The organism is Terasakiella sediminum, from assembly GCF_033100395.1.
Lineage (GTDB): Bacteria > Pseudomonadota > Alphaproteobacteria > Rhodospirillales > Terasakiellaceae > Terasakiella.
Genome location: NZ_JAWLVJ010000006.1, coordinates 1 through 57071, shown reverse-complemented (window position 1 = coordinate 57071; position 57071 = coordinate 1). Strand labels below are relative to the sequence as shown.

Here is a 57071-nt window from a genome sequence, read left to right as displayed (position 1 = left end):
AAGCTATCACAAGGCGAGACCTTTATCTCCCACATCGATTTAAACCGTGAATTTGGTGTGATCGAACAACCCCTTCGCCCCATGATCCGGGTGGCAACCCCTGTGACGTCAGCAGACGGGGAAAATGTCGGGATCGTCATCATCAATGTGAATTTCCACAAACTGGTGCAAGATCACGTGCGCACAGATACCCCGGGGGATTTTCTGGTCACCAACGCCAATGGGGAATATCTGCACAACAAGGACCAGTCGCGCACCTTCGCCTTTGAATTTGGCAACAGTGAACGTATCCAGCGTGATTTCCATCTGGAAGAAGATTGGCTTGGCTGGGTCACCAGCACCTCACCGCTTGAAACCAAACGGTTTGAAACACCGGATCACTTCCTGATCCTCAGTAAAGTCGATATCGGATTTGGCACGGTCCATGGGGTGGATCGAAAATGGATTTACGGCTATGCCATCCCGCGTTCTGCCATCGAAGGGATTGCAAAACGGTTGGATGAACATCTTTATATATCCCTCTTTGCCATTGCAGCCTCCATCGCGATTGCCAGTTCTTACATAACGTCCAGTGTTCTAAAACCGGTGGAACAACTGACTGAAACTGCGAACAAAATTGCCCTTGGGGACCCATCGGTAGATAGTATTGATGTGACAGGAAAAGGTGAAATTCGCATCCTCTCCGATGCCCTAAGCCGCATGCTGTCATCGCTCAGAGAAGCGGCAAAGACGCAGGAGCTTGCCACATTGGGCCGCATGGCAGCCATGCTTGCCCACGACCTTCGAAACTCCCTTTCGACCGTCAAAGTCAACATCCAGATTTTACAAGGTGAAGAACATGACCCGGCTTTGAAAGATCAATGGGAAATTGCCAATGACCAGATCACCCTGATGGAGAACGTCCTGGTGGACATGCTAACCTTTGCACGCCCTTCCGTTCCCCACAAAGACTGGCATGATCCGGTACGCATTGCACGTAATGCATCCTTGGTCTTCGAACCTATGGCCCATGCCAAGGATGTGCAGATCAACCTGGACAGTCCGCACAGCCTGCCACGCATCAAATGTGATCGCACCAAAGTCATGCAGGCCTTGCAGAACCTGATGGACAACGCCATCCATTTCGCCCCGCATGGATCAAACATCACCTTGCAGGTCGAACAACTGGTAGCCAATGATGAAGATTGCATCAGTTTTGCGGTCTGCGATGAAGGGCCTGGGATTGCCGAAGAAGTGGCTGAGGCGCTGTTTGACCCCTTCATCACCAACCGCCCCAAAGGCACTGGATTAGGTCTAGCGATCGTAAAAAAACTGGCAGAACAACACAATGGTCAAATCCGACTTAATCAGCTTTGCGACCAGGGCACCTGTTTCAGACTGATCCTGCCCATTGGCGTGGAAGATATGGATTACGAGATTTAACGCCTCAAGGCGCTTTCTATATCTTCAATCAGCCCTTCATCCATTGGCTGTGTCATGGTGGGGTAGACCTTGATGACCTTCCCCTGCCTATCAATCAGATATTTATAGAAATTCCAGCCCGGCAGCCCTTCTTTACCCAAATCGATTTCCACTTGTTTAAAGAAGGCATGCTGATCCTCCCCTTTGACACGGGACAGGCTCGTCATGGGGAAAACAGCATTGTAATTGGTCTCGCAAAACTCCTTAATGGCCTTACCTTTGCGTGGCTCCAGTCCAAAGTCATTGGAGGGAATGCCCATCACAACCAGCCCTTTTTCCCGATATTTCTCCCATATCTGCTGGAGTGTTGCCAGTTGATGGCTGTTGCCACATTGGGTTGCCGTAACAGCCACCAGAGCGACCTTACCCCGATAAGCCGCCATATCCAGTTCTTCGCCATCAATCGATTGAAAGGCCAAATCATAGACAGAGGCCGCTGCAGGCGCACACCATAAAGCAGCCAGAAGACAAATTATTCCTGTAAGTTTGCTCATGTTAACTTCCCCCAAACTGCGTTACCACAACGCGACCGGATTTTATTTTTGGGCGTATTGTGCCATCCAGTCTTTATGGAATTCTTCCGATTTTCTAAGTTGACGCGGGGTCATATGTCCTTCCAGGTCTTTGATCTGTGTGGTGACCTTGGCACGGTCTTCTTCCATATCCACATGATCACGCACAATTAAAAACCAGCCGCGCGATTTGATGTAATCCGGGTTTGACCCGTAAGCTACAGGTACTGCTTCGCCCGTTGCATACATCATCGCCAGATTATACTGGGACGCCACACTGCCCTGCTGCGCAGCCTTGTTGTACCAGGCAACCGCGCTGTCCGGGTTCTTTTCCAGCCAGGCTTTGCCTTTTTGATAGAAATACCCAAGTTGGAACTGGGCATCCGCATTGCCTTTTTCGGCAGAAGATTGATAGTAACGCAGTGCTTTTTGTTCAGAGCGTTCCCCACCAAAGCCACCGTGATACATGGCCCCCATGTGATACTGAGCCAGCGCATCGCCTTCTTCAGCCGGGCCTTCCAATTCGGCGCGTGCAGTTTCAAAATCCTGTTTATCAAGGGCTACCAGACCTTCATCCAGACCTGCAAATGCAGCTGTGGACATCATCAGGCCCAGTGCGAAAATTGATGCTGCTACTTTCATGTTCTTCCCCTCTTCCATGTCTTTAAAAGCCATTTTGAAAATTACTTTTGAACCTGTTTTGGTTCACACCAGTCGCCCACGGTTTGGCAGGAACAGAGATCAAACCCGCCTTTAAAATGTTCCCACTGCCCCGTCCAGGGCGCTTCATTCAATGTACAAATCTCAGTACAAGCCGCGACGGCTTGTTCTTGTGTGCGGATCACCCCGCCCGGGATTTTTATGATCCGCGTTGACCCGCAATCACAGCTGCCCTTCTTAAACTGTCCCGACCAGCCACATTCATGTTGCTGACAAGTTTGCGGACAGGTTTGTTCGGCAATTTTTTTGCTGGTTAAAGGAACGGGAGCCGCAATATCACTGGCCCATAGAGGTGAGGCAGCAAAGCCAATCAGCAGTGCCAACAGATATGCAATTTTCATCACCGCCCCCTTCTACCAGCTTACTTTTTTGCAACCATATCCGAGGACCCGGCTTGCAGATATTTCAACACCAGCAATTGCTGATCTTGTTCCAGATGGGTGAAACGACGCATGGCTTTCATGCGTTTCACCCAGTCAAACGCGTTATAGCGATCCGCATCATAGCGGGTGTGACACAAGCCGCAGTCTGCATCCCACAGTTTTTCTGCATAGTTGGACACCACCTGCATATCAGATGTCAGGCTTCCTTTTTTGACCCAGCCTTCAACGGATGCTTTGTTCCAGGTCAGCTCTGATTCCTGATCAACCCATTCTTCGGTTTGTTTAACCACATCAAATCCTGCACCGCCGAGCTTCGCCACTTCATACAGCGGGCCTGCTTTGGCGAACAGTTGCGCGCCGCCTTCACGGTCCCAGGCCACCAGTTTGACTTTCAGCCAATCACCTGCTTTTTCAACGACGGAAAGTTCAGTCAACGGATGAACATTGGCAACAACGTCTGACTCTTCATTTTGTTCCAGATAAAGGGTTGTTGGCATCGCAGCATAAAGGGTGCTGACCGACAGGCTGTCACCTTCCACCGCAGTTTTCACATCTGCTGCCCAGCCTGCATAGATTTTGTCAAACTTCGGCAATTTATGCGCAATCCCTTTGTGACAGTCGATACAGGCTGCATCGGTTTTAGCCGCTTCTGCCATCATCTTTTTCGCACGATCACCCTGTTTTTCTGCATGCATGGCTTCATAGGAGTGACAGTTTTTACATTCCTGTGAACCATTGGCCCGCATGGCCGCCCAGACGCTTTGCGCCATGGTCAGGCGGTGTTCTTCAAACTTTTCTTTAGTATCGATGATGCCCATGGCCTTGCCCAGCAATTCCTTACTGGCCTGGATTTTACGCACCATCTTTGGCCCCCATTCCTTGGGAACGTGACAATCCGGACATCCAGCCTGAACGCCAGAACGGTTATGGAAATGAATGGTGCCTTTATATTCAGCATAGACATTGTCTTCCATTTCGTGGCAACCAATACAGAATTCCATCGTATTGGTATATTCCATTGCGGTATTGAAGCCCCCCCAGGCAATGATGCCTGTAATAAACAGGATCAATGCAAACACCAGACGGTTGCTTGTATTCCAAAACCAATTCCAAAGATTTTTCATAATCTACTCGTCGTTTTTCAAATATCTTTCTCGCTCATACCAACTTATACCAGTTTGGGCATAAGCCAGAAAGATCAATGATTTAGAAGACTTCCAGGGAGAGGAGGACCGAGGGTAATCGGCCCTCCAACCCGTTGATCGTCAAAAGGAAGAATTACTTCTTCATGGCGCGCTTTTCAGCATACGCTTCAAGCGCTTTCTTGATCATGTCATTGTGATCGTCAGAGTCATACTCACCTTTTTCAGAGACTTTGTCCCAGAATTCAGGATTGTAACGCTCTTCGTGACACGCTTGACAAACGCCTGCTTTCTCAACGTTCTCACGAACGTCTTCCGGAAGCGGACCTGTCAGGTCCCAGTGGGAACCAACAGAGACAAGCTGGTTGCCATCACGGTCGATGATCGCAGACAAGTCATGGTCAAGGGCAGGGATCGCCGGGATCTGCGTTTGTGCTTTACCCGGGATGATTTCACCTGTGCCTGTAGCCAGGTCAACAGTGAACCCTTTTTCATAACCAAGCATGAAGCGACCGTCTTCGAAGCCATAACCCAATGCTTTTGGATTATCGTGACAGCTTTCACAAGGACGGGCCTGACGACCAGCAGTGTGCGGCTGCACGGCTGCATGGTCGATACCTTTGCCTTCAGGCGTCATGTTAATGACGTTTTCAGCAACGGCCTTGCCGTCTTTGTCGATCACAGTGGTGATCACCTGACAGCCTGGCATCAGCGGAGAAACGCGACCTTCACCGTTAATACCCAATGTTGGTGTTTCCCAACGCAGGTAAGAACGGGTTTCAGACACTTTACCCGGTGATTTCAGACCACCAGTCCCCAATGGCCAATCCGCAGACAAACCGTTTTTCGCTTTCGGACCAGTCTGTGCGTTCATCACCCAGTCTGTGCCCATTTTCGGTTTGCCGTCTTTGCCTTTGGAATAGTCTACAGTCACGTGACAGCCATAACACTGCGGAGCCCAATCCGCGTGACAGGCGTAACATTCCATGGTGTCCTGGTGTTTTTCGATGTTACCCATCGCCACCTTCGCCATAGTTGACTTGTAGCTACCTTCGTCATCAATTGTCTTGAGGACCGGAACTTTAAAGTCCAGACCAGACGCAGAGTGCAGAATGACTTCATCACCCTTTTTGACAACGTTACCCAGTGGGTTACCACGTGCAGTCAGAAGATAACCGTCTTGTGCCGGGTAAACTGTTGCATCCTTCATAAATTCAGGAAGCTCAGTTGCCAGCCCACGACCTTCACCTTTCAACGGTTTGTCGAAGTCTTCACCACGACCCAAAGGTAAATCCCAAGGTGCTTTCTTCACTGTACCGTGACAGTCTTCACATTCGATCTCAACCTGTGCCAGCGTGGTCCCAAAGATGTTACCGTCGCCGTGCATGTCGATAGAAGTGTGACAGTCCTGGCAAAGCATGCCGCCTTTTGGATTGCCGTCGATTGACTCAATCTCATGGTGGAGGTCAGCTTTGATGAAGAGATACTTCTTGGTATGCAGTTTTGGCTGCTTTTTGCCTTTGGCATTGTAAGGAGACCCGTATGGGAACTCCATCAGACCCTGATAGGACACACCAGCGCGTTTACCACGGTTGTGGCAAGACACACAGGTTTCAACCGGAATACCGGAATAATGCTTGTCACCCACTTGAACTTTCGTTTTGCGGGTCCCTTGCATTTTGTGCACTAACATATGACCACGTTGTGACTTGTCGATGGTCGGGTCGTTACCTTCGTAGTAGCCTTCGTTGGAATACGGTACGTGACAAGACGAACAGCCCGAGCCACGATAGTCACCACGTTTTTCACGACCACGAATACCAACGTGACAACGTTGACAATCGTGACGAGAATAAGTGTAACCAGCCTGGTTTGGGTGATCAGGGATCTTGTCAAAATCCGCTTGTGGCATCTGTTTCAGCTTGCGTGGGAACTGGTCTTTATGTTCCTTTGCCATAGCTGTCATATATTTTTTATATGCATCAGTACCAATCTGCGGCACGATACCGTCTTCATCGACGACATCGTAGTTCCCGTAAACCACCTTGCGGTCTTTTTGCAGGCCCCAAGACCACAGGTTGCCCTGAATCTTGCCAGCCTCAGTGTTCATCAACGCCTTTTCCAAGCGATCGGCATAGCCGGTGTGACACTGACCACAAGCTTTGTCGGAAATCCAAAGTGCACCCGGGTCCGGATAATAGGCATCCGGGCCGCCCTTTTTGCTCAACTGCGCAGGAGCGCCAGAGTGTGCTTTGGCTTTGTCTTTTGTCTCAGCAGGGTTACCACCGTGACAAACGGTACAACCTTCGGGATCCCCGAATGTTGCACCAAAGGTTTGGATATCTTTCTGCATGTCACCTTCAGAGAATTTTTCAATTCCATCGTGACAGGAAAGACACCCAGTGGCAGCTTCAGCGCCGACAGACGCTGCTACAATCAGCCCGACTGCAACTGCCATAAGCCCTAATAATCTTTTCATATCATGCCCCCCTTGAGGGTAGTTATAGATCAACGCAATGATATTCTCAGACTTACCCCTACATAAAAAGTGGTTATTAAAATAAAAAAGCATATTATTTTCAAATAGTTATATTAATAATTAGACAAACTCATAATATCCCTACAAAAATTGATTGATTCATTTAATTAGACAAAGTTGATATTGAACAATATGTTCAAAGCTGTTGAATTCTTGTTGCTATTCGCGCCAAGGTTTCTCACTCTATCCTTAGGAAAGAGGGGAGGACTCATATGAAATTTGCGCATGCTCTAACCTGTGCAATTGGTCTGTTTTTGTTGACAGAAATCGCGGCCAAAGCAGCTGATAATGTCTTGCTGAAAGAACAGGAAGGACCCTGGAAATCAGCCTGCTATAAAGATGGCGGGGTTGAGGCCCCCTATTGCCGGATCATGATTGTGAATGTCTTTGGCGGATCAAAGAAATCAACAAACTTTGTCCAGTTCGGCCTGGCGTTTGACCGGGGACGAGTCGGCTTTGTCTTTGCCACCTACCACGGATTTGCGCCCGAAAGTAAGGTAAAGGTCAAAATCGATAATAACGAACGCCACGTCCTGCAAACCTCCAAAGAAAACCACACCATTTCACCGGACGATATGGGGATGGCGATCTTTGAACAGATGAAGGCGGGTAAATCCATCACCGTGGATTTCAAACTGTCATCCGGGATCACGCGGGCTTTGGATTTTTCGTTGGAAGGGTTCAAGACTCTTTACCCGGATGTGCAAAAAACACTGGCCGGGACCTGATTTCAAACAAAATAAAAAGCCGCGAGACTTCATCAGTCCTGCGGCTTTTTCAGTCCAAAATCATTGATATGGCGATCCAGCTTGGGGCGGGAGATTTCAAGGATTTCACAGGCCTTGCCCTTATGCCAGTTGGTCCGTTCCAATATCTTTTCGATATACTGACTTTCCAGATCACGCAAGGATGGCAACACACTGTCATCCACAGGCAAAGCGGCACAAATGGCTGCGGGCTGGCCGGTCAGACTCTCTTTTCGATCTTTATAAGCCTTGGCGATTTCATCGGGTAGATATGCAGTGGACAGGATTGACCCTGTTTCCATCACCGCTGCCTTCATCAGCACATGTTCAAGTTCGCGCACATTGCCGGGCCAGTCATAGGCTTTCAAGCAGCTGATCACATCACCCGTGACATTCCTGAACCGCTTACGCAGTTCCGTATTGATCCTGCGCAGGAGATGTTCCACCAGCGGCAGGATATCTTCCTTGCGCTCACGAAGCGGCGGCAAATTGATGGCAACCACATTCAGGCGATAAAGAAAATCTTCACGGAACTTGCCCGCATAAACCAGTTTCTGAATATCCTGATTGCTGGCAGCTACAATACGTGCGCGCGCCTGTTTCAAGCTGGTGCTGCCCTGAGGCATATATTTATGTTTTTCAAGCACATGAATGAACTTGCTTTGCAGCATGGGCGACAGTTCTGAAATCTCATCTAAAAAGATCGTGCCACTGCCAACCAGGTCAAGCTTCCCACGAATAAACTGGCCTTCTTCATCCATATAGCCAAAAATTTCACGTTCCAGCAGATCTTCTTTCATGGCCGCGCAATTGACCACAACAAAAGGATGATCGCAGGTGGAACTGCTTTTATGAATAGCAGACGCCACCAGTTCTTTCCCTGTCCCAGGCTCCCCATTCACCAGCACAGGCATGACGTTTTGAGAGACCAGCGCGATTTGACGAAAGGCATCCTGCATGGCTTTGGATGTGCCTGCGATCATACCGGAGGCAGAGGTGGAGGTATTGGGAAAAACAAGTCCGGTGCTGTGGGCCTGTGTCTTTTCCAGTGCGCGGAAAATCACATCATCCAATTCACGGATATCAAGGGGTTTGGGCACAAAATCTGTCGCCCCACCCTTCACCGCCGTCACGGTGGTATCCAGATCATGAAAGGCGGTGATCATCACAACAGGAACGTTGGATTTATGACGGATACGCGCTAAAAGACTAAACCCGTCTTCACCAGGCATGCGCACATCGCTGACAACCGCATCGATTTTTTCGGCTAAAAACTTCCGATAGCCTTCATCTGCCGTATGGGCTGTGATCACGTCAAAGCCCTGACGCGTGTAATGCATCTGCAACGTCTTGCATATGGCTTGATCATCGTCTGCAATCAACAGCCGGGGCATAAAGTCACCTTAATTTTTAACCTGAAATCCACGCAATGATTTTGGCTAATCAACCAAAACAGCGCAAGCTAAAAAAGTCACAAAAACCGATTGCGATCAGGACCTTTACGATATTTTAGCCTTGGGTGTTGTTGGCATTTCTTTTTGGACAATCGTTTTGACGAAATCCAAAAACTTGGCCATTTCGTCTTTACCGATGATCATACCCGGATTTTGACGCAAATCCGTATCAATTCGCTTATCGCTCAACATGAATAACTCCTATGACTTTCTGTCAAATTGGTGAGTTGATTCCCTCAAAAATTCAGCGGGTGATCTTTCTGATCTCCCTTTGTTATGCTTTAACTGTATATGTAGTTATACGAGGTGCCAAGAGGAAAAATTTGCCTACTAACCTCATTTCAGAATAAGAAATCCGATAACCCTGAGTTTTCAGAATCTTAGCAAAATAAAGCTCTGAATTATTTTTTCTCGCCAATATAGATCATGCGCAGATCGTTGACGTTTGTATGGGTTGGGCCGGGTTTAAACAGGTCACCCATTGCCTCAAAGAAATCATAAGACAGGTTGTCATCCAGGGCTGCATGCAGGTTCAACCCTCTTTCCTTCATCCGGGTAATCGATGTAGGGTCAAACCAGGCCCCGGCGTTATCTTCCGAACCGTCAATCCCATCGGTATCAGCGGCCAGCGCATAAACATTGTCCACATCGCGTAGCTGATCCATAAGCGAGAGAACAAACTCTCCGTTCGGCCCACCACGCCCATCCGGGTTCTTGATCGTCACCGTGACTTCCCCGCCGCTCAACAACAGGCACGGTGGCTGAATTGGCTGACCCCAGTCCTGAATTTGCCGCACGATGGCCGCATGGACCTTGGCAACTTCGCGCGCTTCGCCTTCGATCCGGTCACTCAGGATCATGGCAGGAATACCTTTGGCCTTCGCCATATCGGCCACCGCCTGTAGGGAAATCTGCGGTGTTGCGATCAATTTATAGTCCGTTTTCGCCCAGCACGAGTCATCCGGCTTGATGCTTTCACTCAAATGATCGCTGTAACCTTCGATCCTGTAACGTTCCAGGATGGTGCGTGCATCTGCAACTGTGGTCGGGTCCGCCACGGTTGGACCGGATGCAATCACACTTTCATCATCGCCGGGCACGTCAGAAATTGAAAGTGTCAAAACTTTCGCGGGATAGCACGCCTTGGCCAGGCGCCCCCCCTTGATCGCGCTTAAATGTTTACGCACACAATTGATCTCTTCGATCGTTGCCCCACTGTGGAGCAAGGCTTTGTTCACCGACTGTTTTTCTTCCAGCGTGATACTTTCAACGGGTAGCGTCAGCAAGGCAGAGCCGCCCCCGGAAATCAGGGCAACCACCAGATCATCTTCGCCCAGTCCTTCAACCATTTCCATCATACGCGCAGCCGCATCTTGTCCTGCTTTGTCCGGTACAGGGTGGGAGGCTTCAACCACTTCGACATATTTGGTCGGCACAGCATGCCCATAGCGCGTGATTACCATCCCGCTGACCTCACCGTCCCAGGCCTCTTCAAACGCGCGAGCCATCTTCGCAGCGCCCTTGCCTGCGCCAATCACGGTGACTTTGCCAGATTGATCTTTGGGCAAAAAACCACCTAAGACAACATCAGCATCGGCCACACGGATGGCCTCAACAAACAGGTCATTCAACAGAGATTTCATGATGTCTACTTTTTCTTGGCTTTTTGTTTACGCGCGATTTCGTCCAGAATGTCTTTCATCACGACACGCAAGGCCGGCTGGGCTTCTTTCATCTTCATGCCCGGGCGCATCCGTGGATCATAAAGAGCCTTCAACAAAATCAGATCGGAAACAGACATGCTGGTGCGATCTGACTCTTCATGAAAAATTGAGTTTTTGATAATCGTGCTGTCATTGGTCAGCCCCAAAAGTTGGACGGTTTCTTCCACAATACAATGCATGGTCTTGTCAGGGCGGTCATTGGGGATTATCGCTTTACCAAATGTAATGGCAAACGTGCGCCCGTTTCCTTTTAAAGTGCCTTTGCAGTTGATGCCTTTTTTCAGAGTTTTTTTCAGCTCTGCCTGCGTATGGAAGCTGATGTGCATATTGGCCTGCCCGCCCTTTTTCACCTGACTGACATCCAGCTTGGTGAGTTTTCGGATTTTGCCCATCACCCGACCCAACTGTTTCAAATTCTCTTTGGTTTTGGCGTTTGTCACCGCAAAAACAATCGGCCCCTGCCATTTGACCAATGGCTTGGCTTCGCGTCCGGATTTCCCATGTTCATGGATAAACACAACCGAATTAAACTGATTGATCAGTGTTTCCAGATTAACCGTTTCTTTTTGCGCATTTGCATTCGCATCAGCGTTTGTTGCCCAGAAAACAGCAACAAAAACGAACATCCACTTCATCTCAGGCCCCTCATGAAATCGAGTGAGCCTTTATTGTGTCACATCCGCTGAAAACTGCAACTTCGCAAGACGGCCATAAAGGGAATTTTCCTTGATCAGCTCCGCATGTGTGCCAATTGCTTCGATTTTGCCATCAGCAATGACACAAATCCGATCCGCATTCACCACTGTTGCCAACCGATGAGCGATGATCAAGGTGGTCCGCCCGACCATCAATTGATCAAGGGCTTCCTGCACGATCCGTTCATTTTCCGAATCAAGCGCACTTGTAGCTTCATCCAGTAACAGAATGGACGGATCACGCAATAAAGCACGTGCAATTGATACTCGCTGACGTTGCCCACCAGACAGGCGCGTGCCTTTTTCCCCCAAGAATGTGTCGAACCCGTCTGGCAGTTTGTCCAGAAATTCACTGGCCTGGGCGGCATCAGCCGCTGCGCGCACTTCTTCATCTGTTGCATCCGGGCGGCCATAACGGATATTTTCCCAGGCATTGGCGGAAAAGATAATCGGGTCCTGCGGTACCAAGGCCATACGTTCACGCACTTCAACCGGATCCGCTTTTGAAATATCAACGCCATCGATCTTCACTGTGCCGCTTTCTACATCATAAAACCGCAGCAGTAATTGCATCAATGTGGTTTTCCCCGCGCCACTTGGTCCGACCAGTGCCACCGTTTCACCCGGTTTGATATCAAGGCTGATGTTATTTAAGGCCTGATGGTCGGGGCGTGAGGGATAATGGAAATTCACCCGATCAAAGCGCACCTCACCGCGATGGGGAACAGGTAGAGAAATTGGGTTATCGGGCGCCTTGATCTCACTTTCCGTATCGAGCAATTCGATCAGACGTTCCGTTGCCCCGGCGGCACGTTGCAATTCGCCCATCACTTCAGAAATGATCCCGACGTTAAAGGCAACCATGGTGGCGTAAAACAGGAAAGCGGCCAGCTCCCCGCCCGTAATGGTACCGTCCATCACGTCACGCCCACCAACCCACAAAACACCGCCAATGGCGCTGAAGACCAGCAAGATCACCGTGGCCGTCAGAATGCTGCGCGCCTGAATTCGGCGAACAGCTGCGTCAAACGCGCCTGTGACTTCGCCCAGGAAACGACGTTCATCTTCTTTTTCATGGGTGAAGGCCTGAACCGTGTTGATGGCATTAATGGTTTCTTCTGCAAAAGCGCCGACATCGGCGATCTTGTCCTGGCTTTCCTTGGACAATGTGCGCACCCGACGACCATAGACGATGATCGGCACCACCACGATGGGCACCACCAGCAAAACAAGCCCGGTCAGTTTCACATTCGTGATAAACAGCATGATAATGCCGCCAATCAAATTCATGGTATTACGCAACGCCATGGAAGCACTTGATCCAATGACGGACTGCAACAGCGTTGTATCCGTGGTCAGGCGCGACAGGATTTCCCCGGTCTTGGTGACTTCAAAGAAACTGGTGTGCAGGGATAAAATGCGGTCAAACACCGCCTTTCGGATATCGGCAACCGCGCGTTCCCCAATCCAGGACACCATGTAAAAGCGGGTAAAGGTGCCTGCCGCCATCAAGACAGCCACACCCAGCAGGATCAGTAATGCCTGATCCAGCGCTTGAGGGTTCTGTGCTGAAAAGCCAGCATCAATCAACTGCTTCAGCCCCTGCCCCAAGCCTAATGTCGCCAGCACGGTCAGGGTCAAGGCTGTAAAAGCGATCACCACACGCACGCGGTATGGTTTTAAAAATGAAAACAAACGGACCAGAACATGCAAGTTCTTGCTTTTGGGTCGGTCAATCATGCGAGAATTTGGTGCCACGGTCGGTGTTTCCTGATCTAAATATGGACGTTATCTATGCTTAACTGGACAAAGAATAAAAATCTGTGAGATAGTTAACGCATAAAAGCGTGTCATTTGAGGGCCAATCAAAGGATTAACGCAAAAAAGGCGAAGTAGAAATGAGCATCAGTAATATCGGCTATTCCAACATGGTGCAAACCATGCAGGCGGCACAAGCAGCGAAACATAAACAAAAAATCGCAACCGCCCAGATGATGGAAGGCAAAACGGACGAACGATCCGATGAACAGACGGCTTTCACCCCCGCAGATGTCGCTGCCCTGCCCGAAACCATGGAACTGGAGACAGGCGAGGTTCTGTTTCATGAAGGCGATCCATCCGGTTGCGCCTTTTTCATTGAAACGGGCAATCTGGAAGTGACCGCGCGCCAATATGGCGAAACCAAAGTCTTGGGCGTCGCCAGGAAAGGCGAGATTGTGGGTGAACTGGGCGTTATTGTTGCAAGCCCACGCAGCGCCACCGTGCGCGCGACCGAATATACCAAAGTCCGCGTCGTTCATGCCCATGTGCTGGAAGATATGATCGCCACAGCTACCCCCGGCGTGAAGGCACTGATGAACACGCTGGTTGATCGACTGCGCCGGGCAGCAGCAGGGGATTGATAAAAAGGGGCAGATGCTGCCCCCTCCTTTTTACTTAGCGAAAAATATCCTGGAAAAAGGCGCGTGTCTGCGCCCAGCTGTCCGCGTCAGCCGCCGCATCATAACCCACAGGCATTTTAAATTTCGCAGCAAATGCATCGGCTTCCGGGTTGGTAAAACTATGGACCGCCCCATCATAATTGACAAAATCCCAATTTACGCCAGCACCCTGCATTTCCATTTTAAATGCGGTGATCTGTTCCGGTTTGATAAAGGGATCATCCGCCCCGTTAAAGGCGCGCACTTGTGCTTTCACCTTGCCTTTTTCCGCCTTCACCATAGGTTTGAGTGATCCGTGATAACTGACCACCCCTTTTAAATCCCGCCCTGTGCGTGCGGCATGCAACACAACACCGCCACCAAAACAGTAACCAATGGCCGCCGTTTTATTGGCATTGACCGTACTTTGATTTTTCAACAGATCATGGGCCGCATCAAAACGGCGCTCAGCCGCTGCCAGATTGGACATGGTTTCCATCATAAAGGCTTTGGCATCTTTGGGATGGTGCGCAAGTTTCCCGGTGCCATACATATCCAGTGCAAGGGCTGTATAGCCAAGGGCAGCCAGCATTTCTGCACGTTTTCTGGCATAAGGATTATGCCCCCACCATTCATGAACAACCAACACGCCGGGGCGTTCGCCTTCCATACGGTCATCATAGGCGAGGTATCCAGTAAATTCCTGCCCATCGACCATATATTTGACTTCTTCGCCCACAACCTTGGCCTCTGCATGTCCCATCAGCATCACACCGACAACCAATGTAGCAGCCATTCCCTTGAAAAAACCGATCATCCTTAATTCCCCTTTAGAATTATTATAAGCAACTAGGGTCAGGACCTATTAATTTAATGCGTTTGGCAGAGATAAATTTCAAGGAGGATTAGGCATGGAAGCCGCCGCAATGCATTCCATTGCAAGGGTTTCATAACGACAGCCTCCTTGAAATTTATCCTGTCCCGAAGGGATTTATCAAGAATGACACAAATGCAGCGTCATAAACTTTTGCAAGTACATAAAGTACTTGCTGCAAGCCATTCCTTGCCTTGTGGCATTTTTGATAAACCAAACACAATAAATTAATAGGTCCTGACCCTATAAGAGGTTGGGGATCACCCGTTAAAATTACAAGACTTATTCTCAGACTTGCCGCCCCCTTCACTTTGGGCTACCTTCTTTGTCCTTTTGAGTGCAGCGAAATAAGCAGGAAAAAAATGCGCAATTCAGTGATCGGCGTGGTTATTGGTCTGGTGGTCGGGGTCGTCCTGGGAGTCACCATTTTAACACCAAAACTTAAGACACATGCGGCTTCCAAGTCCGTTTTAAGTGAACGGGATCTGGAAAAAGATATCCCTGCAGAAACAGCCCCCGTACTGGCGGCACTCCAGGATGGCGATGTCATTCATTGGCGTTCAGCCCCGCCATTTCCATCTGATCGCCCCAATGTGGCGCGTCAGGCTCATGAATATTCCAAACAACTGGCAACCATTTCCGGCGACAAGATGGTCCTGCCTGTCCTGCCTGCCAAAGACGTTATCTCTGCGGACAACCTGTTTGGTGCTGTTGCCTCCGGCCGGATTGATGCGTTATTTACAACAGCCGATATCGCCGTTCACAAAGAGCCTGCCCTCAATGTTTTTTCAGCCATTCCCTTTGGCCCCAAACCTGCTGATACCCTTGCCTGGCTGCATGCAGGCAAAGGCACGGCGATCCTGCAAGATCTGTTTGGCAACCACAATATCAACGCCTTGGTCTGTGGTTATCTGGCCCCGGAAGCTGGCGGCTGGTTCACCAAGGAACTACAAGGCACCGAAGATTTAAAAAAACTTCGTATCCGCGCAAATGGCCTTGGTGCCAAGGTCTGGGAAAAGGTCGGCGCTGAAATCAGCACCATCACATCCGAAGAGATTATGGCCGCCTTTGATCAGGACAAACTGGATGCTGCTATTTTCTCCACGCCAGCTGTGGATGCCAAGACAGGCTTTTCCAAATTTGCCAAAAATTATTATTACCCGGGCTGGCAAAATCAGGGCCAACCGTTGTTTTTGCTGTTTAATTCCCGCGCCTGGAAACGTCTGGATGAAGAACGTCGCTCTCTCTTAAAAGCCACCTGTGATCAACAAACCACCCTGGCGCATGCAGCCGCTGCCAAGAAGCAGTTTCAGGGCCTAAGCGAGATTACCAAGCAGGAAGTCAACCTGCGTCGCATGCCCTCTTACATTCTGGATCGCCTGCGTGAAGAATGGAAAGACGTGCTGGCCGAACAGGCACGCACAAGTTCCGAATTCCGCGAAACCTGGGAAGATCTCAACAAATTCATCGAAACCCGCAAAACGTGGGAAGAGATGGGCCACCTGAGCCAAACGGGAAAACCGTTCTAACCTGCCTGATCCATCAAGAGGGCCCCCGGCAGTTCATTCACCTTGCCCATCAGGTAATCTAGATCATCTGAATCGATATCGACGCCCAGTTCTTCATATTGGGTCATGATGCGTTCCAGGGTCCGTCGCATGTAACGTTCACGGTCGTTTTCTTCGCCGTCATACTCGTTTTCATGGGCCACATCCAGGGCGACCTTGATCAGTGGGAAAACTGAATCGGGCAGTGACGTTGCGTTGTAAACCCCGGCAACCCCTTTCATTCCACCATCGCGCAGCAGAATACGGGAATTTTCGGATGGCAACTCTGCCATTTCCACCAGGGCTGCTTCAAAGAAAGGCACGTCCCCGATGCAGAGGGAGCGCAGAATAATAGAAACGGTCAGACGACCATTCTTATTCATAGAATGCACAAGAATATCCAGGTCATCATCACTGGAGCCTTCTGACAGCCCAAGTGTTGCGCGTTCCCGGCTTTGCAACACCAGATCAGTGGCCACATTGGGCGACAGTTCGTGTTTAGAAACCAGACGTTCGCGGTATTTTTCAGACACCACACTGACCAGCCGTTCTGAAATCGTCAACGGCAGGCGGGAGCGATCCACCATCCCCTGCTGCACCAGATCGGATCCACCAAAATCATCAACCACCTTATTAAAAGTCTGTTCTGAGATGCTGGCTCCTTCGTTGGAAACCAAACTGGCAACCACAGTTTCATTGCCATGTTCAACCAATACTTCCGATAGGCCTTCTGACACATGTTCACGCGTTGCAATGGCGGCCTGTTTTTCAGCGCCTTGCGTTTTAACCAGTTCCATCAAATCCTCTTCAGACAATACATCAGAGAATTTAAGAACGGGTAGTGCGACCGATTCAACATCGGCTGCCAGTGACATCGCCACGTCATTGGGCAGAGACGGGTTGTCTTTTAAATTTTCAGAAAGGGCTTCACGTACGCGGACTTCGGCATCTTTGACCATCATGCGGAAAATTTCTTCTGCGATGGATTGTTCTGATTCGGATAACCCTACCCCAAACTCCCCGGCAATTTTCGCCGCCGTCTCGGCACGAACCTCGCCCGAAGGATTCGATAAAAGTTTGGAAACATCTGCTTCTGTGAGCACTTTTTGTGACGCCATTGCCTTCCCCTAACCTAGGATCGTGCGCACCCCCTATTGTGCGCAATCTATACTATATCTCATTTTTTTTTGAATGCCAGACGGAAAAATGACCTCTGGCACCTCCATAAACAAGAAAAAACGCGAAGCTCGGCGCGATCAACATGAAAGATGCGAAGAAAGGCGTATCACTGAACATCATTATAATACTTTTATCCCATACCTCTTTCTGGGGATAAAGTATTGCCAAACACGATTGGCGTGCTATTAATGTCGCTGATCGATTCACAGATTTTAACCTTGGGAGAAATTAGTATGCGTAAGGTTCTGGCTATTGCCGTCGCTGGTATGGTTGCTTTCGCTGGCGGTTCTGCGCTTGCAGAAGGCGATGCTGCAAAAGGCAAAAAAGTTTTCAAAAAATGTAAGTCTTGTCACACGATCGAATCTGGTGGCAAACACAAAGTAGGTCCAAACCTTTTCGGTGTTGTTGGTAAAGCTGGTGGTTCTGCTGAGGGCTACAAATACTCTAAGGGCTACTCAAAAGCGCAAGCAAACCTGACTTGGGACGAAGCTTCACTGATGGAATACCTGATGGATCCATCCAAGTACCTGTCCAAAAAGGCTGGTGAGAAAGTTAAATCTAAAATGACTTTCAAACTGAAAAAAGAAGCACAACGCGCTGACGTAATCGCTTACCTCAAAGAAAACATGTAAGCTGTTTCGCGCATAAGCGTTTAAAAAGGGCTGCAGACTTGATTGTCTGTGGCCCTTTTTCATTTCGCACGTCTTACGCCTGATAAAAACACCTCTAACATGTAAACATCTCTTTTAACGTGTATTTAGACATGTTAACGTCTTGATTGTGAAAAAACTCTCTGACCTTTTCATAGCAGGAGCAACAATTAAAACATGTCACAAACAGGTTTCATATGATTGCTCGCTTTCTTTTCTTATTCTGCCTCAGCTTTTCTCTTCTAAAGCCCGCACATGCCCTTGAAGTCACCGCACAAGGCACCACCCAGCGCCAGGCTTTGAACAATGCCCTGCGCCAGGCCGTAGAAATGAAGCTTGGCACCGGCATTGAAGCCAACACACTGGTTGAAAACTTTCAGGTGGTCCGCCAGCAAATTCTCAGTCACACTCAGGGGTATGTCAAAAGCTATAAGGTCGTGAAAGAAGCCTCACTGTCCAATGGGGGCTACGAGATCACCATTGATGCAGATGTCGATGATAAATCGCTGAAAGACAGCACCAGGGCACTCTCCACACTGATGAAAATGGCCGCCCATCCCCGTGTGATGGTGGCAGGCATCCATGAAGATTTTGACGCGGTTTCAAGCCTCAATGATGGATTTCGACAAGTGCGTGAAATGGTGGAACAAACCTTTCGGGAAGACTTCCACTTTGACATCATCGATCTGGAGGCCAGCCGACTTTCCGGCAAAGACACCTACCGCCACCATGATCGCAAAAACCATCTGAAACGAGCGCGTAAATCAGGAGCCGATTACCTTGTGTTTGTCGAAATGATCAAAGCTCCTGCTGCGCCTTATAAAATCCGTCTGGAAAGTATTGAAGTTGCAACAAACCGCTCACTTGCCAGAGAAGAAGCCATATTTGCACATATAAGTTGGTCAAAAGGGGATGAGGCCGCGTTAAGAAAGGCCAAAGACCATATCTATATTCCCAGCATCCAAATCGCCGTCACACTGGTCGAAAATATAAAAAAAGAAGTTTATGAAGACGGACAGCGTTATGAGCTGTCCTTCTACAAATTCGATGAAAAAACAGTCCGTTACCTGGAGGCAGACTTGGCCGCCCTCCCTGGTTACGTGCGTCATAAAATTACGGGCCAGAAAAAAAACGCTCTAAGCCTTTCCTATTGGTCAATGTTAAAGGCAGGCGCATTGAATGAAGAGATTTCTGCCCTGCTGAAACGCGCGGATGTTCCCTTCGACTTTCACCTGCGTACCCGCACTTTAACCTATCGCTTTGATGATCCGATGTTTGAATAATGATTTTTAATCAGGGGAAAATGATGAAACGCTATACCACACCCTTCTTTGCAGCCCTTTTGGTCCTTACGGCCCTATGTGCAGCAAATTCACAAAAAGCACAAGCTGCCGAACTACCCAACCTGATGGTTATGGGTGAAGACAATGATCGCGATGCCATCCCGCGCGACAGTCGCGTCTTTCGCCGTGTGCTGAACGAACTGGCAGGCGAACTGAATGCGGATGGTTTTGATGTCTATGATGAAACTGCCGTGTCTCTGGATGATTTTGCACAGGGGCGCACGCGGCGCAGTGATGCCGAACTGATTGATATTGCACGTTCCATCACCCGCCCACCAATTGATATCGTGGTCCTGTTTGACATTTATGCCAGTGCAGAACGTCTGGATTACACCACGAAGGTCCGCACCCGTTTGTCCGGTCGTCTGCTGGATGTCCATTCTGGTCGCCGCCTGGGCAACTTCGAAGTCTCCAGCCCACGTAATTTCCGCGCCCCGGTCAATTGTAACCGCGAATGTATTGTCGAAACCGTTGGTGATAACGCCCGCCTGCTGGCCCGTGATATGGCTGATGTTCTGCTGCAAAAGCTCAGCGACGAAGTTGATTACGGATCCTACGATGATGATCGCGACCATGACTATGACAGCGACCGCAACGATGACCGTTATGGCAGTTCTTCCACCAAAGACCTGGCACGTCGCGGATCAGATGGCTGTCGTGGTCGGGTTCAGGACGTCTATCTGAACTTCCAGAATTTCACCGAACAGGAAATGCTGGATATGGAAGATGTAATTCTGGCAAAATTCTCCTGCTATGTGGATCATCGCCCGGCCGCAAGCCATGGCCGCACCCACGAATATGTCTATAAAACCCGCCTGCATACCAACAAGATGAAACGCAATCTGGTGCGTGCGCTTGAATATCTCGGCATGTCCGGTCGTGTACGCTATCAGGGCAAAGAATTCACCGTTGCAAAAGTGAACAAACGCCGCAGCCGTTACTATAACGACGGCAGCAAGTGGTAAGCGCCTCCTTCATTTGCGGGAGAAAACTCAACGTTTTCTCCCTTCCCCAAAAAAACAAGCCACGTCATTTCATATGATCAATATCCATTGATTTCACCACAGGACATGACCATGAAAACGCCCTTCCTCAGTTTTGTTTTTGCCTTTTCCCTGATCACACAGGCCGCTGCCCTTGACGGCCTGGTGGAGACCAATGACTTTGGTACCACCGATTGGGCAGAAGGTTACATTGAGGCCACAGGACAAGGCACCGCGCGCTATTTGGGTAACCGCATTCAGGAAGAACTGATGGCGAAGCAAGCCGCACGCACCACCGCTCAGGCCCACCTGCTGGAAATCATGAAAGGCATTCGGGTCACAGGCCTGACCACACTGAATGAAAAAGCGCAAAGCGATGCGCGGGCTGCCACACGGATCAAAGGCACAATCAAAGGCGCACGTGTCCTGTCTGAAAAAGCCACCTGGCACAAAGATAAAGAAAGCCGTCGCGGCGAAGTAGTCTTGGCTGAAGTTACCTTGCGTGTCTGCGTCAGCCCTGTCTGCAGCGACACAGAAAAAGATGTCACCACCGCAACCCTGAACCTGGATACTGCTGATCAAAAACCAATAAAAGCCGCCGCCAAAGTCGGTCCAACAGCAGTGATCATTGATCTGGAAAAAGCACTTTACCTCCCTGCCCTTGCCCCGGAGGTCATCAATGAAGATGGAAAAATTGTCTATTCCCAGGAAACCGTCCACCCCGACGCAGCCCGTATGAAAGGGTTAATCCATTACACTAAATCTGTAGACGCAGCACAGGCCATGACCTTAAGCGGTGACGCCCCTTTGATCATCAAAGCCAAACAAATCACCAAAGATAACCGTATTGTCCTGGCCAACAAGGATGCCACCCGCCTGAAAGATTTAAATGTTCTGCAACAAGGCAAACTGATCGTAGCACTGGATTAATCAGATGATGCGCCGCTTTCCCAATATCCTGTTCACATCCGCCCTCGCCCTTGGGCTTTGCCTGGGTACACCTGCGCACGTGAAAGCAGACTGGCTGGACCGGATTGATCGACAGTTTGAAGAAACCTTCACCAAGACAGATGCGGCCTTTGACAAAGCCATGAATGAAGGGGTTGCCGAACTGGATAAGGAACTGGCAGATATTTGGGGAGACGCGCGCAGCCTACCGGATGAAAAGGTCTGGGTTGGCTACAGCAAAGATAAGAAAAGCCGCATTATCGTTGATTATGAACGCGGTGAAATGTCGGTTGAAGGATTTGATCAATCCGAAGAAGAATTAATGAGCGATTTTCAGGACATTTTACTGGAAGATAGCAAACAACTAGATGAACGCGCAATCCTGCGTGAAAAATTAATCCGCAAAGTGGATGAATTCTGGAAAGATCAGAAAACACGCAAACGCTCCGTCCAAAAAAATACAAAAATTAAATGGAACCACCCGAGAGAGCTTTCCACCCTTATTGAACCACGCGTTCGCCCTGTTTTTGTCAAACGCAGTGCTGTCTTTCAAAAAGGCGCCAGCCGCAACATCAACCGCCTGACTATTCCTTTGCGCGAAGACCGCGATCAACTGAGCGCACAGGCCTTACGTGATCCGGTCTCAATGGCGGCACGGAAGTATAATCTGCCGCGCTCCCTGCTGCTGTCCGTCATCAAGAATGAAAGCGCATTTAACCCGCGTGCCCGATCTCATGCCAATGCCCTGGGCCTGATGCAATTGGTCCCCACCAGTGGCGGTAAGGAAGCCTATAGTTATCTGATGGGTTATGATGCGACACCGGGCCCCGACATTCTTTATGACCCTGAACAAAATATCATGCTGGGCGCAGCCTATTTGCATCTGTTGAACACCCGCTATTTCGGCAAGGTCAAAGATGCAAAGACCCGGCAATATCTGATCATTGCAGCCTATAACACCGGGGCAGGCAATGTAGCCAAAGCCTTTACCGGAAAGATGAAACTGCAAGCGGCCATTCAGAAAATAAATCAAATGAAGGCGAATGATGTTTTTGCTCACCTTAAAAAACATCTCCCCTATGCAGAAACAAAAACATATCTGGCACGCGTCAGTGGGGACATCCCCAATTACGCCAGCTGGGATGCATAACCCATGAGGATTGAACAGAGGTTTATGATGAAAAAAGTAATATTAAGTCTATGTGCCCTTGGATTTCTAAGCGCCTGTCAAACCACAGGCAGCCTGCGCGACGGTGAAGTCATGGGTGGTGATATCGGCACCATTCTTCTGGAAGAAGCTGATAAACGTGTCAGTGCGTCAGACGAAGAAAAAATGAATGCAGAAATTGAAAAAGCGCTTTATTTTTCAGAAGACGGGCTGACGACAGAATGGTACATCGGTTTTAACGCCCGCATCCGCCCCACAGGCAAAGTACGCGACCGCCGCGACCGGGATTGTCGCCGTTTCCGACATGGTGTGACAATTGACAGACGTTGGCACAACGGAACAGCCGTAGCGTGCCGTGAACACAATATCCCCTGGTATCTGATTTCCAACCGTTGGGACCGTCGCCTGGATCGTGATGGCCCCGGGGATAGGGGTAACCACCGTGATCACGGCAGTTGGCAAAACCTGTCTGGGGAATTAGGTGGTGATCCGGCAAATCAATCCAATGACGATTTTGGCCCACGTAATTCAGCAAACTGGTAAAATCCAATCATTATAAGCCCTTAAACACGAACGTGATAAGTGCTCACATCACGTTCGTATAAATTTCAGAATGAACCTTTTACTTTCCACCCAATCTGAGGGTATGCTGTTTGCCAAACAAACAATAATACAGATTGGATAGATATTGCTGTTTATCGATGATGATGAAGGAACCGACGATGCGTTACTGACGCATCAGACCCTGATCGATACACAAGAACGCCTTGGTTCGTTACTGGATCTCATGCCCACAGGACTGATCATTCATCAGATGCAGGGGATTTTGTACGCCAATCAACAGGCCATTCACCTGTTTAACCAATCCAAAGATGCCTTGATCGGCCAGCATCTTCTTGATTTTATCGACGAAGACGTCCGCGCGGATTGCGCTGACCTGTTTATGAGAAGTTTTGTACAGGACACCCCCGTGCAACTGCCCCAGATCAAACTGACCACCGACCCGGACAACACCCGCTACGTCAAAGTTACCGCAGGTCGCCTGCCCTGGGAAGGCACGACCGTCATCCAGATTTTACTGGAAGATATCACAGAATTAAAACTCAAAGCGGATGAACTGGAAAATCTGACCTTCAACGATGCGCTGACCGGGACATACAACCGCCGCTATTTCATCGAACATGCTGAAAAGATGGTGGCAAAGGCCATTCTGGAAAATAAAAGCTTCAGCCTGATGATCTTTGATGTGGACTGGTTCAAAAAGGTCAATGACACCTTTGGTCATCTGGCCGGGGACGAAGCACTTAAATCCATCGCCACGGTCTGGGACCAAAATACCAGACGTCGCGACGAAAAAGAACGTTCAAGCGATGGCAAACTGGCGCGTATCGGCGGGGAAGAATTTGCAATTCTGCTGCCCGACATCGATCTGATGACCGCGCAAATGGTGGCGGAACGTATTCGCACCTCTATCGAAAATCATGACGTCACTTATGAAGACCAGACCTTCAACATCACCGCAAGCTTCGGCCTGACCGACCTGCGCCCTAACGATATCAAGCTGGATGACCTGATCCGCCGCGCCGATATCGCGCTTTATCGCGCGAAGGAAAAAGGGCGCAACCGGGTAGAATGTGAATAGGTATCCAAGAAAAAAAATCTCTCCAACCCTTCCATACTGGACCAAAAGTTGTTTTTGGATAAAATAGTGTCCGCTACAGGGAAAAAGGACATATATAATGGGATCAGAAGAGCTGCTGTTAGAAGCAGGGAAAAGTTCGGAACTGACCGCTGTACTGCACACCATGGCAGAAACCGAAGCAGATGGGGAACCTAAATTCTCCCCCATGATCTGTCGCGAGATCGGCAAGATTATTGTCTGTCGCACCTATGCCACCCCTTTGCTGGAACTCTGTCATCTGATCGTTGCGGCCAGCGAACTCTCTTTTCAAAAAGGGCGCTATGAATTCCTCTTCTGGGACACAGGTGTTGCGCGGACCTCTGCCTTTCTCGCCTATTGTGACCAGGCTGCAAGTACCTATGACGGTGACTTGGTCAGTCTTGATAGCACCGGTATCACCATGGCCTATGGGGACAGCGAATTCAGCGTGCAGTATAGCCGTATGCCCGTGCTGTCAGCCCTGATGGAATTTCTGCTCACTGCGCTTGGTTACAGCGATATTGATGACCTGTTGCAAAACCTGCTGAAGGGCGACATCTCGCGAAAATCGGTTTCAGAATGTGCTAATGGCCTGTCTCGTCTGCTTTATGCTTACCTGAAAGAACATCTGCCCACCGCTCAATCTCAACGAAAATTCCGTAAAATTCTGGCCTATTGCGATGATGATGTGGAAGCCATTGATGATGCCATGATCCTGAATTTCTGGCAGGAAGTTTCAGTTGATCAGGAAAAGGGCATTGATTTTAAAACCTTTGACAGTGTGTTTTTGACTATGATCCGCGTGATCCAGGCGGTAGAACACGCCCATGACTTGGCGGCCATGCGCCATGCTGGCAGCATTGGTGCTGACCGCGAAGCTGGCGAGATTGATCCGGATATCTTATCTGAAACGCTGGAAAGCGTGCAGGAAACCATCACCCCGCTGATCACGCTGAATTCTGCGCCCTTTAATCAGGTCAAATTTCTGAATAAACAAGAAACAGCCCATCTGGAAAGCCTGTTGAACGCAGGCGAACTTGCCCTGCGTCTGCCTTTATCCATCCTGCGCAGCAACATCTTTACCAAACCACAATCGCGCCTGACCCAGGCTTTACGCAAGCAGATGGCAAAGCATGACCTGGACCTGATCATTCAGGAAGGTCCTTCAGAGACGTATCAAGACAGGCAGCTGACCTATCAGGACCTGATCGCCCATATCCAGCGCAGCGTCTATGCCTGCCTGCATATGCTGGCCGCTGCCAAGGCAAAAGAAGCCATCCCCGTGATGATGAAGCTGGACCCCGGTATTGACTTTTCACCGCTTGCACAGCTTTTGCCGCATGAACATACAGGCGACAATGTCGTTCCCCTTCATTCCCCCAAGGTTGCCGATCAGTTCATGGATATCCTGCATGACCCGGAAAAAGTTGGCAGTGACGTCGCCGACCTGATGAATAACGCTCAAAAAGCCCACGCAGGCCTTGCCCGAAAAGGCTTTAAGGAAGATGCCAGTGACAATCCCGACCTGACCAAGGCACTGTCTGAAGGATCAGAAATCCTGCTGGAAATTTCCCAGGATATCGATGCCTTTTTGGAACGTCTGGATAACCTACCTTTAGCAGGTGGAGGCTGGCAATCGCAGTTTTCCTATGACCGCACCATCTTCTGCGGACAATTTGATAAAATATACGGAGCAGCATCATGAGCCACAAATCCAACAAAGATGCTGAACAAATCTTCAAAGCTCTCAGCGCCTTTGACGAAGTTATTCACCCGAAGGAAGAGGTCCCGTCAAAGGTCGCCTTCAGTGAACTTTATGCCTACGCAACCAACCCGGCCCATGACGCAAGCCCGGCCTTGAAAGCGGCTTTAAGCACCGATTTCTCACTTCATCGCGATTTAAGGCGTTTGCTTGAAAAACAGGCCATCGTCCATATGCCACGTGCGGCTGCGGCAAGTTCAGGGGAGATAAGCCAGCGCGAAGCCGATGGATTTAAACTGACGCTGAAACCATCCAAGGCCAGCGCCGATCAGGTTTACTTGTTGATCCAAGCCATTGATCGCGACGAATCACCCACCCTGATGTTCGTTCAGGAAGCCGACGGTCCCATCCATCGCCTTGTTATTGAAGATTTTTATGACGGGGAAGCGCAGATTTTGCTGCGTGCAGGCGATGATATCGTGAAAGCCTTGCGCAAAGCCCAAAGTGACGTCATTCTGCGCTGATGAATGTTAGAATCTTTATTGCCACCACCGAAGGTCCGGTTGAGGTCCAGCGCATCACAAAAGAAGACCCGGATGTTCGATCCGTCGTCTGTCTGAACGGCACTGCCAAGGCGCTGCCCATTGCGCGCGCCTATGACGCTTTTGTCAAAGACCCCACAGGGGTGGTGCAGCGATCCTATGGTCACCCGGCCTATCGCATGGATGTTTCTGCACCCATCACAGATGGCAACAGCTGGCAGCTGGGTGCCTTTGTCGCCCATGCCTTTTTTGCCGAAGACCGACTTGCGGGTCCTGATGAAAAAGTTGAAAATGCGATCTGGCTAACGGGTGAATTGGATCGCGATCTCAACGTACGTCCGGTGGATCACATCAAAGAAAAACTGACAGCATCCAAAGACCTGTTTGAACAGATGCGAAAAGAAGATGTGCGGCTGTTCTGCTTTATCCCCGGTGGTGCAGGTCTGGTACCGGAAGATGAATTTCTCGAAGAACTTGCCATCGATGGCGACCTGCTGCGCCTTGAATCCGTCGTTGACATGAAACGCATCGTCCAGCGCTTCGACCTGAAAGACCCGTATCCCCCCGAAGAAGAAGATGAAGACCTGGATGAAGTGGATGAAAATGGGGTCATTGATCTTTATAAACCCGAAGATGGCGCACCGCCCCCCATCAAGGACAATCGCTTTAGCAAAATCGTCGCTGTGGGGGCTGCCGTTTGCGTCTTGATTCTGGGCGTTTATCTGCAATTCGAAGACAATATCCTCGCCCTTCGCGAAACCAGCCTGCGCTTAGGCATCAGCGAGTTGCGCGCAAATCAGGATAAAGGCTGTACAGAACCGGATCGCATCCCACTGGATAAAGACGGCCAGGCTTTTCCGTCCAGCAACCTTGATGGCCTCTGCGCCCTTGAAATCACGCTCAACAATCTGGGTGCCCCAACCTACATGTGGGCCTTCGCCCAACGCATCGAAGACGGCCACTTCCTGCTGGCGGATCGCGAAAGCCTTGTGGATGCCGAACGCCAAAAAGGACTGATCGGCTGGCGCATGACGCTACCCAAACGATTGAACCAGTCCATCGACTACCGCCTCGTTGCGTTAGCTGCTGACAAGCCCCTGGGCGACGCCGTCAACCGCATGCTGCGTGCGTCTTTTGGTGAAGGGGCCGCAGATTGGGCCAAGATCAAGGCACAGTTGGCAGAAGAGAAAATCACGGTGGTCAGCGCGCTTCATTCTTTGGAAAAGTAAAGGAAACTACCCGATAAATTGTTCCTGCAAGATACGTTCTTCCAGGTTATGTTCCGGGTCATAGAGAACCTTGGTGTAAAGGCTGCGGTCTTCATAGACCTTAACCTTTAAGACATCGCGAAATTCATTAAAGTCCGCAGACACACCGACCGGGCGTTTCTTATCATTCAGGATTTCAAAGCTGACGGTAGCAGAATGGGGCAAGATGGCCCCGCGCCAACGTCTGGGGCGATAAGCCGAGATCGCGGTCAGGGCCAAAACACCGGACCCCAGCGGCAAGATCGGGCCATAAGCTGACATGTTATAGGCAGTTGATCCAGCGGGTGTTGAGATCAACAGACCATCACAGACCATTTCTTCCAGGCGTTCCACCCCATCCACACAAACGCGGATGTGGGCAGCTTGCCCTGTTTCGCGAAATAATGATACTTCGTTAAAGGCAATGGCTTCAGATTGTTTGCCACCTTTACATTCCGCTTCCATTCGCAATGGGTGCAGCTCAATCGCCTGCATGCGTTCAATACGTTCCAGCAGGTCATCTTCACGATATTCATTCATCAAAAAACCGACAGACCCACGGTTCATCCCGAAGACAGGTTTTTTGAGATGCAGGTATTTATGCAGCGTGCGCAGCATAAAGCCGTCCCCGCCCAGCGCCACAATGATATCAGCCTTATCGGCAATCACATGATCATACTTGCCACACAGACGATCCATGGCGTCCTGCGCGGTTTCCGATTTCCCCGCAACAAATGCGATTTTCTTATCTGACATGTGCCCATACCCAAGTTGCAATGGCGACACTATGACAAAGCTTTAGCCGCCTGTCACGCTCATATGACGATTTAGGGCCGGGGCACCGTTTGTTTCATCAATCACAAACTCGTGGCCTTTCGGCTTTAAATTCAGGGCTGTATCGATGGCATGCTGCAGTGGCTCGTTACTTTCACTGCTGCGTACAACCTCACGCAAGTCCACATTGCCATCCTGCCCCAGACACATAAACAGCGTGCCTTTACAAGTCAGGCGCATGCGGTTGCAGCTTTCGCAGAATCCGTGGCTAAGTGGTGTAATAAAACCAATGCGGTTGCCTGTTTCTTTCACGTCCACAAAGCGGGCCGGACCACCCGTTGCATAATCCGTATCCGTAATTGTCCAACGCTTGGCGATCTGGCTGCGCACTTCAGTCAACGGCAGATAATTATCCGCACGTGAGCCACCGATTTCACCCAGCGGCATGGTTTCAATGAACGTCAGGTCAAATCCGTTATCGGCCACAAAATGCAGCAGGTCGTCCAGCTCTGTATCCGTCTGGCCTTTCAGCGCAACCGTATTGATCTTGACTTTAAGGCCTACTTTTTTCGCTGCTTCCAGCCCGGCCAGAACTTTTTCCAGCTTGCCAAAGCGCGTAATTTCAGTAAATCGATCAGAATCGAGCGTATCAAGGGACACATTGATCCGACGCACACCCAGTTCCACCAACTTTTCAGCATATTTTTCCAGCTGCGAGCCATTGGTGGTCAGCGTCAGTTCTTTCAAATCACCCGTTTTCAAGTGACGAGAAAGCTGTTCGATCAAACCGATAATGCCATGACGCACCAAGGGTTCCCCACCCGTTAAGCGAATTTTCGTCACACCGCGCTTGATAAAGGCAGAACAGATGCGTTCCATCTCTTCAAACGATAGAATCTCCTGACGCGGCAGAAACGTCATATCTTCGGCCATACAGTAGGTACAGCGGAAATCACAACGATCTGTGACTGAAACACGCAGGTAAGTAATGGTGCGACCGAAGGTATCCTTCATGGCTTTACTCTTTTCGTTTTCTCGACACGTTTGCTTATAAACCAGCTACACAATAGCACTAATAACCTTGGTCAAATACCAGCAATTAGTAGGGTCATTTAGGACTTGACTGTATGGGCGTGATTGAGCGGCCCATGACCTGCGCCAAACCCGGGCGCCGTCTTGATGGCTTCAAACACATAAGATTTAGCCCGCTCGACCGATTTTTCAACGCTTAAGCCCTGTGCCACCCCACAAGCGATGGCAGATGCTGTCGTACAGCCCGTGCCGTGTGTATGGCGGGTCTGGATGCGTTTGCCATCAAAGGTATGAACCGTCCCATCATCTTCAAACAGATAGTCACAAACGGTTTCGGTATCCTCATCCATATGGCCACCCTTCATCAGCACGGCCTTAGGACCCAATTCAAACAGTTTTTCTGCCGCAAGCTTCATATCTTCTGCTGTCTTGATCGATAAACCACTTAAGGCTTCGGCTTCCGGGACATTGGGGGTCAAGACGGTAGCGCGTGGGATCAAACGTGCCTTGAGCGCAGCCAGCGCTTCCTGTGCCAGCAGGGACGCCCCACCTTTTGCCACCATGACCGGATCAACCACCATGGGGATATCCATATCCAGTTCATCCAACACGTCACAGATGGCATGAATGGTCGCAGGCTGGCTCAACATCCCCGTTTTGATACAGTCTGCCCCCAAATCAGTAAGCACCACACGGATTTGTTCTTTGACGAAATCTGCAGGCACATCATGAATGGCCGTGACGCCTTGCGTATTCTGCGCCGTCAATGCCGTAATCGCCGTCATGGCAAACCCGTTTAAGCAGGTCACTGTCTTAAGATCGGCCTGAATACCCGCACCGCCACCGCTATCAGAACCCGCAATGATCAGGACACGGCCCTTCATGCGACTTCCTGAACGGCGGCAACGATATCATCAACCACCTGTTCCACAAGTTGCGGGTCCTTGCCTTCTGCCATAACACGGATCAGCGGTTCTGTACCGGACTTACGGATCAGCACGCGACCTGCACCGTTCAGACGGCCTTCGCCTTCTTCGATGGCTTTTTGGACACTGTCGAAATCAAGCGGGAAAGTATCGCCGTAACGGACATTCTTCAAAATCTGCGGGAAAGGTTCAAACAGTTTGCAGACTTCGCTGGTTGGCTTGTTCTGTTCGACAACAACAGCCAGCACCTGCAGGGCGGCGACAAGGCCGTCCCCGGTTGTGGCATAGTCGCCCAGCACAATATGGCCGGATTGTTCACCGCCGACGTTAAAGCCGTCTTTGCGCATGCGTTCGACCACATAACGGTCACCCACCTGTGTGCGCTCCAGGCTCAGGCCCTCGCCCTGCAAATATTCTTCCAGCCCCATGTTGGACATGACGGTGGCCACCAGCCCGCCGCCTTTCAATAGGCCGCATTTATGCATATGGGTGGTCACAAGCCCCATGATCTGATCACCATCAACAATCTTGCCCTTTTCATCACAAATAATGACCCGATCCGCATCGCCATCAAGTGCAATCCCGATATCTGCCCCATGAGTGATCACATGTTCACACAGGGTCTGTGTGGCGGTTGATCCGCAATCCTTGTTGATATTAAACCCATCCGGATTCACCCCGATGGGCACGACTTCTGCGCCCAGTTCCCACAGGACTTCGGGGGCGACTTTGTACGCAGCGCCATTCGCGCAATCGACAACGATTTTAAGGCCGTCCAGACGCAAGTCATCCGGGAAGGTCTGTTTGGCAAATTCCACATAACGGCCGCTGGCATCTTCCAGACGTTTGGCACGGCCCAGTTTATCGGGGGCGACGAACTTGTCAGACAGATCACTTTCGATCAGTTCTTCCAGCTTCATTTCCACTTCATCAGGCAGCTTAAATCCATCCGGGCCAAACAGTTTAATGCCGTTGTCCCCAAACGGGTTATGCGACGCCGAAATCATAACACCCAAATCACAGCGCATAGATTCCGTCAACATGGCAACTGCAGGCGTTGGCATCGGGCCAACCAGCAACACATCCATCCCCATGGCAACAAAACCAGAAACCAAAGCCGGTTCAATCATATAGCCGGAAAGCCGTGTATCCTTACCAATAACAACACGGTGACGGTGATTACCCCTTACAAAATAATGACCTGCTGCCATGCCTACTTTCATTGCGATTTCAGCTGTCATCGGATGGCTGTTTGCCGTGCCGCGAATACCATCTGTACCAAAGAGTTTACGTGTCATGTGGTGTCTTTTTCGTTAGTCATCCCGGCGCAGGCCGGGATCTCATTAATCCATGAACAGATTCCGGCCTGCGCCGGAATGACGTTCTCCTTCCGTTTTTAGCACTTGGGCAAAGACAGCGCAAATGTTATAGGACCTCTTATGAAAACCATTAACTCCCCTTTTTTCTGCGAAACTGAAGAGAAACGCTCCCGCTTTCTGGCTTTTCTGATGCCCTATCCGGAATATGAGGGCGAACTGGCACGTTTGCGCACCGAGCACCCCAAAGCCAACCATCATGTCAGTGCTTTTCGATATTTCGATGCCGACAAACGCCTCCATGAAGGAGCCAAGGATGATGGCGAACCCTCAGGGTCTGCAGGCATGCCCGCCTTGAAGTTCCTGCAAGGCGAAGACCTGGTCAATGTCGCCGTCATTATCGTTCGCTATTTCGGCGGGATAAAACTGGGGACAGGCGGCATGGCACGCGCTTATGGCGGGGCGGCCAAGGCGGTGATTGATGTGGCTGACTTACAGACCTTCAACCATCAGGCCACAGCGACCTTTACCGCCAACTTTGATCGCACCAGCGATCTAGAACGTTTGCTGCAGGCCACAAATATCACCGATCGCCGCTATACAGAAAGCGGAATCGAGATTGATATCTCTGATGATGAAGAGATTGTGGAAGGTCTGGAAGAACAGTGGGAACGGATTAATTATTAGGACCAAAGGGGCGCCTCCTTTGATCCTGATAACTACTGCAAGGCCACGCAGATGTCGGTCAGCAGTTCGCTGGGGTCCGTGGTCTTGGGGTCGTTCAGATAACATTCCACGACTGGCTCACTGGCGGGTGTTTCGCCGCTTTCGTTGAGCCAAGCACCGAACAGATGGTCGTAAGCTTTTTCAAGTTCCGCATAGGGGCCCTTGTGGCGCAGGACCGCGTAACGACCGCCTTTGATGTCCAGTGTGCGCAAGCCCACTTCGTCGTCCTGACAATCCGTATCCACCACAAATCCGGCTTCGGAACGCAGTTCATCTGCGGGGATGTCTGATGGGTCATCATAATAAAGACCAAGGCCTGCGGTAGTGGCACTCAACATGTTGTTTTTCATGCCCCACATAAAGGCTTTATCAAACGTTTTGCCGATTTCCATATAATCACCTTTATGGGCAATGGCTGCCAGTTTGCGTGCCGGGATTTCTTTGATTTCTACAGTAAACATACCTGTATTCCTTTCTGTATGGAGGAGGGTTACAGGAGTTTCACGCACATGATCACGATAATTTGCCGGGGCTTTTTTATAGGCCGATTTAAAGGCCCGCGAAAATGCCTCAACGCTGCTATAGCCTGCGCGTTTGGCGATGGCTTCAATATCGGTGCTAGACCGGATAAGGTCACCAGCCGCACGATGCAGACGAAGGCGTCGAACGGTCTGGGTCACCGTTTCCCCCACCAGGCCGCGATAGACACGGTGGAAGTGATAAGCGGAAAAACAGGCTACATCGGCCAGTTCATCCATATTCAGGTCATCATCCAGATGTTCGTTGATATACCCCAACACCCGTTCGATACGTTCGAGATAGCTTTCTTGTGTTTTCAGGTTCATGGCTGAAACTCCTTTCACAGATAAGCTAATTCAAACCCGTTTGATAAATCTTGCTAAGTTACGCAACCCAGACGTCCAGAGCCTGCTTTGTCTCAACCACATCATGCACCCGCACGATCTGAACGCCTGCATTTGCGCCCTTGATGGCTGCACTCAATGATCCTGGCACGCGGTCTTTGGCGGGCACATCCCCGCAGATTTTCGCGATGAAGCTTTTACGGGACGCGCCCAACAGAACAGCGCTACCAAGCCCATGATAGAGGCCCAGTTGATTGAGGATCGACATATTATGATCCAGCGTCTTGCCAAAACCGATCCCGGGATCGACACAGATATCAGATCGTTTGATCCCGGCGGCTTCACAGGCACGCACGCGTTCATGCAGATAATCATAGATATCCAGCGTGCAATCTTCGTAGGTCGGGTTTGTCTGCATGGTTTGCGGCTCACCCTGCATATGCATCAGCATGACCGGAACCTTCAGGTCGGCAGCGACCTCTAACGCCCCTTCTCCCTCAAGCGCTGTGACATCATTAATGATATCCGCGCCTGCTTCGACAGCTGCTTTCATGACAGCAGCATGGCGGGTATCGATGGAGATTTTAGCGCCAGTGTGCTTCAATCCCTCAATCACCGGAATGACGCGGCGCAGTTCTTCTTCCTGCTTTACAGGGGCTGCACCGGGACGGGTGGATTCCCCACCGATATCCAGAATATCAGCCCCATTTGCCAGCATTTCCTTACCATGGGCAATGGCGTTACTGACATCATAGTTATCCCCGCCGTCCGAGAAACTATCTGGTGTAACATTGACAATGCCCATGATGAGGGGCCGATTTGACACTGTAAGGCCAGAAAAGCTCCGAACCGGGCTTTCAATATGTTCCAGCAGTTTGCCGATATGGGCAACCACATCTTCGCCTTCAACGTCTGCCCAGGCCATCAGACCTTCATGTGTGGCTGTAAATCGTCCAACATTGCCGTCCATGCGAACAGCAACTTCATAGACCGGGAAATCAAACCCGCCATCCACAAAAGGGGCAAGCGGGCGGACATAGAGCGTTTGAGACAAGTCAGTGTCTGACGTGCAAAAGCCACGTGGTAAAGCAGATCCAAATTCATTCATATCATGCACCATAACATCCCCCAGAATCACAACACCCCGCAACAAGTGCGGGGTGATGCGAAAGTTAGTTTTTTATTCGCCCGGCTGTGGCTCTGGCTCAGCGCCATTGTCACCAGACGTATCCTTCTTGTGACCCGCAGTTGGGATCGTGCTACGACGACCGCCTTCGCTTGGACCAGATGTGCCGCCACGCTTTGGTGGGTTGCCATCCAGAAGGTCTTTAATCTCATCACCTGTCAGGGTTTCATATTCAATCAACCCGTTCCCGATGATATCCAGCTGATCACGATATTTAGTGAGAATTTCTTCCGCCTTCTTGTAAGCCACATCAATGATGTCACGCACTTCAGAATCAATCACCTTGGCAGTTTCTTCTGAATTATTCTGCGTTTGCGTCACAGAATGCCCAAGGAAGACTTCTTGTTCATTCTCGCTGTAAGCAATGGGCCCGAGCTTTTCAGACATGCCCCATTCCATCACCATGTGCTTGGCCATGTTGGTGGCTTGCTTGATATCGTTCGATGCACCCGTTGTGACTTTATCTGCACCAAAGCACAGTTCTTCCGCCACACGGCCACCAAAAGCAACAACCAGATCAGCACGCAGTTTTTCAACTGACAAGGAAACACGGTCTGCTTCTGGCAAGCGCATCACCATACCAAGTGCACGACCACGTGGAATGATGGTTGCCTTATGGATCGGATCAGAGGCTTCCATATGCAGGGCACATAAAGCGTGACCAGCTTCGTGGAAGGCAGTGAGCTTTTTCTCATCTTCCGACATGACCATGGATTTACGTTCAGAACCCATCATCACTTTGTCTTTGGCGTCTTCAAATTCAGACATGGTGACCAGACGCTTGTTACGACGTGCCGCCAGAAGGGCTGCTTCGTTAACAAGGTTGGCAAGGTCCGCACCAGAGAAACCAGGCGTACCACGCGCGATTGTATGCGCATCAACATCCGGGCCCAGTGGTACTTTTTTCATGTGAACTTCAAGGATCATTTCACGACCGTTGATGTCCGGGTTTGGCACAACAACCTGACGGTCAAATCGGCCGGGACGCAGCAATGCGGGATCAAGAACGTCCGGACGGTTGGTTGCAGCAACCAGGATCACACCTTCGTTGTCGCTAAAGCCGTCCATTTCAACCAGCAACTGGTTGAGCGTTTGTTCACGTTCATCGTTGCCGCCGCCAAGGCCAGCACCACGGTGGCGACCAACAGCGTCAATCTCGTCGATGAAGATGATACAGGGTGCGTTTTTCTTACCCTGTTCAAACATGTCACGAACACGGGATGCACCCACACCGACAAACATTTCCACAAAGTCAGAACCGGAAATGGTGAAGAACGGAACGTTTGCTTCACCGGCAACAGCACGGGCCAGCAGCGTTTTACCGGTACCTGGAGGGCCCACCAACAGACAACCTTTCGGGATTTTACCGCCGAGGCGTTGGAATTTCGAAGGGTCTTTCAGGAATTCAACAACTTCTTCCAGTTCCTGCTTGGCTTCTTCGATCCCGGCAACGTCTTCAAAGGTCACGCGGCCCTGCTTTTCCGTCAGTTGGCGTGCCTTGGATTTACCAAAGCCCATGGCCTTGCCGCCACCGCCCTGCATCTGGCGCATGAAGAAAATCCATACACCGATCAACAGAAGCATCGGGAACCAGGAGATCAGAATGGAGAAAAGAGACACGCTGTCATCTTTGGGAACAGCGGTAATTTTCACGTCCTTGTCGCGCAATGTGGCGATCAGGTCTGGATCATTCGGTGTGTAGGAATGGAATTTACGTCCATCGCGATATGTGCCTGTTACGGTGTTGTCCTGAATAACCACATCCTGCACATTTCCGCTCTCAACAGCTTCGATAAAGTCGGAGAACGGCACAGTTGACTGGTCCATCTGCGGGTTAGAGCTTTGGAACAGATTGAACAGCGCAAAGATCAACAAGGCGATAATCACCCACAGCGCTAGGTTCCTGCTAAAATTCACGTTAGGATTCCTTCCTTCGTATTACTTGTATCTCGTTAGATTTAGAGATAAGCCATTTTAAGTCTGGCGCAAGCCAAAACTCATGAATTCCCGCGAATTTCGGGAATAAATGTCAATTCGACCTGATATGTGACATCTTCTCGCTTATAGTCCAAATGCGGCACCGCTGAAACACCCTGTTCATCCCAAAGTGCTGGCAGGGCCAGAATCACAGGTTTCGGCAAGGTGCTTTCTTTCAGGACAGGCCTATCTTTAACCACCTGAGTCCAGCCTTTCTCCCCCAAAATCCGCAAATCTACCTGAGCCAAAGATTCTTCTTCATCAAGGCGATAGAGCTTTTCAGGGATTTCGGCATTGCGAATTTCACGACAGATCAGAATGTCCTCTTTCGCAATCAACCAGCGACATCCCATCAATGTTGCAGGTTCACCGGATTGCAATTTTTTCAAGACCCGTTCCAGCCTTTCAAGGCGGGGTGGATAGGATTCACCGCTGACCACCTGCCCGATTCGGGATAATCCACGCAAAAGAATTTCATCTTCGTCCTGCAACAGCCCCTTGCGATTCAACAGGACATAGCCTTCCTCAAAAAGGCGAGCGTGATTGCTCAGCCAGGTATTTGTCAACTGATCCAGTGTCTTTCTGACCCGCTGCATCTGGCTGGCGGTCTGGGACAGGCGCTTTGGGGTCAAACCGATATCTGACAGCATGGACATAGCCTGGCGGACCTTCACCCGATCGAAGTCTTCATTCTGATTAGACGGATCTTCAAGCCAGCTTTGGTTTTGATCACGCAGGTAAGCTTCAAGATCAGACTTGGGAACGTTCAAAAGGGGGCGTAAAATGCGAACAGCCCCCCATGTAGTTTCAGATTTCATGGCCGACAGCCCATCCACACCACTGCCTCGTGCCAGACGCATCAGGAATGTTTCGGCCTGATCATCCAGATGATGGGCAACCAGCAAGTCCTTAACCCCATGATCCGCACACCAGCCAGCCATCAGATCATAGCGTGCCTTTCTGGCAGCTGCCTGAATGCCTGTTATCGGCTTTTCGCCCTGCCAGTTCAGGGTATGATGCTCAATACCACGATTTTTAAGGATTTCAGCAACCCAGGCACATTCATCTGCAGACTCTGTGCGCAGCCCATGATCAACGCTTACAGCAATGATTTGACGATTTTGGGAATCAGCCCAATCTTTCGCCAGTAAACACAAGGCAAGACTATCCGCCCCGCCGGATACAGCAACGCAGACCTTTATTCCAAGGTCTGCGATGTCATCCAGGTTTATTTGCATTGCGCTTTCGTGCGTTCACGTTCCAGCGTCTTGGACAGATGCGCCGGCAGTTTTGGGAAGTCCGCACGCAGCTTGCCATAAGTCGCACAGGCTTCCTTGATTTTATCCATCCGTTTCAGAGACATCCCAAGCTTCAACAAAGAATCAGGTGCTTTGGCACCGCGTGGAGATTTCTGATAACTTTTCAGGAACGTATTGGCCGCTTGTGGGTAATTGCCTTGCGCGTAATGCAACTCCCCGATCCAGTGACGCACGTTACCTGCCAGTTTGTGGTCCTTGTGATTTTCAAGGAAAGCATTAAAGCTGGTTTCTGCATTGGCGTAATCGCCGCGTGCCAACATCTTGTGGGCTTGCTGATAAAGGGCTTCAGGTGTCAGAGATGCCGTTTCCACAGCAGGTGCAGCAGCCGTTGATGTTGTGTTTGTCGGGGCAGCAATCGCAGTTGGTGAAGGTGTTGCAGGCGCACCAACCTTGGCATTATCCAGGTCTTTCTGCGTCAATGTCCCCAATGTACCCGGTGGTGTACCTGTGGCAACGGGCTGTTGAGCCACCTGCCCCCCCGGTGGTGGGGTCAATTGCTGACCTGTTATGCCAGACGGCGTATTCGTCTCTGTCGGCAGTTGTGAAACAGTATTGGTGTTTGGCAATCCCGCAGGTGTGCCGCCTTCCAGGGCAGTCAGGCGATAATCAACATCCGCCACCAGTTTATCCAAACGGGTATTTAACTGTGAAATACGGTAAGCCGTTTCTTCAATCTGGCCTGTCATATTACGCAACTGGCTTTCCAGTTCATTAATCCGCACACTCAAACGTGCACCAAGGGGACCGGAAACATCTTCCCCGCCCGTTGCCACTGTTGAAGCTGTTGTCTCTGTCCCGCGATAGACTTTCAAGTTTAGCGCCTTGATATCACGGTCCATCCGTTCCAGACGGTCCACAATATTCTGCATGTCTTCGTCCTGAGCCTGTACAGGCAGGGCAGTCATGCCAACGATAAAAGTGGTTGCGATCAGTTTCTTCAAAGTCATTTTCATGGTTCGGGCCTGCCAGAGATTGCGTTCGGTGGTATTTGTGCCTCGAATCCCATAAAAAAACAAGGCGTTTGCCACAAGATATGCAGCAAACGCCTTATTAGAAAGGTCTTTATGGCCTAATTTTAGAAATTAGGAGCCAGCACCCATGGAAACAACTGTCACAGCGCGACGGTTTTGTGCCCATGCTGCTTCGTTGTGGCCCAGTGCAACCGGACGCTCTTTACCATAAGAGATGACTTTGATGCGCATGGCATCAACACCCAGGCTTACCAGATATTCTTTAGCCGCATTTGCGCGACGCTCAGCCAGTGCCAGGTTGTATTCACGTGTGCCGCGCTCATCCGCGTGGCCTTCCAGAGCAACAGTGCCTTTAGGGAATTTCTTCAGCCAAGCAGCTTGTTTTTCCAGTGTGGAACGCGCATCTGCGCTGATGTTGTACTGGTCGTAACCGAAGAATACACGGTCACCAACGTTAACAACGAAGTCTTGAGCTGTACCAGCTGCAGGACCTAATTTTGAAGCGGTAGCAGAAGAGTCGCCAGATGCATTTGCATTGGAACCATCTGTTTGAGCGGTCGAACATGCAGCGAGCAACGCAACTGCACCAACTAGACCGAGAAACTTACGCATGAGCAATCCCCTTATAGGACTATTATTTTAAAACTGTTAAATCGCACAGACCACATCGACGCCCCCCGAATTCGAAATACGTCACTTAAGTCTTGGAAAAGACTATATGTCCTTAATTCTAAGGAATCAAGGGGGACCACGCAGGATCTGATGCTTCAAGCGGCGTGATCATCTCTCTTTCGTTGTATCCGGTCAAATCAACACTATATAATTTTGTCGTTTTTTTCTCCCCGCGGATGGTCTCGCGAAAGAACATCAGAACACGTCCATTCGGTGCCCAGGTAGGGCTTTCCACCAGATAGCCATTGGCCAGAAGGCGTTCACCTGACCCGTCTGTGCGCATCACACCGATATAAAACTTGCCGCCTGTCATTTTGGTAAAGGCGATCAAATCTCCGCGTGGTGACCAGACCGGTGTGGCATAGCGTCCCTTGCCAAAACTGATGCGACGAACATTTTTTCCATTCGAATCCATGACATAGAGCTGCTGAGAGCCACCACGATCCGAGTTAAAGGCAATGGACTTTCCATCCGGCGAATAAGTCGGTGAGGTATCAATGGAAGAATGCCTGGTCAGACGGCGGGTCTGACGAGAAGCAATATCCATCGTATAGATATCAGAATTACCATCGCGTGCCATGGACATGACAACCTTGGAGCCATCAAAAGAAAAACGCGGTGCAAAGGTCATGCCCGGGAAATCACCCAGGATCGACTGACGTCCTGAATCGATATTGAACAGGTATACGCGCGGCGTATTGTTGTAATATGACAAATATGTGATTTCTTGCAAAGTCGGGGAAAAACGCGGTGTCAGCACCAGATCATCCCCTTCAGTCAGAAAGCGATGGTTTGCGCCATCCTGATCCATGATCGCAAGACGTTTCTTTCTGTTATTGGCCGGACCATTTTCTGCCACATAGACCACACGGGTGTCGAAATAGCCGCTTTCGCCCGTGATCCGCTGATAAATGGTATCTGCAATAATATGGGCCACACGACGCCAGTTATCTGCAACCGTGTTATAGGCAAGACCGACCATCTGCGTTTCAGCCGACACATCCCACAGGCGGAACTGAATAGCCAGTTCTCCATTGCCCTTTGGAACGGCATGCCCCTGAACAAGCGCCTGTGCATTCAAAATCCGCCAGTCACCAAAGCGCGGGACCGTTGACATGGTCAGTTCTTTCTGAATGAAAGCCTTAGGATCAATGGGACGAAACAGACCGGAACGTTCCAGATCAGCCGTCACTACTTGTGCAATCTGCTTACCAATCAGGGCAGCCTGTTCGTTGTCTCCGGTAAATTCCACCACAGCCAGTGGCATTGGTTCGACAACACCTTGCGTGATATCCACGCGCAGTTCGGCCATTGCCTGATTTGAAAATAACAAGACGGCAAAAGCCAGCAAACGAACAGCGAATTTCATTACATTCATCCCTATTTAACAGATGGAAGTGAATGTACGCAGGAATAGGAAATATGCCAACCCCCAAGATTATTCCTGCGTGAAATATATTATTGAGAGCGTGTCGTTCTAAAAACCCGCCATATCCGCCGGATTAAAAGAAAGCGTCATCGTTTGCCACTGGTCATAATTTGCAGGATTCAGAGGATAAGGCCAACATTTGGGATTCATCACAGCACGTTGCGCACTTTCCGCAGCAGCGCGAAAATGTGGTTCAGACAGCCTTGACGTACTTTGAATTGAGGCAGAACGCGGCGTCCCATTTGGATTCATCACAACTTTGATTTGCGACACCAGGTTGTCCGCCCCTTTTGCCCCGATAGGCACGTTCCAGCATTTCTTCAAATGCTGACGAAGGGCATCAATCTCTGTGATGGTCATTGGGCGTGACGCATCCGCATTCGGGCTCGGCTTTTTAATCGCGGCTTGAATTTCCTTGGCAATATCGTCCAGGTCAGGCGTATCTTCTTTTTTCGGTTCCACATCGGCCGTTTTTTCAAGCGTTGGCGCAAGGTCCTTCATCAAACTTTCAAAATCCGGCTCTTTCTTCGGCGGTTTCGGCTTTTTGGAAAGGGCAACCTGCTTCACACGCGGCTGTGGCTTTTTCACTTCCGGCTTTGGCTCAGGCTTCGGTTTTGGTTTCGGCTTGGGCTCAGGCTTTTCTTCAGGCACCACTTCGGCTTCTGGCTCCGGTTCTGGTTCCGGCTCGGGTGTGGGTGGCGGCGGGGTTGGCTTCTTCGGCGCAGGTGGTGGCGGCTTTGGCTTTTCCTTGGGTGGTTCCGGCTTTTTGGCCTCTGGCTTTGGCGCAGGAACATTGGAAATCTCATCAATATTGATGATTTCCACCACAATGGGGGCGTCAACAATCAGTTCTTTTTCCGGCAGCAACGGCACACCGAAATAGGCCACCAGAATAATGGCGACATGAAGAAAGAGAGATATGAGGACACTACGCTGCATCAGGTATTATTTTTTCTTCGCCGACTGGCCGGGGTTGCGAGTGATCAGGGCAACCTTGGTAAAGCCTGCCTGGTTCAACGCGCCCATGGTGGCCATCACGGTGCCATAGTCGATATTTTCATCCCCGCGCACAAAGATGCGCAGATCCAGATTGTTCTTGCTGATTTCCCTTAACAGCGGGGCAAGACCGTCCAGGTCCACTTCCTGTTCCTGAACAAACAGTTTACCTTCTTTATCAATTGAAACCGCCAACGGTTCATCATCGCCGCGAATTTCACCTGCTTTTGTCTTGGGGAGATCAACTTCCACACCGACCGTCAGCAAGGGCGCGGTCACCATAAAGATCACCAGCAGCACCAGCATCACATCAACCATTGGCGTGACGTTAATCTCTGACATCTGGGATGTGCTGCGACGCCGACCGTAATGGCCCTTATTTCGTTTATTGTTTAAAGAAGCCCCCATTGCACTTACTTCTTCTCATCCAGCTGACGCGACAGGATGGCGCCAAATTCACCGGAAAAACTGTCCAGGCGCCCGGCATAACGATCCAGATCACGTGACAATTTGTTATAAGCCACAACAGCCGGAATGGCCGCGACCAGACCAAGGGCTGTCGCAAACAGGGCTTCAGCAATACCGGGAGCCACAACGGCCAGGCTTGTGTTTTTGGAACTGGCAATTGCGGTAAAGGCATTCATGATCCCCCAGACGGTCCCGAACAGGCCAATGAAGGGTGCGGTTGAACCGGTGGACGCTAAAAACGTCATGCTCTTTTCAATGCGGTCCATTTCACGAACCACCGTGATCTGCATCACCCGGTCGATGCGTTCCTGCAGACGGGTGCGCAATGAATCACTGCTGGCATCGCGTGATTTTGCCTGTGATCTGCGCCATTCGCGCATGGCAGTCACAAACACGGCAGACATCGGGTCTTCAGGGTTGTTGCCTTGTGCGTCATAAAGCTGATCCAGAGATTGACCAGACCAGAATTTATCCTCGAACTTGTCAGCCAGCTTGTTCAGTTTGCGCAGGCGGAAATATTTATCCAGAATAATTGCCCAACACCAGATAGAAGCCAGCAACAGCCCCACCATCACCGACTGTACAATAATGTCAGCGCGCAAAAACAGACCCAACATTGACAAATCAGGACCTGTGAGCGAGCCTGCCTGTAAAGCGACATCAACCGCGTTATTTTCCATCTTTTTTCCCTAACATATCATTGAAAACATTCCGAACGGCTGTCGGAATGGGCACGGGACGGCCTTCTAGGTGAATACAAGCTACCTTAACTTTTACAGAAACTAAAGTCTCTTCATCGCGTTTGATGACTTGTTCCATTTCAAGGGACGCGCCGCCCAGCTTGGACAGGCGCGTATGGACATGCAACAGATCATCCAGCTTGGCAGGTTTGCGATAATCGGCTTCGGCGCGGCGCACTGCAAAGGCAATGCGATCATTTTCCAGCAACTCTGACTGTTTAATATTGAAATGACGTAAGAATTCCGTGCGTGCACGTTCTGCAAATTTCAGATAATTGGCGTAATATACGATCTCACCTGAATCAGTATCTTCATAATAAATGCGGATGGGAAAGATGAACGTTTCCCCGTCCATGCGGCCTTCAGTCATTAGTATCCACTTTCTTTAACAAATCCATCTGCGCAGCTTCGCGTCCCTTTGGGGCATCCAGCCCCAAATGACGGTACGCGCTTTCAGACAGCATCCGTCCACGCGGTGTGCGCATCAGCAAACCCTGCTGGATCAGATAAGGTTCGATTACTTCTTCAATGGTATCGCGCTGCTCTGAGAGGGCGGCGGCCATGGTTTCAACCCCGACCGGGCCACCACCATAGTTTTCGCAGATACATTTAAGATAACGGCGATCCATTTCATCCAGTCCACGATGATCCACTTCCAGACGGTTCAACGCCCCATCGGCACAAGCCGCATCCACCGGATCAACACCTGCCACCAGCGCAAAGTCACGCACCCGGCGCAACAAACGCCCTGCCACACGCGGCGTTCCACGCGCACGTTTGGCCACTTCATTCGCGCCATCGGGTGTCATGCTCATATTCATAATTGAAGCCGCACGCGTCACGATTTCTTCCAGTTCATCCACTTCATAGAAATTCATGCGCAATGGAATACCAAAACGATCGCGCAGTGGTGTGGTGATCAGACCTGATCGGGTCGTTGCCCCAACCAAGGTGAATGGTGGCAAGTCAATACGCACAGAACGCGCCGCCGGGCCTTCGCCAATGATCAAATCCAGCTGAAAATCTTCCATCGCCGGATAGAGTACTTCTTCAATCGCCGGGTTCAGACGGTGAATTTCGTCGATAAACAGAACGTCATGGGGCTGAAGGTTCGTCAAAAGCGCAGCCAAATCCCCTGCCTTGGCGATCACAGGACCGGAGGTCGCACGAAAACCAACGCCGAGTTCACGCGCAACGATCTGCGCCAATGTGGTTTTACCAAGACCGGGCGGTCCATAAAACAACACATGATCCATGGCATCGCCACGGGCCTTGGCCGCTTCCACAAAGATGCGCAGATTTTCACGCACTTGCTTCTGACCGATAAATTCTTCCAGCGCGAGAGGGCGGATCGAATTTTCCGGGCTGTCTTCAGGGTTACGTTCAGCCGAGACCATGCGTTCTTCATCTTCGTACATAGTCAAACCTCGCCATTCCCGCGAGCCGAAGGCCACCGCCAGGTAAACGGGAACCTAGTTTATCGTTGTTCTGGGTCCCCGCTTTCGTGGGGGTGACAACAGAGCTATCCATCACAATATCGACAATTCCTTCAACGCTTCACGGATCAGATCATCCAGGCTGCCATTACCACCCAACGATTTATTGGCTTTGGAAACAGCGGCCAAAGCATCGCTTCGGCCATACCCCAGGTTAACAAGCGCAGAAGCAGCTTCGGCAGGGGCACCCCCAAATGATCCACCACCAGATGCAGGCGCTGAACCACTTTCGCCTTCACCCGCAGAGGACAGAACCATCCCGCCTGCCTTGTCTTTCAGTTCCGTCAGAATACGGGTTGCAACCTTCGGCCCGACCCCATTGGCACGGGTCAGGGCTTTTTTATCCTGTGCCGCGATCGCATGAACGATATCTTCTGCAGACAAAGCAGATAAAATCGCCAGACCAACCTTGGCCCCAACGCCCTGCACCGTCGTCAGAAGCTTGAACCAGTCACGTTCGCCCGCATCGGCAAATCCATAAAGGTGAATATGATCCTCACGCACATGGGTTTCGATCAGCAATGATGTCGCTTCACCCGCTTTTGGCAGTTTCGCAAGCGTCTTGCCGGAACAGAATACCAGATAGCCGACACCGTTTACATCAATGACGACCCAGTCTTCGCCAACGCTGTCCACCAGCCCTTTAAGTTTGGCAATCATGAGAATGTCCCCCATTTATCCGGTGTGTTGCGATGCTGGGCATGGCAGATAGCAACAGCCAAAGCATCAGCCGCATCGGCAATTTCAATCTTCGCTGTGGGTAAAAGCGTCTTGATCATCATCTGGACCTGTTCCTTGGCCGCATGCCCGGTACCCACCACAGTCTTTTTGACCTGATTGGGTGTATATTCAAACACAGGTAGACCAGCTCGCGCCGGCGTCAGCATAATGACACCACGGGCTTGGCCAAGTTTCAGGGTTGAATTGGGGTTTTTGTTGACAAAAGTTTCTTCTACAGCTGCTTCGATAGGGCCGAAACGTTTAATCACCATTTCGACCCCTTCATAAAGCTGGTTCAATCTTTCTGCCAATGACAGTTTGGCATCGGTTTTCACCGCGCCGTCGGCCACGTGGGTCATACGGTTGCCATCGATATCGATAATCCCCCATCCGGTGATCCGTAATCCCGGGTCCAACCCCATGAGCCGCATAGATTAGCCTGCCAGTTCTGCCATGATTTCGTCAGACGCATCCATATTGGTAAAGACGTCCTGAACGTCATCCAGGTCTTCCAGTGCTTCCACCAGACCCATCAGGCTTTCTGCTTTGTCTTTGTCAACTTCAGTTGTGTTGGTCGCTTTCCAATCAAGCGAAGCGCCTGTAGAATCCCCAAACTGTTTTACCAGTTGATCCAGAACCGCGTGCAGCTCGTCCGGCTCACATGAAATTTCATGCGCATCATCTGTTGTTTCAACGTCACTTGCACCGGCTTCAAGGGCCGCTTCAAACATCGTATCTGCATCTGCGGCATCCAGCCCGTATGTGATCAGACCGCGACGTTCAAATGAAAAGGCAACAGAACCTGTCTCACCCAGGTTACCGCCACGTTTTGTGAACGTGGAACGCACATCAGAAGCTGTACGGTTTTTGTTGTCCGTCAGACATTCAACAATCACTGCGACGCCACCAGGGCCATAGCCTTCGTAACGCATTTCAGTGAAGTTGGCACCGTCTGTATCACCAGAACCTTTTTTGATCGCCCGTTCGATATTGTCTTTCGGCATGGATGCGCCTTTGGCGGCAGCAATCGCGGTACGAAGACGTGGGTTCATATCCGGATCAGGCGTGCCCATCCCGGCAGCAACCATGATCTCTTTGGAAAGTTTGGCAAATTGTTTGGCACGCTTTTTATCTTGCGCGCCTTTGCGGTGCATAATGTTTTTAAACTTGGAATGGCCTGCCATGATCCTACATCTAATCCTTAATTCTTCTTTGGAAAATGATGAGATTAATTCTCTGTTTCCTGTCTTAGCACATGTTCCCTACAACAAACAACGCACAGCTTGTAACAAACGTCATTTTTCCTTAGACTGATGAAACTTAATGACAGGTCATTCTTCGGTTGAACTTTAGAATAATTAAAACAATTTCGTCGTACTTTTTGTACTATTCTGTCACAAAACGGACATTTTTAACTACCCGAAACGTGACCAGTGGTGTAAGAATTTAAGCATAAATCTAACTTCCCGATACCCATTTGCACAATAGCGGAAATGCAAAAAAGAAGGTAAACAGGGGGGGGAGCTACCAATAGATCGGAAAAAGATATATGTCTCTGTCGAAAGTCAAATTCTCAATCAGCACGAAAATTCAGGCACTCGTGCTCTGTCTTGTTGCGGCTGGCTTCCTTGCTGAATACGCCGTAAGCAAATATTCAGCCTCGGAAGTGAAAAAAGAAACCGACCAGATGGTCATTCAGATTGAAGAAATCATCGCTGACAAAGACAAGCTGATTGATACGCTTCTGGATAAATCCCTCAACGACGGGGAAAGCCGCCTGAGTGCAGAACAGGATAAAGAAAACCTGATCGCACAACGTGACTTCTCCATCGAAAAATCCCACCTGTCCGGGGTTCGTGACGGCATGTCCGAAGTCATTCTGACACTGATTAATTCTGCGATGATGGGCGGGGAGGCAGAACAAGCCGACACCATGATCGAAACCGTGCTGGAAAATGATGAAATCGCAGCCGTCAATCTGTGGCGCACGAACGGTCAGCGCGCATTCAGAGACAACGCGACCATTGATCAAATCAACACTTTTATGGATGACCCGGAAGCTTTTGCGCGTCGCGACAACGAAGAAGTCGAAATGATCGCCGAAGAACGTGCTGCCACCCTGAAAGATATCGTCACCAAACATAAAGACGGCCAGCCCACCCACGACATCACGCTGAACAGTGAAATCGAAGGGGATGAAGACAAGCCACTGCCTGTTGTTTATTCCTATTTCGTCCTGGAAAATGCAGAAGACTGTCAGGGCTGTCATGAAGCAACTGGCGAACCCCGCGGTGTCCTGGAAATTGCTGTTTCGCGCGAAAAGCTGATCAAACAGGAAAAGAAAGTCGCAGAAACCCAGAAAAAACTTGCCGAAGAACAGAAAAAACAAGTTGCTGAACTGCTCGTCCTCGCTCAACAGGCCCGGAACGACAAAGTCAAAACGTCCAAAGAGATTGAAGCAAAACTTCATGGTGCGCAGGACGAATTGGCCGAAACGCAGGATTCTGCAAGCACAAGCTTTATCGTTGCCAGTATCGCATTCTTCGTCATCCTTTCCGGCATCATGACGGTTACCTTCCGTTTCACCCTGACCAATCCGATCACTAAGATGACCGAAAACATGCATGAACTGGCAACGGGGAACCTGAAGGTCAAAATCCTGGAAGGTGAACGCAACGACGAAATTGGCGAGATGGCTGATGCCTTGCGGATCTTCCGCAAAAATGCCGAAGAGGTTGAAACCCTTCGCGAAGAACAAGAAGCCGCCCAACGTCACGCAGAAGAAAAACAACGTGCCGTTCTTCATAAAATGGCCGATGATTTCGAAGCAAATGTCAGTGGCGTTGTTGAAGCCGTTGATAACGCAGCCCAAAACATGCAGACCACCGCACAAGGTATGTCGGCAACGGCATCCGCCACATCTGATCAGTCCAGCGTTGTGGCTTCTGCTGCCGAACAGGCAACCAACAACGTTCAGACCGTAGCTTCTGCTTCTGAAGAACTTTCTGCCTCTATTGGTGAAATTTCCCGCCAGGTGGAAACATCTACGGCCATCGCACAAAACGCCGTGCAGGAAGCAAGTCAGGCGAGTGAAACCGTTCAGGGTCTGTCATCTGCCGCAGATAAAGTGGGCGAAGTCGTTCAGCTGATTACATCCATTGCCGAACAGACCAACTTACTTGCCCTAAACGCAACGATTGAAGCGTCCCGTGCGGGTGAAGCCGGTAAAGGCTTTGCGGTTGTGGCCAGTGAAGTTAAAAACCTGGCTGACCAGACATCGCGTGCCACAGCAGAAATCGCTGAACAGATCGAAGCCATGCAATCCGCCACAGGCAATGCGGTTCAGGCCATTCAGGGCATCACCCATACCATCGACAGCATGAACGATATTTCTTCCAGTATCTCCATCGCTGTTGAAGAACAGGGGGCCGCCACAACTGAAATTTCCAAAAACGTACAGGAAGCAGCCAACGGCACGCTGGAAGTGACCAACACCATTGAAAGCGTAAGTATTGCTGCTGCTGAGACCGGTAATGCGTCAAACATGGTGCTGTCCGCTTCGGATGATCTGGGGACACAGGCAAGCGCCTTGAAAGATGTGGTTTCCCAATTCCTCAAACAGGTACGTAACGGCTAAGCTTTTACGGGCAAATCAAAAAAAAGGGTCAACTTCGCAAAGTCGGCCCTTTCTTTTTGTTTCATTTGAACCTAAATAGCCCCCATGGAACAGTCTAAAACACATCTCGATGCGATTGCCATGGGAATCCTGCTTGTCTGCTGTATCAGCTGGGGCCTGCAGCAAATCGCCGTTAAATGGATCATTGCTGATATTTCACCGGTGATGCAGGCCGCCTTGCGCTCAACCATCGCCAGCGTGTTGATCGCTTCCTTGATCAAAGTGCGCGGCAAAAAGATTTTTGAAAAGGACGGAACCCTGTGGTGGGGCATCGGTGCTGGTCTTTTGTTTGGCGGGGAATTCATGCTGATCTATTGGGGGCTGGAATTCACCAACGCATCACGTGCTGTCGTGTTTTTATATATCGCACCTTTTGTGGTCGCTATTGGATCGCAAATCCTGTTCCCCAGTGAAAAGCTGAACCGCCTGCAGTTTGCAGGGCTTGCCTGTTCTTTCCTGGGGCTGATCGTCGCCTTTGGAGAATCTTTAAGCCTGCCGGATGAGACCATGCTGATCGGTGATATGATGCTGATTGTGGCCGCTGTTCTGTGGGGTGCAACCACCCTGTTGATCAAGGCGGGACCCTTGGCAAAAACGCCACCCAGCAAGACTTTGTTTTATCAGCTATGTGTTTCTGCCGTAATGTTGTTTATCGGCACATATCTTTTGGGTGAACCGGGTATTATCCGCTTAAGCGAAGCTGCTATCTACAGCATGATTTATCAAACCGTGTGGGTTGCAGCCATGACCTATACTTTCTGGTTCTGGCTGATTAAACACTATCCGGCACCGAAGCTGTCATCTTTCAGTTTCTTAACACCTTTGTTTGGCGTCTTTGCAGGGATTATTCTTCTGGATGAACCGCTCACCGTATCCCTGATAATCGCCATGTGTCTGGTCGCAGCCGGGATTTATCTGGTCAACCGACCTCAGGCATAATCGAAATCAAACGTCCGCCGATACGCACCGGGCAGATGAATGTCGCAAGGCCGGTTGCATCATCGGTTTCCACATAAGCCCCGCAAAGCGTTGCTTCACCTTTTGCAGGTTCCAGCCGACCTTTTTTACCCGGATTGGCGAAACGATCTATAGGCACTTCTTTTTCCATGCCGATGACACTGTTATAATCGCCGCACATACCCAGATCAGTCTGATAGGCTGTGCCATTTGGCAAAATCTGCGCATCGGCAGTGGGCACATGGGAATGCGTCCCTGCCACCAAAGAAACCTGCCCATCCAGAAAATGTCCCAACGCCATTTTTTCACTGGTGGCTTCGGCATGGATATCAACCAGACCTGCATGAAAGTCTTTGCCCATCTGCAGATTTTCCAATGCTTCACGAATGCCTTTAAAGCCATCTTCCAGTGGTGGCATAAACAGGCTGCCCATCACTTGTCCGACCAAAAACTTGCGCCCGTCAGGCAAATCATAAATATTCAGGCCCTTGCCCGGTGTACCTTCGGGGTAATTGATCGGGCGCAGCAGGCGGGGTTCGTCATCGATGAAGTTCATGACCTCGCGCTGATCCCAGGAATGGTTGCCAAGGGTGATTACATCCACGCCATGGTCATAAAAGCTGTTGCAGATTTTCTGGGTAATGCCAAAGCCATGGGCCGCATTTTCCCCGTTTACAATCACAAAATCCAGGTTCAGGCGTTCACGCAGTTTGGGGATATTTTCCAAAATGGCCGCACGACCACTTTTGCCCATCACATCACCGCAATATAGAAAACGCATATCTGATCCTTTTTATTTGTTCTTACATTGGATAACCCGTGTCGGGGTGACAATCCAGTCCATTTTCTGATCAAATGTATCCATCGGCACGCTTTCGACCTGCTGTTCATCATAAGCAATCCCGATCCGCCGGGCTTTCAGACCTGCCAGCGTGCGGTCATAATAGCCCCCGCCAAATCCAAGCCGCCCGCCCGTTTCATCAAAGGCTAACAAGGGCACCAGCACCGCATCCGGTGTGATTTCTGCGCCATGGGCGGGATGAAGCGTGCGATGGGGGCCATCTTCCAGTTCATCCCCCTCTTTCCATTGTCTGAAAATCAACGGCGATGCTTTTTTAACCACAACGGGCAAGGCACAGGCTACACCCTTTTCATCCAGGGCAGCAAACAATGGGCGGATATCCAGTTCCCCCGCCATAGGCCAATATCCGGCCACGCAGACAACCGATGACAAATCCCCCTTTGCCAAGATTAGGTCCGTATCCAGCGATGGGGTTGAAAGTATTTTGCGCAAGGCCAGCATGTCGCGTCGCAAGTTTGCTTTTTGTGACGAAATATCTGACACACATGCCTCATAACAAAAGAAAGAAGAGTGAAGCCGCAACAGCCGTGACGTTTACTAGGTCCACCATAGGCCTGCCTTAACAGGTGGGCGCCGTGTAATTACCCCAGGAGGCAAACAGGGACAGCTCCCTATGGTATCAATTATGGCCCCGGGGACTCATGAACGCCTACTGAACTTCGCAGCCTCACAACGGCTATATAATCAAGCCGGGATCAAAAGTCACGTATCTTCTTGCATAGAATCTTCTTCTGGCTGATCTGCCTGATCACCCGCTTGGCTGTCATCCAGATTTTCTGCAATCAATGTAATGCGTTGGGCCAGACGATCCAGTTTCTCTGCCAGCAGTTCGTCCTTGCGATCGCGAAGGGCAGCATTATGTTCGACCTTGTAATTTTCCAGCTCATCATTTTTTTCGCTAAGCTCATCTGCCAGCAAAAGACTGGTCATCACCATCAAACGGGCATCACCCAACTGTCCAACAGCGGCAGCCAGTTGACGAACCCGGTCATCAACGTACCGACCAAGGCGCGAGAGCTGGGCTTCCTGACCTTCATCGCAGGCGATTTCATAGCGACGTCCATTAATGGTTACGGATACAGAAGCCATCAGTCTTCCTCCAATACTTGCTGGACGTTGCCGATCAGCTTTTCCAGACGGGCGGAAAAATCGCTATTCATGGTTTTCAGGCTATCGTTCTTGTTCTTCAGCGTTTCATTCTCTGTCTGCAGGACATCGATTTTATCGCTTAAATGATCAAGCTGCGTGTCGTAATCCGCTTCACTATGGGCCGATAACGCTTCTGAAAGAGCAAGATTATCCTGCTTCAAACCATCAATTTGGGCCTGAAGGGTTTCAACTTCCGAAGCATCCACCTTATCAGATTGCGACTCGCACGCCGATTGCAGCCGCTCAACTGCAGCTTCAAGCCGTTCATATGCCGACAAAATCCGTGGTGATAGTTGCGCAGAACCCAACGAGGACACGTTCGATCGCCCTTTAATGCTAGAAAACCAAGATCAGACGCTGTTCATCAAACAGCCCCTGCCCTTTAGGTAATGACAAAAAAACAGCATCAGGGCAAGGGCGAAGGCTCAACAAAATCATAAAAGACCCGTTAATCGGTTTTTTAATAGGTCCCCCTTCAAACCCATGATATGAAATCCCTCACCATTTTCGTCTTTTAAAGGATTACCACGTGCCTGCTGAACTTTATCTGATCACGCCACCCAAAATTGATCTGCCCACTTTCAGTGAGATACTGGCCGCCACACTGGATGCGGGCGAGGTTTCCTGCGTGCAGCTGCGCCTGAAAGACGTCAATGATGATGTAATCAAACAGGCATGCGAAACCCTTCGCCCCATCGTGCAGGACCGCGACATTGCCTTTGTGCTAAACGACCGCCCGGATATCGCAAAAGAATTTGGTTGTGACGGCGTGCATGTGGGTCAGGAAGATACCCCGTATAAAAAAGCACGCGAAATCATGGGCAAGGACGCCATTGTCGGGGTCACCTGCCACGATTCAAAACATCTGGCGATGATTGCGGGCGAACAAGGGGCAGATTACGTCGCCTTTGGGGCTTTCTATCCCACCCAGACCAAAGAAGCCAAATCAAAGGCAGAGCCCTGGATTCTGGAATGGTGGTCAACCATGTTTGAAGTCCCGTGCGTTGCTATCGGCGGGATTACTGCAGAAAACGCTGCCCCGCTTGTGGAAGCAGGGGCTGATTTTCTCGCAGTAAGTGGTGGCGTTTGGGATCACGCCGATGGTCCGGAAAACGCGGTCAAACTGTTCAACAGCCTTTGAAAAAAGCGTAATTGCAAAAAAGCGAACTTCCTGTTAGGTTGCGCGCCAAATTCAGATATTTGATTTCAGGAAGATGAGATTATGAAAATCAACGGTAACGAAATTCGCCCCGGTAATGTGATCAACCACAAAAATGCACTGTGGCGTGCAGTTAAAATTCAAGCAGTTAAACCTGGTAAAGGTGGCGCCTTTGCGCAAGTGGAACTGAAAGACATCCGCGTTGGTACAAAACTGAACGAACGTTTCCGTGCTTCTGAAACTGTTGAGCGCGTAACACTGGAACAAAAAGAATATCAGTTCCTGTACGGTGACGGCGAGTTGCTGACATTCATGGATCAGGAAACATACGAGCAAATCGAAGCCAACCGCTCCCTGCTGCTGGAAGAACAGGCACCTTACCTGGTTGATGGCATCACAGTGACCATCGAAACTTACGAAGGCGAAGTTCTGGGCATCACCCTGCCAGAAAAAATGACGTTTGAAATCACAGAAGCCGATGCGGTTGTCAAAGGCCAGACACAGTCTTCTTCTTACAAGCCTGCTGTTCTGGACAACGGCGTGAAAATCCTCGTACCCCCGCACATCGAAGCAGGCACACGTGTTGTTGTCAACACAATGGAAGGCACCTATGTAGAACGCGCCAAAGACTAAGCGCTATCTTCATAGATAGAATACCAAAGGGCCGCCTTTATGAAGGGCGGCCCTTTTTTTGTTTTGTTCCCGTGTCCCGGCCTTCGCCGGGGAACAGGGTTAACCCATCACGTGGTAACCTGCAAAGTGCGCCATTTTCATCAATCGTCATCAGGCGTTTTTTCAGTCTTTTTTATGCCTGCGGTGATCCAGCCTCCAAAACCAGACGTAATGAGAAGATAATTTCGCTCTACTTTAAATTTTAAAGAGGCTCAAGATGTCACGCTGTTTAAAATGCGACCAGTTACCGACGCTCGGCCAAGGACTCCTCAGTGTCTTCTTGTGGCCTCCCTTAGGTCACACCTTAGGTAAAATTAAATCCATCGTTCGGCATCTGGACAATTACCAGGTGATCGACGGCGGCATCAGCTTCTCGCTAGATAGTCAGATCATGCCCGCAATGATCAAAAAATTAAATGAGGGCTTAAGCAGAAGCGAAAAACACGACACGAACTGCCTGGTATTTGAAGGATTAAAAACGCCTAGCCTTGCAGATTTCAGCTGCGTTACCAATCTCCAGAAAATGGCTGGACTTTACAGTGCCAGCTGGCTTTTGGATATTCTGGCCACCCGTCGAATGACCTCTCACTTTCAGCCTATTGTATATGCGCAAAGACAAAACCTGCCTTTTGCACATGAATGTTTGTTGCGTTGGCACGATCAGGAAGGCAACTTAAATCCCCCTAGTCAACTCTTTAAAACTGCAGAGGAAGCTGATCTGATTTTCCAACTTGATCGTGCTGCTCGTGAAATACATATCCGTAGCGCCCATGAAAAAGCAGTTAGTACCAAGGTTTTTGTAAATTTCGCCCCAACAGCAATTTACGATGCAGACAACTGCTTGCGTTCAACTTTCGAAATCATTCGCGAAATCGGTATCGATCCGTCTCAAATCGTCTTTGAAATTGTTGAAACAGAACGTATAGACGAACCGGATCACATGAAATCTATTTTATCAACTTATCAATCGCATGGTTTCAAGGCCGCACTTGACGACTTGGGATCAGGCCATTCCACATTAAACATGCTTGGGGCCTTAAAACCGGACTATGTGAAACTGGATATGGAAATGATCCGCAATGTTCATAAAGACCGTTTCAAATCAGAATTGGTGCGCAAGATTGTTGAGCTTTCTCACAATTTTGGCATTGAAGTGATCGCAGAAGGCATTGAAACCAAAGAAGAGGCTGCATGGCTCGTTAGTCAGGATGTTGACTATATGCAGGGATTTTACTTTGCAAAACCGCAAGAGCATCCACGCGAAATACTGGATCGTCGCGCAACAGCCTGACACGCAAAACCAATTGAGTTTTGTGTATCAGGCCACTTTCACCTTACTTAGCTTCAACCCATCACGTGATAACCCGCATCAATATAAGTCGTGTTCCCGGTAATGGAACGTGCTTCATTGCTGCACAGGAACCCGCAAAGTGCACCGATTTCATCAATCGTTACCAGGCGTTTTTCAGGTGCTTTATCCTTGGCGGCTTCCATCAATTCATCAAAACGATCAATCCCGCTGGCAGCCCGCGTCAGCAATGGGCCGGGTGACACACTATGGACACTGATCCCCTTTGGCCCCAGTTCTGCCGCCAGATATTTAGCAGACGATTCCAACGCCGCTTTTACCGGACCCATCAGGTTATAATGTTCAACCACTTTTTCTGATCCGTAGAAGCTGATGGTGATCAAGGTTCCATTACCTGCTTTTTCCATCAGTGGTTCGGCATATTTGGCGATCCGGATGAAGGAATGACACGAAACGTCCATCGCAAGCGAAAACCCTTCGCGCGTTGAATCGACCACACGGCCGTGCAGGTCTTCACGTGGTGCAAAGGCAATAGAGTGAATAACGAAATCAAGGCGCCCCCATTTTGCATCGATCTCTTCGAAAACAGCCTTTAGCTGACCTTCCTCACGCACGTCACAGGGCATGAACAAGGGGGCGTGCAGATTTTCCACGATGGGCTCCACAAAGGGACGCCCCTTTTCATTTACATATGTAATGGCAACATCCGCCCCCATGGCGCGCACTGCCTTGGCCGCACCATAAGCGATAGAATGTTCATTTGCGATCCCGATGATGAGACCTTTTTTTCCTTCAAGTGAAAACATGACAGAGAGCCTTTTATCCATAAAAACTTTATGGAGACAAACTACTCCAAGTTTTGTGTGCGGCGCAAAATAAATCATGTGAAATTTTCATTAAGTTACTATAACCAAATAAAGAAGTCCCGATCACAGCCAGCGTGCACATGCGTTGTTACAGTTTAAAGGCAAATCACTTCTTGCATCTTTGTGCCAAAAACGTTAAACCCTCGCCTTCGCTTCTGCAATAAAGTGACAGAGGCGTGAATTCTGCTCCTTGAACTTTATATACGGTGATGTCATGGCTGTTCGCTCTGCCAATCTAAATGTGATGGATAAAGCTATTGAAGCTGCCTCACGTGGTCTTCTTCGCGATTTTGGCGAATTGGAAAATCTTCAGGTTTCAAAGAAAGGGCCGGGCGACTTCGTAAGTACCGCTGACACCCGTACAGAAAAAATCCTCATCAAAGAATTAACCAAGGCACGCCCTGAAATCGGCTTCTTGCTTGAAGAAGGCGGCGAGCTTAAAGGTGAAGACGAAACCAAACGCTGGATCATCGACCCATTGGACGGCACCACAAACTTCCTGCACGGCATCCCGCATTTTGCGATTTCTGTTGCCCTGGAAGAAAATGGTGAGATCACCACAGGCATGATCTACAACCCGATCACAGATGAAAAATTCTGGGCAGAAAAAGGCAATGGCGCGTTCCTGAATGGTCGCCGCCTGCGCGTTGCTGGACGTCGCACGATGGAAGATGCGATTTACGCAACAGGTATTCCTTTCCGTGGCCGTGGCGACCATGGTCGTTTCCTCGTGGAACTGGAAGAAATTATGAAAGTTTCTTCGGGCGTGCGCCGCTTTGGCGCGGCTTCTCTCGACCTCGCCTTCGTGGCGGCTGGTCGTTATGACGGTTTCTGGGAATCTGATCTTTCCCCATGGGATATTGCAGCCGGTATCATTCTGGTCAAGGAAGCCAAGGGTTATGTTTCAGAATTTGACGCCCGCCAGAATATGCTGAAATCAGGCAACATCGTTGCCGGGAACGAATTCCAGCACAGCCTGATGCTAAAAGCTTTCCGCGATGCGCGTCGCAAAAACCGATAAGCAACGCAGCTAAATCAAGAAAAAAGGCCCGATCTTAATGATTTGGGCCTTTTTTTGTGTTCTGACCCGTCCTGAAATAAGTTGACAGATTGGAGACTTATTATGGGAAACAAAGAAAACAAGCGGGTTAAGCGCACACAGCGTGATTAT

At 50.1% G+C, this 57071-nt stretch carries 57 protein-coding genes and 1 other RNA gene (1 of these 58 running past the window's edge); 21 read left to right on the top strand and 37 right to left on the bottom strand.

What is annotated here, in order from left to right; translation table 11 throughout:
- Positions 1–1422: the 3' portion of a sensor histidine kinase gene (locus RYZ26_RS06075; protein WP_317682274.1), read on the top strand. The gene continues 456 nt to the left of window position 1, outside the view; 1422 of the gene's 1878 nt are visible here — the last part of the coding sequence; its start codon lies beyond the left edge, outside the window; its stop codon occupies positions 1420–1422.
- Here RYZ26_RS06075 and RYZ26_RS06070 read toward each other — a convergent pair.
- From RYZ26_RS06070 to RYZ26_RS06050, 5 genes are all read right to left on the bottom strand, one after another.
- Positions 1419–1955: a glutathione peroxidase gene (locus RYZ26_RS06070; protein WP_317682273.1), complete on the bottom strand. Its 537-nt coding sequence runs from the start codon at positions 1953–1955 to the stop codon at positions 1419–1421. The two genes, RYZ26_RS06075 and RYZ26_RS06070, sit on opposite strands and share 4 nt — an antisense overlap.
- A gap of 42 nt (positions 1956–1997) precedes the next feature.
- Positions 1998–2615, bottom strand: coding sequence for a tetratricopeptide repeat protein (locus tag RYZ26_RS06065; RefSeq protein WP_317682272.1), 618 nt, complete (start codon positions 2613–2615; stop codon positions 1998–2000).
- Positions 2616–2656: 41 nt separating this feature from the next.
- Positions 2657–3034 carry a hypothetical protein gene (locus RYZ26_RS06060; RefSeq protein ID WP_317682271.1) on the bottom strand — a complete coding sequence of 126 codons (378 nt, stop codon included), beginning with the start codon at positions 3032–3034 and terminating at the stop codon, positions 2657–2659.
- 20 nt (positions 3035–3054) lie between these two features.
- Positions 3055–4200 (bottom strand): NapC/NirT family cytochrome c, encoded by a 1146-nt coding sequence (locus RYZ26_RS06055; protein ID WP_317682270.1) that lies wholly within the window; start codon positions 4198–4200, stop codon positions 3055–3057.
- Between the two features lie 154 nt (positions 4201–4354).
- Entirely contained in the window at positions 4355–6697 is a 2343-nt protein-coding gene (locus RYZ26_RS06050) for a hypothetical protein (protein WP_317682269.1), read from the bottom strand.
- A 272-nt stretch (positions 6698–6969) separates the two neighbouring features.
- On the opposite strand from RYZ26_RS06050, the gene RYZ26_RS06045 reads away from it, so the two are divergent.
- Positions 6970–7485, top strand: coding sequence for an invasion associated locus B family protein (locus RYZ26_RS06045; RefSeq protein WP_317682268.1), 516 nt, complete (start codon positions 6970–6972; stop codon positions 7483–7485).
- Between the two features lie 32 nt (positions 7486–7517).
- Here the strand turns inward: RYZ26_RS06045 and RYZ26_RS06040 are convergent, their stop codons facing one another.
- From RYZ26_RS06040 to RYZ26_RS06020, 5 genes are all read right to left on the bottom strand, one after another.
- Positions 7518–8897: a sigma-54-dependent transcriptional regulator gene (locus RYZ26_RS06040; RefSeq protein ID WP_317682267.1), complete on the bottom strand. Its 1380-nt coding sequence runs from the start codon at positions 8895–8897 to the stop codon at positions 7518–7520.
- A 105-nt stretch (positions 8898–9002) separates the two neighbouring features.
- Complete coding sequence (locus RYZ26_RS06035; protein ID WP_317682266.1) at positions 9003–9149, bottom strand: hypothetical protein; 147 nt, start codon at positions 9147–9149, stop codon at positions 9003–9005.
- Positions 9150–9358: 209 nt separating this feature from the next.
- The gene (locus tag RYZ26_RS06030) at positions 9359–10600 is read right to left on the bottom strand and encodes a glycerate kinase type-2 family protein (RefSeq protein ID WP_317682265.1); all 1242 of its coding nucleotides are present in this window, start codon (positions 10598–10600) and stop codon (positions 9359–9361) included.
- Between the two features lie 5 nt (positions 10601–10605).
- Positions 10606–11316 carry a DUF2927 domain-containing protein gene (locus tag RYZ26_RS06025; RefSeq protein WP_317682264.1) on the bottom strand — a complete coding sequence of 237 codons (711 nt, stop codon included), beginning with the start codon at positions 11314–11316 and terminating at the stop codon, positions 10606–10608.
- A 30-nt stretch (positions 11317–11346) separates the two neighbouring features.
- Positions 11347–13134 carry an ABC transporter transmembrane domain-containing protein gene (locus RYZ26_RS06020; protein ID WP_317682263.1) on the bottom strand — a complete coding sequence of 596 codons (1788 nt, stop codon included), beginning with the start codon at positions 13132–13134 and terminating at the stop codon, positions 11347–11349.
- A gap of 140 nt (positions 13135–13274) precedes the next feature.
- Between RYZ26_RS06020 and RYZ26_RS06015 the strand changes: the two genes are divergently transcribed.
- Positions 13275–13778, top strand: coding sequence for a cyclic nucleotide-binding domain-containing protein (locus RYZ26_RS06015; protein WP_317682262.1), 504 nt, complete (start codon positions 13275–13277; stop codon positions 13776–13778).
- A 34-nt stretch (positions 13779–13812) separates the two neighbouring features.
- Here the strand turns inward: RYZ26_RS06015 and RYZ26_RS06010 are convergent, their stop codons facing one another.
- Positions 13813–14613 (bottom strand): dienelactone hydrolase family protein, encoded by an 801-nt coding sequence (locus RYZ26_RS06010; RefSeq protein ID WP_317682261.1) that lies wholly within the window; start codon positions 14611–14613, stop codon positions 13813–13815.
- A 419-nt stretch (positions 14614–15032) separates the two neighbouring features.
- Here RYZ26_RS06010 and RYZ26_RS06005 point away from each other — a divergent pair, with 419 nt between their 5' ends.
- Positions 15033–16199, top strand: coding sequence for a type 2 periplasmic-binding domain-containing protein (locus tag RYZ26_RS06005; RefSeq protein WP_317682260.1), 1167 nt, complete (start codon positions 15033–15035; stop codon positions 16197–16199).
- Here the strand turns inward: RYZ26_RS06005 and spbR are convergent.
- Positions 16196–17335 (bottom strand): SpbR family protein, encoded by a 1140-nt coding sequence (spbR, locus tag RYZ26_RS06000; RefSeq protein ID WP_317682259.1) that lies wholly within the window; start codon positions 17333–17335, stop codon positions 16196–16198. The genes RYZ26_RS06005 and spbR overlap by 4 nt on opposite strands.
- 294 nt (positions 17336–17629) lie before the next feature.
- On the opposite strand from spbR, the gene RYZ26_RS05995 reads away from it, so the two are divergent.
- From RYZ26_RS05995 to RYZ26_RS05950, 10 genes are all read left to right on the top strand, one after another.
- Positions 17630–18028 (top strand): c-type cytochrome, encoded by a 399-nt coding sequence (locus tag RYZ26_RS05995; protein ID WP_317682414.1) that lies wholly within the window; start codon positions 17630–17632, stop codon positions 18026–18028.
- A 215-nt stretch (positions 18029–18243) separates the two neighbouring features.
- Positions 18244–19329 carry a hypothetical protein gene (locus RYZ26_RS05990; protein ID WP_317682258.1) on the top strand — a complete coding sequence of 362 codons (1086 nt, stop codon included), beginning with the start codon at positions 18244–18246 and terminating at the stop codon, positions 19327–19329.
- Positions 19330–19349: 20 nt separating this feature from the next.
- Positions 19350–20354 carry a hypothetical protein gene (locus tag RYZ26_RS05985; protein WP_317682257.1) on the top strand — a complete coding sequence of 335 codons (1005 nt, stop codon included), beginning with the start codon at positions 19350–19352 and terminating at the stop codon, positions 20352–20354.
- A gap of 111 nt (positions 20355–20465) precedes the next feature.
- Entirely contained in the window at positions 20466–21302 is an 837-nt protein-coding gene (locus tag RYZ26_RS05980; protein ID WP_317682256.1) for a hypothetical protein, read from the top strand.
- Between the two features lie 4 nt (positions 21303–21306).
- The gene (locus tag RYZ26_RS05975; RefSeq protein WP_317682255.1) at positions 21307–22470 is read left to right on the top strand and encodes a transglycosylase SLT domain-containing protein; all 1164 of its coding nucleotides are present in this window, start codon (positions 21307–21309) and stop codon (positions 22468–22470) included.
- 27 nt (positions 22471–22497) lie between these two features.
- Complete coding sequence (locus RYZ26_RS05970; protein ID WP_317682254.1) at positions 22498–23031, top strand: hypothetical protein; 534 nt, start codon at positions 22498–22500, stop codon at positions 23029–23031.
- 145 nt (positions 23032–23176) lie between these two features.
- Positions 23177–24130, top strand: coding sequence for a sensor domain-containing diguanylate cyclase (locus RYZ26_RS05965; RefSeq protein ID WP_317682253.1), 954 nt, complete (start codon positions 23177–23179; stop codon positions 24128–24130).
- A gap of 97 nt (positions 24131–24227) precedes the next feature.
- Positions 24228–25853, top strand: a complete 1626-nt coding sequence (locus RYZ26_RS05960) for a hypothetical protein (protein WP_317682252.1) — start codon at positions 24228–24230, stop codon at positions 25851–25853.
- Positions 25850–26374: a hypothetical protein gene (locus tag RYZ26_RS05955; RefSeq protein ID WP_317682251.1), complete on the top strand. Its 525-nt coding sequence runs from the start codon at positions 25850–25852 to the stop codon at positions 26372–26374. Before RYZ26_RS05960 ends, RYZ26_RS05955 begins: the two co-directional genes overlap by 4 nt.
- On the top strand, positions 26374–27621 hold the full coding sequence (locus RYZ26_RS05950) for a hypothetical protein (RefSeq protein WP_317682250.1): 1248 nt from the start codon (positions 26374–26376) through the stop codon (positions 27619–27621). Before RYZ26_RS05955 ends, RYZ26_RS05950 begins: the two co-directional genes overlap by 1 nt.
- A 6-nt stretch (positions 27622–27627) precedes the next feature.
- Here RYZ26_RS05950 and RYZ26_RS05945 read toward each other — a convergent pair whose 3' ends face one another.
- The 4 genes from RYZ26_RS05945 to glmM form a co-directional block, all read right to left on the bottom strand.
- On the bottom strand, positions 27628–28395 hold the full coding sequence (locus RYZ26_RS05945) for an NAD kinase (RefSeq protein WP_317682249.1): 768 nt from the start codon (positions 28393–28395) through the stop codon (positions 27628–27630).
- 42 nt (positions 28396–28437) lie between these two features.
- Complete coding sequence (gene moaA / locus RYZ26_RS05940) at positions 28438–29427, bottom strand: GTP 3',8-cyclase MoaA (RefSeq protein ID WP_317682248.1); 990 nt, start codon at positions 29425–29427, stop codon at positions 28438–28440.
- A 98-nt stretch (positions 29428–29525) separates the two neighbouring features.
- Complete coding sequence (gene thiD / locus RYZ26_RS05935; RefSeq protein ID WP_317682247.1) at positions 29526–30329, bottom strand: bifunctional hydroxymethylpyrimidine kinase/phosphomethylpyrimidine kinase; 804 nt, start codon at positions 30327–30329, stop codon at positions 29526–29528.
- Positions 30326–31669, bottom strand: a complete 1344-nt coding sequence (glmM, locus tag RYZ26_RS05930; protein WP_317682246.1) for a phosphoglucosamine mutase — start codon at positions 31667–31669, stop codon at positions 30326–30328. Before glmM ends, thiD begins: the two co-directional genes overlap by 4 nt.
- Positions 31670–31810: 141 nt before the next feature.
- On the opposite strand from glmM, the gene RYZ26_RS05925 reads away from it, so the two are divergent.
- Positions 31811–32374 carry an IMPACT family protein gene (locus tag RYZ26_RS05925; RefSeq protein ID WP_317682245.1) on the top strand — a complete coding sequence of 188 codons (564 nt, stop codon included), beginning with the start codon at positions 31811–31813 and terminating at the stop codon, positions 32372–32374.
- 32 nt (positions 32375–32406) lie between these two features.
- On the opposite strand, the gene RYZ26_RS05920 is transcribed toward RYZ26_RS05925, so the two are convergent.
- The 15 genes from RYZ26_RS05920 to RYZ26_RS05850 all read right to left on the bottom strand — a co-directional run bounded on the left by RYZ26_RS05920 (position 32407) and on the right by RYZ26_RS05850 (position 46434).
- Positions 32407–33258: an AraC family transcriptional regulator gene (locus tag RYZ26_RS05920; RefSeq protein ID WP_317682244.1), complete on the bottom strand. Its 852-nt coding sequence runs from the start codon at positions 33256–33258 to the stop codon at positions 32407–32409.
- A gap of 58 nt (positions 33259–33316) precedes the next feature.
- Complete coding sequence (gene folP, locus RYZ26_RS05915) at positions 33317–34384, bottom strand: dihydropteroate synthase (RefSeq protein WP_317682243.1); 1068 nt, start codon at positions 34382–34384, stop codon at positions 33317–33319.
- 72 nt (positions 34385–34456) lie between these two features.
- Entirely contained in the window at positions 34457–36379 is a 1923-nt protein-coding gene (gene ftsH / locus RYZ26_RS05910) for an ATP-dependent zinc metalloprotease FtsH (RefSeq protein ID WP_317682242.1), read from the bottom strand.
- A gap of 80 nt (positions 36380–36459) precedes the next feature.
- Positions 36460–37677 carry a tRNA lysidine(34) synthetase TilS gene (tilS, locus tag RYZ26_RS05905; RefSeq protein ID WP_317682241.1) on the bottom strand — a complete coding sequence of 406 codons (1218 nt, stop codon included), beginning with the start codon at positions 37675–37677 and terminating at the stop codon, positions 36460–36462.
- Positions 37668–38711: a tol-pal system protein YbgF gene (gene ybgF / locus RYZ26_RS05900; RefSeq protein ID WP_317682240.1), complete on the bottom strand. Its 1044-nt coding sequence runs from the start codon at positions 38709–38711 to the stop codon at positions 37668–37670. The genes tilS and ybgF overlap by 10 nt, the downstream gene beginning before the upstream one ends.
- A gap of 129 nt (positions 38712–38840) precedes the next feature.
- Positions 38841–39341: a peptidoglycan-associated lipoprotein Pal gene (gene pal, locus RYZ26_RS05895; RefSeq protein WP_317682239.1), complete on the bottom strand. Its 501-nt coding sequence runs from the start codon at positions 39339–39341 to the stop codon at positions 38841–38843.
- Between the two features lie 118 nt (positions 39342–39459).
- The gene (tolB, locus tag RYZ26_RS05890; protein WP_411576853.1) at positions 39460–40779 is read right to left on the bottom strand and encodes a Tol-Pal system beta propeller repeat protein TolB; all 1320 of its coding nucleotides are present in this window, start codon (positions 40777–40779) and stop codon (positions 39460–39462) included.
- 99 nt (positions 40780–40878) lie between these two features.
- Entirely contained in the window at positions 40879–41769 is an 891-nt protein-coding gene (locus RYZ26_RS05885) for a hypothetical protein (RefSeq protein WP_317682237.1), read from the bottom strand.
- A gap of 6 nt (positions 41770–41775) precedes the next feature.
- Complete coding sequence (gene tolR, locus RYZ26_RS05880) at positions 41776–42168, bottom strand: protein TolR (protein ID WP_411576852.1); 393 nt, start codon at positions 42166–42168, stop codon at positions 41776–41778.
- 71 nt (positions 42169–42239) lie between these two features.
- Positions 42240–42974, bottom strand: a complete 735-nt coding sequence (gene tolQ / locus RYZ26_RS05875; RefSeq protein ID WP_317682235.1) for a protein TolQ — start codon at positions 42972–42974, stop codon at positions 42240–42242.
- Positions 42964–43404 (bottom strand): tol-pal system-associated acyl-CoA thioesterase, encoded by a 441-nt coding sequence (gene ybgC / locus RYZ26_RS05870; protein ID WP_317682234.1) that lies wholly within the window; start codon positions 43402–43404, stop codon positions 42964–42966. The genes tolQ and ybgC overlap by 11 nt, the downstream gene beginning before the upstream one ends.
- Positions 43397–44452: a Holliday junction branch migration DNA helicase RuvB gene (gene ruvB / locus RYZ26_RS05865; protein WP_411576851.1), complete on the bottom strand. Its 1056-nt coding sequence runs from the start codon at positions 44450–44452 to the stop codon at positions 43397–43399. Before ruvB ends, ybgC begins: the two co-directional genes overlap by 8 nt.
- Before the next feature lie 111 nt (positions 44453–44563).
- Positions 44564–45190, bottom strand: a complete 627-nt coding sequence (gene ruvA, locus RYZ26_RS05860; RefSeq protein WP_317682232.1) for a Holliday junction branch migration protein RuvA — start codon at positions 45188–45190, stop codon at positions 44564–44566.
- The gene (ruvC, locus tag RYZ26_RS05855; RefSeq protein WP_317682231.1) at positions 45187–45681 is read right to left on the bottom strand and encodes a crossover junction endodeoxyribonuclease RuvC; all 495 of its coding nucleotides are present in this window, start codon (positions 45679–45681) and stop codon (positions 45187–45189) included. The genes ruvA and ruvC overlap by 4 nt, the downstream gene beginning before the upstream one ends.
- 3 nt (positions 45682–45684) lie before the next feature.
- Positions 45685–46434, bottom strand: coding sequence for a YebC/PmpR family DNA-binding transcriptional regulator (locus RYZ26_RS05850; protein ID WP_317682230.1), 750 nt, complete (start codon positions 46432–46434; stop codon positions 45685–45687).
- A 365-nt stretch (positions 46435–46799) separates the two neighbouring features.
- Between RYZ26_RS05850 and RYZ26_RS05845 the strand changes: the two genes are divergently transcribed.
- A complete protein-coding gene (locus RYZ26_RS05845) occupies positions 46800–48887 on the top strand; it encodes a methyl-accepting chemotaxis protein (RefSeq protein ID WP_317682229.1) in 2088 nt (695 codons plus the stop codon).
- Between the two features lie 84 nt (positions 48888–48971).
- The gene (locus RYZ26_RS05840; protein ID WP_317682228.1) at positions 48972–49865 is read left to right on the top strand and encodes a DMT family transporter; all 894 of its coding nucleotides are present in this window, start codon (positions 48972–48974) and stop codon (positions 49863–49865) included.
- On the opposite strand, the gene RYZ26_RS05835 is transcribed toward RYZ26_RS05840, so the two are convergent.
- The 5 genes from RYZ26_RS05835 to RYZ26_RS05815 all read right to left on the bottom strand — a co-directional run bounded on the left by RYZ26_RS05835 (position 49846) and on the right by RYZ26_RS05815 (position 52211).
- Positions 49846–50664 (bottom strand): TIGR00282 family metallophosphoesterase, encoded by an 819-nt coding sequence (locus RYZ26_RS05835; RefSeq protein WP_317682227.1) that lies wholly within the window; start codon positions 50662–50664, stop codon positions 49846–49848. The two genes, RYZ26_RS05840 and RYZ26_RS05835, sit on opposite strands and share 20 nt — an antisense overlap.
- Before the next feature lie 12 nt (positions 50665–50676).
- Positions 50677–51228 (bottom strand): 5-formyltetrahydrofolate cyclo-ligase, encoded by a 552-nt coding sequence (locus RYZ26_RS05830; protein WP_317682226.1) that lies wholly within the window; start codon positions 51226–51228, stop codon positions 50677–50679.
- Positions 51229–51254: 26 nt separating this feature from the next.
- A non-coding RNA gene (ssrS, locus tag RYZ26_RS05825) (6S RNA) lies at positions 51255–51416 on the bottom strand.
- A 31-nt stretch (positions 51417–51447) separates the two neighbouring features.
- A complete protein-coding gene (locus RYZ26_RS05820; protein WP_317682225.1) occupies positions 51448–51834 on the bottom strand; it encodes a cell division protein ZapA in 387 nt (128 codons plus the stop codon).
- Positions 51834–52211, bottom strand: coding sequence for a hypothetical protein (locus RYZ26_RS05815; protein ID WP_317682224.1), 378 nt, complete (start codon positions 52209–52211; stop codon positions 51834–51836). The genes RYZ26_RS05820 and RYZ26_RS05815 overlap by 1 nt, the downstream gene beginning before the upstream one ends.
- Positions 52212–52423: 212 nt before the next feature.
- Here RYZ26_RS05815 and thiE point away from each other — a divergent pair, with 212 nt between their 5' ends.
- The 3 genes from thiE (at position 52424) to RYZ26_RS05800 (ending at position 55016) form a co-directional block, all read left to right on the top strand.
- The gene (gene thiE / locus RYZ26_RS05810) at positions 52424–53035 is read left to right on the top strand and encodes a thiamine phosphate synthase (protein ID WP_317682223.1); all 612 of its coding nucleotides are present in this window, start codon (positions 52424–52426) and stop codon (positions 53033–53035) included.
- A gap of 81 nt (positions 53036–53116) precedes the next feature.
- Entirely contained in the window at positions 53117–53686 is a 570-nt protein-coding gene (gene efp, locus RYZ26_RS05805) for an elongation factor P (RefSeq protein ID WP_465245932.1), read from the top strand.
- A 256-nt stretch (positions 53687–53942) separates the two neighbouring features.
- Entirely contained in the window at positions 53943–55016 is a 1074-nt protein-coding gene (locus RYZ26_RS05800; protein WP_317682222.1) for an EAL domain-containing protein, read from the top strand.
- A gap of 53 nt (positions 55017–55069) precedes the next feature.
- On the opposite strand, the gene fabI is transcribed toward RYZ26_RS05800, so the two are convergent.
- Positions 55070–55840: an enoyl-ACP reductase FabI gene (fabI, locus tag RYZ26_RS05795; protein ID WP_317682221.1), complete on the bottom strand. Its 771-nt coding sequence runs from the start codon at positions 55838–55840 to the stop codon at positions 55070–55072.
- A gap of 274 nt (positions 55841–56114) precedes the next feature.
- Here fabI and RYZ26_RS05790 point away from each other — a divergent pair, with 274 nt between their 5' ends.
- The gene (locus tag RYZ26_RS05790) at positions 56115–56921 is read left to right on the top strand and encodes an inositol monophosphatase family protein (RefSeq protein ID WP_317682220.1); all 807 of its coding nucleotides are present in this window, start codon (positions 56115–56117) and stop codon (positions 56919–56921) included.
- Positions 56922–57071 lie beyond the last annotated feature (150 nt).

What these genes read in the sequence shown, in the direction of transcription:
- RYZ26_RS06070 (WP_317682273.1), bottom strand. Translation starts at nt 1,955, where the DNA reads ATGAGCAAACTTACAGGAATAATTTGTCTTCTGGCTGCTTTATGGTGT.
- RYZ26_RS06065 (WP_317682272.1), bottom strand. Translation starts at nt 2,615, where the DNA reads ATGAAAGTAGCAGCATCAATTTTCGCACTGGGCCTGATGATGTCCACA.
- RYZ26_RS06060 (WP_317682271.1), bottom strand. Translation starts at nt 3,034, where the DNA reads ATGAAAATTGCATATCTGTTGGCACTGCTGATTGGCTTTGCTGCCTCA.
- RYZ26_RS06055 (WP_317682270.1), bottom strand. Translation starts at nt 4,200, where the DNA reads ATGAAAAATCTTTGGAATTGGTTTTGGAATACAAGCAACCGTCTGGTG.
- RYZ26_RS06050 (WP_317682269.1), bottom strand. Translation starts at nt 6,697, where the DNA reads ATGAAAAGATTATTAGGGCTTATGGCAGTTGCAGTCGGGCTGATTGTA.
- RYZ26_RS06045 (WP_317682268.1), top strand. Translation starts at nt 6,970, where the DNA reads ATGAAATTTGCGCATGCTCTAACCTGTGCAATTGGTCTGTTTTTGTTG.
- RYZ26_RS06040 (WP_317682267.1), bottom strand. Translation starts at nt 8,897, where the DNA reads ATGCCCCGGCTGTTGATTGCAGACGATGATCAAGCCATATGCAAGACG.
- RYZ26_RS06035 (WP_317682266.1), bottom strand. Translation starts at nt 9,149, where the DNA reads ATGTTGAGCGATAAGCGAATTGATACGGATTTGCGTCAAAATCCGGGT.
- RYZ26_RS06030 (WP_317682265.1), bottom strand. Translation starts at nt 10,600, where the DNA reads ATGAAATCTCTGTTGAATGACCTGTTTGTTGAGGCCATCCGTGTGGCC.
- RYZ26_RS06025 (WP_317682264.1), bottom strand. Translation starts at nt 11,316, where the DNA reads ATGAAGTGGATGTTCGTTTTTGTTGCTGTTTTCTGGGCAACAAACGCT.
- RYZ26_RS06015 (WP_317682262.1), top strand. Translation starts at nt 13,275, where the DNA reads ATGAGCATCAGTAATATCGGCTATTCCAACATGGTGCAAACCATGCAG.
- RYZ26_RS06010 (WP_317682261.1), bottom strand. Translation starts at nt 14,613, where the DNA reads ATGATCGGTTTTTTCAAGGGAATGGCTGCTACATTGGTTGTCGGTGTG.
- RYZ26_RS06005 (WP_317682260.1), top strand. Translation starts at nt 15,033, where the DNA reads ATGCGCAATTCAGTGATCGGCGTGGTTATTGGTCTGGTGGTCGGGGTC.
- spbR (WP_317682259.1), bottom strand. Translation starts at nt 17,335, where the DNA reads ATGGCGTCACAAAAAGTGCTCACAGAAGCAGATGTTTCCAAACTTTTA.
- RYZ26_RS05995 (WP_317682414.1), top strand. Translation starts at nt 17,630, where the DNA reads ATGCGTAAGGTTCTGGCTATTGCCGTCGCTGGTATGGTTGCTTTCGCT.
- RYZ26_RS05990 (WP_317682258.1), top strand. Translation starts at nt 18,244, where the DNA reads ATGATTGCTCGCTTTCTTTTCTTATTCTGCCTCAGCTTTTCTCTTCTA.
- RYZ26_RS05985 (WP_317682257.1), top strand. Translation starts at nt 19,350, where the DNA reads ATGATGAAACGCTATACCACACCCTTCTTTGCAGCCCTTTTGGTCCTT.
- RYZ26_RS05980 (WP_317682256.1), top strand. Translation starts at nt 20,466, where the DNA reads ATGAAAACGCCCTTCCTCAGTTTTGTTTTTGCCTTTTCCCTGATCACA.
- RYZ26_RS05975 (WP_317682255.1), top strand. Translation starts at nt 21,307, where the DNA reads ATGATGCGCCGCTTTCCCAATATCCTGTTCACATCCGCCCTCGCCCTT.
- RYZ26_RS05970 (WP_317682254.1), top strand. Translation starts at nt 22,498, where the DNA reads ATGAAAAAAGTAATATTAAGTCTATGTGCCCTTGGATTTCTAAGCGCC.
- RYZ26_RS05960 (WP_317682252.1), top strand. Translation starts at nt 24,228, where the DNA reads ATGGGATCAGAAGAGCTGCTGTTAGAAGCAGGGAAAAGTTCGGAACTG.
- RYZ26_RS05955 (WP_317682251.1), top strand. Translation starts at nt 25,850, where the DNA reads ATGAGCCACAAATCCAACAAAGATGCTGAACAAATCTTCAAAGCTCTC.
- RYZ26_RS05950 (WP_317682250.1), top strand. Translation starts at nt 26,374, where the DNA reads ATGAATGTTAGAATCTTTATTGCCACCACCGAAGGTCCGGTTGAGGTC.
- RYZ26_RS05945 (WP_317682249.1), bottom strand. Translation starts at nt 28,395, where the DNA reads ATGTCAGATAAGAAAATCGCATTTGTTGCGGGGAAATCGGAAACCGCG.
- moaA (WP_317682248.1), bottom strand. Translation starts at nt 29,427, where the DNA reads ATGAAGGATACCTTCGGTCGCACCATTACTTACCTGCGTGTTTCAGTC.
- thiD (WP_317682247.1), bottom strand. Translation starts at nt 30,329, where the DNA reads ATGAAGGGCCGTGTCCTGATCATTGCGGGTTCTGATAGCGGTGGCGGT.
- glmM (WP_317682246.1), bottom strand. Translation starts at nt 31,669, where the DNA reads ATGACACGTAAACTCTTTGGTACAGATGGTATTCGCGGCACGGCAAAC.
- RYZ26_RS05925 (WP_317682245.1), top strand. Translation starts at nt 31,811, where the DNA reads ATGAAAACCATTAACTCCCCTTTTTTCTGCGAAACTGAAGAGAAACGC.
- RYZ26_RS05920 (WP_317682244.1), bottom strand. Translation starts at nt 33,258, where the DNA reads ATGAACCTGAAAACACAAGAAAGCTATCTCGAACGTATCGAACGGGTG.
- folP (WP_317682243.1), bottom strand. Translation starts at nt 34,384, where the DNA reads ATGAATGAATTTGGATCTGCTTTACCACGTGGCTTTTGCACGTCAGAC.
- tilS (WP_317682241.1), bottom strand. Translation starts at nt 37,677, where the DNA reads ATGCAAATAAACCTGGATGACATCGCAGACCTTGGAATAAAGGTCTGC.
- ybgF (WP_317682240.1), bottom strand. Translation starts at nt 38,711, where the DNA reads ATGAAAATGACTTTGAAGAAACTGATCGCAACCACTTTTATCGTTGGC.
- pal (WP_317682239.1), bottom strand. Translation starts at nt 39,341, where the DNA reads ATGCGTAAGTTTCTCGGTCTAGTTGGTGCAGTTGCGTTGCTCGCTGCA.
- tolB (WP_411576853.1), bottom strand. Translation starts at nt 40,779, where the DNA reads ATGAATGTAATGAAATTCGCTGTTCGTTTGCTGGCTTTTGCCGTCTTG.
- RYZ26_RS05885 (WP_317682237.1), bottom strand. Translation starts at nt 41,769, where the DNA reads ATGCAGCGTAGTGTCCTCATATCTCTCTTTCTTCATGTCGCCATTATT.
- tolR (WP_411576852.1), bottom strand. Translation starts at nt 42,168, where the DNA reads ATGTCAGAGATTAACGTCACGCCAATGGTTGATGTGATGCTGGTGCTG.
- tolQ (WP_317682235.1), bottom strand. Translation starts at nt 42,974, where the DNA reads ATGGAAAATAACGCGGTTGATGTCGCTTTACAGGCAGGCTCGCTCACA.
- ybgC (WP_317682234.1), bottom strand. Translation starts at nt 43,404, where the DNA reads ATGACTGAAGGCCGCATGGACGGGGAAACGTTCATCTTTCCCATCCGC.
- ruvB (WP_411576851.1), bottom strand. Translation starts at nt 44,452, where the DNA reads ATGTACGAAGATGAAGAACGCATGGTCTCGGCTGAACGTAACCCTGAA.
- ruvA (WP_317682232.1), bottom strand. Translation starts at nt 45,190, where the DNA reads ATGATTGCCAAACTTAAAGGGCTGGTGGACAGCGTTGGCGAAGACTGG.
- ruvC (WP_317682231.1), bottom strand. Translation starts at nt 45,681, where the DNA reads ATGCGGCTCATGGGGTTGGACCCGGGATTACGGATCACCGGATGGGGG.
- RYZ26_RS05850 (WP_317682230.1), bottom strand. Translation starts at nt 46,434, where the DNA reads ATGGCAGGCCATTCCAAGTTTAAAAACATTATGCACCGCAAAGGCGCG.
- RYZ26_RS05845 (WP_317682229.1), top strand. Translation starts at nt 46,800, where the DNA reads ATGTCTCTGTCGAAAGTCAAATTCTCAATCAGCACGAAAATTCAGGCA.
- RYZ26_RS05840 (WP_317682228.1), top strand. Translation starts at nt 48,972, where the DNA reads ATGGAACAGTCTAAAACACATCTCGATGCGATTGCCATGGGAATCCTG.
- RYZ26_RS05835 (WP_317682227.1), bottom strand. Translation starts at nt 50,664, where the DNA reads ATGCGTTTTCTATATTGCGGTGATGTGATGGGCAAAAGTGGTCGTGCG.
- RYZ26_RS05820 (WP_317682225.1), bottom strand. Translation starts at nt 51,834, where the DNA reads ATGGCTTCTGTATCCGTAACCATTAATGGACGTCGCTATGAAATCGCC.
- efp (WP_465245932.1), top strand. Translation starts at nt 53,117, where the DNA reads ATGAAAATCAACGGTAACGAAATTCGCCCCGGTAATGTGATCAACCAC.
- RYZ26_RS05800 (WP_317682222.1), top strand. Translation starts at nt 53,943, where the DNA reads ATGTCACGCTGTTTAAAATGCGACCAGTTACCGACGCTCGGCCAAGGA.
- fabI (WP_317682221.1), bottom strand. Translation starts at nt 55,840, where the DNA reads ATGTTTTCACTTGAAGGAAAAAAAGGTCTCATCATCGGGATCGCAAAT.
- RYZ26_RS05790 (WP_317682220.1), top strand. Translation starts at nt 56,115, where the DNA reads ATGGCTGTTCGCTCTGCCAATCTAAATGTGATGGATAAAGCTATTGAA.